Genomic DNA, 51,426 nt, shown 5'->3' on the forward strand with positions numbered 1-51,426 from the left:
TGCGCAGCCCGAGGGCGGCGAGCATGGCGGCGAGCAGCGCGCCGCCGGCGGCGGCAATCAAGAGCAGCACCAGATAGGGTGTGGCCAGGCCGCCGAAGCGGTGGGCGATGATCACCGCCAGCGCCAGCACCAGGGAAAACGCCCCGAGCAGCCGCGAAAAGCGGGCGGCGCTGGAAACGGGACGGTCGAAGCGGATGGCCATCAAACTTACCGGTTGCTCGTCAGCGCCCGCGGGTTCGACCACGCAAATCGCCTCACCCCTGTTTAGAGCATGATGCCGAAAAGTGTGAAGCGGTTTTCGGACGACATCATGCTCTATTCTTTGATTTAGATCCGGATTCAGATTTTAGGCCGGCCCGGCCCAAAATCATCCGGACCCGGGGCAAGATTCGGCTAGATTGAAACCATTGTCTGAAGCATTGCGTTTGAATCCGCGGCGAAGGCCATGACGAAACAGGGGCTGCTTCATAAGCCCTTGCTGATATGCCAAAAAAAGGCCATTCTGCCGCGGTTTCATCTCCGATAGAGAGACAGGAGAGACGGGATGATTTCACCCGAGATAGCAGCCAGGCCGCAGGCGTCTGCGCTTGGCGGGATCGACCACCAGTCCGAGCCGACGCTGCCGATGGAGCTGCTCGAGCTCGAACTTTCGCTCGAAGGTTATACCGGCGGCGAGGCTGGCTTCTGCGAGGCGGTGCGCCGGGCAGCCGAACGCTCCGGCGGCGAACTGCTGTTCGACCTGCCGGCCTCCGGCCTCGTCCAGGATTGCCGCCGCATCGCCCTGCTGCGCATTCCGGGCGACGGCGAAGAGATGCGCGTCGTGCTGGCGCTGCTCGATGAGAACGGCACCGAGATCCGCATGCAGGCGCCCGATGAAGACACCGCGCCGCTGGTGCGTTTCGCCGATGCCTTCATCGAATTGCTGGAGCGGATCTGAGATCAGAACCTGATGTCAGCGGCGCTCGGCCGCGGCTTCCGCAACGCTGCGGAAGGGAAACTTGCGTCCGCATTCGCACTTGATCACGAAATTTTCCTGCTGATTGGCAGGCCGCTGCACGCCAAAGCCGCGCGGCAGCTGATCGACCTTGAAATCCGGGTGCTTACGCTTGGGATCGTCGACTTCCGAGGCTTCGGCAAAGCCCTCATTGCCGCATTGCGGGCAGCTCAGTTTTTTCGAAAATCGATCGCGAATGGCCATGCTCGTTCCAGTGTTTTCCAGTCCCCTCATACAGAGGAATGTTCGGTGGCGAAAGTGGAACCATATGCGGACGATGCCGTTCCTTTTTCGAAAAGGAGGCACTCATGCCCAACAAAGACCCGATCCCGACACCCAATGCCGATACGCCGCGCGGCCCGACGCCGACCCCCGGCATTCCCGACCCCATCCAGCAAAAACCGCCGCTGACGCCGGCGCAGGACCCGGCCGATACGAAGAACCCGCAGGATCCGCCGCTCAATCCGGCGCTGCTGCCGATCGGGGATCCGGCTGGGGCGGCGTAGACATCGCCCTCTGTGAGCAACAACTGGCGCTCACCCTAACCTTACCGGGGTCGAGACACCTGGGTCGACCCCGGTCGGTGCCGGCAGGCGGATGAGAGGCCGCTCTCGACAATCTCCCCAGCCAAGGGCGGCTTGACGGCATCGGCTGAAAGGACTTTCCTCTGGGAAATGCATTCCAAGGAATAAACCCATGCGCTATCCCCTTCTCGTCACCGCCCTGGCCACCATCATCGCCGGGCTCTCCGCCTGCCAGACGATGACGCCGGAGGAGCGGCGGGCGGCGGATGAACAGCGGTGCCTCGGCTACGGCTTTCGGCGCGGCACGGATGGTTTTGCCACCTGCCTGCAGCGCATCGAACTCGACCGGCGGGCCGAATCGCGGGCGCAGAGCGCCGAGCTGATGCAGAGCATGGCCTGGGATCTGAACGGGCCGTATATCTACCGCGATCACTGGCGGCATCATCACTGAGTGCCGCGGACACCCCTGCCCCGCGGTTCCGCTTTTAACGGAAGCGCAGAACCGCACTATCTTTTTTTACGCGCCACCGACTGTCTTACAAGCTTCCCCGCAGGTCTTTCGGACCCCGCCGGATCTCTTCCAGACCGCCTGAGATCACCGCCTGCGCTGCCGCCAGTCTGGCGATCGGCACGCGGAACGGCGAGCAGGAGACATAGTCGAGGCCGATCGTTTCGCAGAAGCGGATCGAAGCCGGGTCGCCGCCATGTTCGCCGCAGATGCCGAGCTTCATATCGTTGCGGGTGCGCCGGCCGCGTTCGGCGGCGATGCTGATCAATTCGCCGACACCGTCGAAATCGAGCGAGATGAAGGGATCGTGCTCGATGATGCCCTTGCGCTGATAGGTGGGGATGAAGGCCGAGGCGTCGTCGCGCGAGATGCCGAAGGTGGTCTGCGTCAGGTCGTTGGTGCCGAAGGAGAAGAATTCGGCGGCTTCGGCAATCACATGGGCGCGAAGGGCCGCGCGCGGCAGCTCGATCATCGTGCCGACGAGATAATCGATCTTCATGCCGGCCTCGCTCATCACGTCGCCGGCCACCGCGTCGATACACGCCTTGACGTAATCGAGTTCGGAGCGCAGGCCGACCAGCGGCACCATGATCTCCGGCACGACGGCAGCCCCCGTCTCCTGGGCTGCGGCGATCGCCGCCTCGAAGATGGCGCGGGCCTGCATCTCGACGATTTCGGGATAGGAGATCGCCAGCCGGCAGCCGCGATGGCCGAGCATCGGGTTGAATTCGTGCAGCGCATCGACGCGCTGGCGCAGCACGGTCGCCTCCATGCCCATGGCGAAAGCGACCTCGGCCACTTCGTCGTCGGTCTTCGGCAGGAATTCGTGCAGTGGCGGATCGAGCAGGCGGATCGTCACCGGCAGGCCGTGCATGACGGTGAAGAGGCCGGTGAAATCCAGCCGCTGCATCGGCAACAGCTTGTCGAGCGCCACCCGCCTGCCCTTCTCATCGACGGCCAGGATCATCTCGCGCATCACATGAATGCGCTCGCCCTCGAAGAACATGTGCTCGGTGCGGCAAAGGCCGATGCCTTCGGCGCCGAAAGAGCGGGCGGCGCGCGCATCGGCCGGCGTATCAGCATTGGTGCGCACCGTCATGCGCCGGGCGCGGTCGGCCCAGCCCATGATGCGGCCGAAATCGCCCGACAGCTCCGGCTGGGTCATCGGCACCTCACCCTTCAGCACCTGGCCGGCCGAACCGTCGATGGTGATGATGTCGCCCTTCTTCAGCGTCACGCCGACGCCGAGCAGCCGCTCGTTGCGCTGATCGATGCGCATGGTGCCGGCGCCGACGACGCAGGGGATGCCCATGCCGCGGGCAACCACCGCCGCATGGCTGGTCATGCCGCCGCGCGTCGTCAGGATGCCTTCGGCGGCATGCATGCCGTGAATATCCTCGGGGCTGGTTTCGACCCGGAGCAGGATGACCTTGCGGCCTTCGGATTCCGCCTCGACGGCCTCCTCTGCGGTGAAGACGATGGCGCCGGTGGCAGCGCCGGGCGAGGCCGGCAGCCCGGTGCCGATCACCTGGCGGGTGACACGCGGATCGATCGTCGGATGCAGCAGCTGATCGAGGCTGGAAGGTTCGATGCGCAGCACCGCTTCGTCCTCGGTGATCACGCCCTCATCGACCATGTCGACGGCGATCTTCATCGCCGCCCGGGTCGAGCGCTTGCCCGAACGGGTCTGCAGCATCCACAGTCTGCCGCGCTCGATGGTGAATTCGATATCCTGCATGTCGCGGTAATGGATCTCGAGCTCGGTGCAGATGCGGCAGAGCTCGCGAAAAGCCTCCGGCATCAGCTTTTCCATCGAGGGCTTTTCGGAGCCGGAGGAAATCCGCCCCTCCTCGGTGATGCTTTGCGGCGTGCGGATGCCGGCCACGACATCCTCGCCCTGGGCATTGACCAGGAATTCGCCGTAAAGCGCCTTCTCGCCGGTCGAGGGGTTGCGGGTGAAGGCGACGCCGGTGGCGGAAGAATTGCCGAGATTGCCGAAGACCATCGCCTGGATGTTGATCGCCGTGCCCCAGCCTTCCGGAATATTGTGAAGCTGGCGGTAGGTGACGGCGCGCGCACTCATCCAGCTGGAAAAGACCGCGCCGACCGCACCCCAGAGCTGGACTTCGGGATCCTGCGGGAACTCCTGCTCCAGTTCCTCCTCGATCAGCTTCTTGTAGAGCGAGACGATATGCTGCCATTCCGAGGCGCTGAGCTCGGTATCGAATTCATGGCCGAGCTTGGCCTTCTCGTCTTCCAGGATCTCCTCGAAGGCGTCGTTGCCGAGACCCATGACGACATCGGCATACATCTGGATGAAGCGGCGGTAGCTGTCCCAGGCAAAACGCGCATCGCCGGCATCGTGGCCGAGCGCCTGCACCGTCTCGTCGTTGAGGCCGAGATTGAGCACCGTGTCCATCATGCCCGGCATCGAGACGCGGGCGCCGGAGCGCACCGACAAGAGCAGCGGCTGGCTGACGGAACCGAAATGGCGGCCGGTGATCGCCTCTATCTCGGCAATGCCGGCGCGGACCTCGGCCTTCACGGCCTCCTCGATGCGGCGGCCGTTCTTGTAATAGGTGGTGCAGGCATCGCTGACGATCGTCAGCCCCGGCGGCACCGGCAGCCCGAGGCTGCACATCTCCGCGAGATTGGCGCCCTTGCCGCCCAGAATCTCGTGATCGCGCGCCCGGCCCTCAGCCTGCCCGTCGCCGAACCTATAGACCCACTTGGTCATCTTCCCCCCAACACCAAACCGGGATCAGCTCAATCCCTCAGTTTGTTGACAAAGCTCGCTCTTTTCTCGGCGTCATCCCAGGCCTTGTGCCGAGGATCTGCTGCGTAGATCGGTTGCAGATGCCGGGGCACGAGCCCGAGCGTGACGAAAGAGAAGCAGGCAGGCAGTGTCATCAGTCTGAGTTATCAGCTTAATGCCTTGGAGTTGAAATGAAAATCGACAAATGCGGCAAAATGTTGCGTTGCACAATAAATCTTGGCTGCGGCCAGAGGCGAAACGATTGAAACATCGCCCGGACATAAGAGAAGGCATAAAAAAAGCTTTGCGGGACTGCAACAAAGTCCCGCAAAGCCTTGTTTCCGTCCGGCCAGGAAAACCGGACGGGGGGTCCCTCAACCCAGGAACGGTTCAGCTCTTTATAAAGAGAACCGCTCTGACCTTCGTTTTACGCAATTCCGGGGAAAACAGATCGCTGCTTCTCCTGGAATTGCTCCAACGGTTTCCGGTTCTTGCCCTCGCCCGGAAAACCGCACGTAAATTCGACAACTCACAACCTTTGATCGCTCGCTTTGCAGCAAAGTAATTAGGTTGCGTTGAAACAACTTCTAATGCAAGTCAGCGAAAAGAGCATCACCCAAATGGGGTACGGGACGCTGGGAAGCCGACCTTTTTTGGTGTTTATTTCCTTCCATTTGATTTTACGCAATTTCTGGGCGCAAAACCGCACCATACCTTTGCTGAAATTGCGCTGTCGCATATGGGAGTTGCCCTCTTGCCTCACGCAATTGCGGACCGTTGACCGACCGATGCGAGCGGGAACTCGGAGATCGAACGGGCTGACATTTTCGGTGCAAGTAAAAGGCGCACGACCAGATTCATTCTATTTTCAATATTCCCGCCGAGATTGTCCTTCGAAAAAATTGCATTCTTTGAGCCCGATATTGCGATGGCCCTCGGCACCAATCATTCTTGTCCCACTCCGAACGACTCGGAAGAACAGCCTGCTCCAGCTGCGGCGATCGATGACGACGCCATTGCAGCCCTGGACATGGCAGCTCGCGCGCCGAGGATGGATAATAACATTCTGAGTTCGGCCCCGGCTCGCGACATCCGCAGCTCCGCGAACGAGCTGATCGAAATGCTGGAGGAGATCGACCTCCGGAAGATGTTGCGGAAACAGGGCCCGATTGGCCGGTTCACCGGCGCAGCCGTCGAGGCGCGCCTGGAATTCGAACTTGCAAGCCACAGGGTCGCCGATTTGTTCCGGCAATTGAGCCGGACTGCGCAGGCGGGGGGGCGCCTACGCGGAATCCTCGACAGGACTCGATTGGAGCTCATCGACGAACAGGCGCGCCTTGCCCGCGTGATCTCGGATGCCAAGCTGCTTGTTTCGCAGTCGAGCGGCTCAGACCTGGCCCTGGTCGCCCGGTTCGAGCGACGTCTTTCCAACATCATGGCGATGGAGGCAGCCAACACGCTGACGATTCAGCAGATCGAGCTGTCTGGGAGTGTGCTTGCTTCGTTGCTCGATCGATTTACCGACATTGAAACACTGTTGCTGCCGCTTTGGCAGCGAAATGCGCTGGCGATCATTCATGGCGAAGCAATAACGCCGCGCAGCTCCGTCGTGACCGCGTTTCTTGATGCTCACCGCAATCTCATAGGCTTTCTGAAGAAGGTTGGACAAGAATGATCAAAGCAGCAGTGCCATTGCACGACGCGACGAGTGCGGCCGCCAGCGAACACCAAATCGATCCGGAAGTCGCGCGCCTGGCAGCCACCATTGACCTGTCGTCGGCCCTCTCCATCCGACTGTTCGGCCAGGAAGTCGCCGAGCGCTCATCCCAGTATGCCGATGAGATTCTTCGAACGGCACGCGCGACCGACCTCGACGATACCGGGGCTCAGTTGAACGAGATCGTGCTAGCGGCGCAACAGTTCAATTTGTCGTCACTCGATAACTCGACTGGACGAATTCCCGTCATCGGCGGCCTTTTGAAGCGGATCGCGCGATCAAAGGAGCGTGCCATCGCACGGTTCGACACCGTCAAGGGTCAGGTCGACAAGCTCGTTGCGCAAATCGAGACGACCGCCCAGACACTGTCGCGGCGAAACCATGACTATCAACTCATGTATGAGGGCGTTCGCTCGGAATACGCCGCACTCGGCAAGCATGTCGAGGCGATCGAGATGCGGCTTCATGACATGGAGGACGAGATCGGCCGCCAGAATAACGCATCCGGCGACCTTGCCTCGACCGAATATCTCGCTGTCCTCGAAGCAAACCGTCAGCAGCTTTCGAAGCGGGCGGACGATATGCGCGTGCTTCAGCATGCGGCCATGCAGACCCTTCCGATGGTTCGCATCATCCAGGCAAACAATCTCGCACTCGTCGACAAGTTCCAGACGATTCGCCAGTTGACGTTGCCGGCGTGGAAACGCGCATTCATGCTGGCATTGACCCTGGACGAACAAAAAAGCGCCGTCGCTTTGGCCGACACGATAGACAATGCGACGAACGCCATCATGCGCAGGAACGCCGAACTTCTGCACCAGAATTCGGTGGCGACGGCGAAATCCAACCAGCGTCTTGTCGTCGATGTCGAAACGCTTCAGCACGTCCATGATAAAATCCTGCTGACGCTGACCGACGTGCGCGATGTTCATGAGAAGGGCGCAACGGATCGTCGTCAGGCGATTGGCGAGTTGGAACGACTTCGCAGCGAGATGTTGTCCAGCGTGAAAACGGCCGGGGTCACCCGTGGCTGACGCTTCGGCTTTTGGGAGGCGGGCGCTCGGCTCGACCTCGTCTCCACTTGCCTCCGGCTCTGTAACAGGAAAGCCCACCAGCCAAGCGATCGACGAACATCGTGCCGGATTGGATCGTCGCTCCGGTCTACTGTCGTTTATTGCCCAGGGATTTGCTTTCGTCGCGTTCATGCTGCTCTTTGCTGCAGCGTGCATGAAACCATCTGATCCGAATGATCTGAGGATGTTGGATGGCTCGATCTACGTGCTCGATGCCTTCACCAACGCACTGGCGCTAACCGAGGTCAAATCAGCCGTTGTTTCAGTTCCCATCGGATCGATGCCGTTCGGCCAGCTGGCGCAAATGGTATCTGGCATCCTGGCGGTTGCGACCGTTTTCACCGTCATCAAAGGACGTTGGTTTTTCACTGGCCTGACCGCAGCATTTTTTCTGATCCCATGGGGATTGCTCGGCCAGTCCCTGTACTTCGCCCCCTATGCGCTTGCACTGTTCGCCTTCATTGCCGTGGCTTTCCACGCGCCGCTTTCTCGCCGCGCGATCATTGCCTTTGTTGCAGTCGGCCTATTGGCCAGCCCTCTTATTTTCGGACTGATTTTCGACCTCTCCAGGCATGTCGGCGTCCCGGAGACCTATGCCAGGTATCGGGTGATCCGCTTTTCCGAACTGCCTTCCAACGCCGACCAGAGCGCCGATGCGGACGGAGATGCGAAAATCGCACCTTACTTCCTGGCGCAAGTGGCGGCCCTTCGCGGCGATGCCGCAGCGGCTGCGGCTGCACTTGATAGGCTGGAGGCGAGCGGCGTCCCTCAGAATAATTTCGACCGCGCCCGCTTTCAGGCGATACGGAACTTTACGCTCGCATCCGGCGGCTTTGGTCCGGAGGCTCGCGAAAAGCTCATCGCCGACAATGCCGCTCAATCGCAAAAGGCATTTCTATTGCTTTTGGCAGGACTGCTGTTTGGAATTGCAGCCCCTCTGACGAACGGGGTCAGCTGGTTGGTCGCTCGCCGGAGCCGCAGGGTTTCCTCGATCGAGCGCGAGTTGGAACATCGCCGGGTCAGGCTGCCGGATGCATTGAAGAAAGCGGGTAGATTGTTTGGCACCAGCATCGCCAAAAAGTCGGTTCAATCGCCTTCCGTTGCAAATGGCGAGCGTGCGATTGAAGCAATCGCCTCCCGCGCACGCACCTATCTTCTAATATCCCTCAGTCTCCTGACATTCGCCGCGCTTTCAGCTTTGGCCGCCTATTGGGTCTGGCTGCCCGATGCTGAAAAAAACACGGCTTTCCATTTTGTGGCGCTTGCGGGAAATACGGCCGATTATGCGCAGCAGGATGGAGTTACTGTCATCGTCGGTGTGGGGGACTGGACGGGCTGGTCCATCGCAATCAACTGGCTCAAATATCCGGCATGCATTGTCGCGATTGTTCTTGCGACACGCCGGTCAGGATATCTAGGAGTTTTCACGGCGGTGGTTTTCTTGGCATGCTTGGCTCTGCAAAATGTTCAGCTTGCACAGCACTCGCGCCGTGAAGCGTTACCCTCGCAATTCTCGCAGCTTCTGCGTTCAACGTTGAAACTGGCCGCCGATAGATCAACCGTCGCGCCCGGAAATAATCCACAGCCGAACACGCAGGGATTCCAGGGCCTGGCTCTCAATCTTCGTGGTTCGATCGCTGCGGATAAGAATACCCCTTCCTCGGTCGGGAGAGCGACCGTCGATCCTTCGCTTGCGGCCTATACCCTTGCGCAGATTGCCTATCTTGAGGGCGAGGCTGGCGACGCCTCGCATTTGCTGAGCCAGATTGAGGATGTGAAAGATCTACATCCTGACGTTCACCGCGAGCGCATGGCTATCATCCGGGATTGGGTCTCCGCCAATGGTCATACTGCCCCCGAGATGGACTGGTTCTCTGCCGATCTTGCATCCCTGGTACGGCAGTTGGGACGGTGGCTGCTTGCGCTTTCGGTTGTAAGCTTGGCGCTAGCGGTTCTTGTCACGCCTTTGATCGCAATTGCCGTCGCACGGCGCAATCGTATCGAAGCACTCATTGAAGAGCGCGGCCGATATCAGCTGTAGAGATAGAGCGTTTCCGTGGCTCGCGCGGAGCGTCAGGCAATCTCGCGCAGGCGCTCGGCCGTCTGCAGGTCGACGGAGACGAGGGTGGAGACGCCCTGCTCGGCCATGGTGACGCCGAAGAGGCGGTTCATGCGGGCCATGGTGATCGGATTGTGGGTGATGATGACGAAGCGGGTCTCGGTGGAGGCCGCCATTTCGTCCATCAGATTGCAGTAGCGCTCGACATTGTGGTCGTCGAGCGGCGCATCCACTTCGTCGAGCACGCAGATCGGCGCCGGATTGGTGAGGAAGACGGCGAAGATCAGCGCCATTGCCGTCAGCGCCTGTTCGCCGCCCGATAGCAGCGTCATGGTCTGCGGCTTCTTGCCGGGCGGGCGGGCGAGGATTTCCAGGCCGGCTTCGAGCGGATCGTCGGATTCGATCAGCTGCAGCTCGGCGGTGCCGCCGCCGAACAGATGGGTGAACAGCCGCTGGAACTGGGCGTTGACGATGTCGAAGGCGGCGATCAGCCGCTCGCGGCCCTCGCGGTTAAGGCTCTGGATGGCGCCGCGCAGCTTGCGGATCGCATCGATGACGTCGTCGCGTTCCTTGATCAGCGCTTCGAGCTTTTCGCTCAGTTCCTTCTGTTCCTCGTCGGCGCGCAGGTTGACGGCGCCGAGCCGCTCGCGCTCGATCCTCAGACGCTCCAGCTCGCGCTCGACTTCGCGCGGATCGGGAAGCGCCTGCATGGCCGGGCGGCCGGTCAGTTGCAGCGCCTCGTGGGGGGCGACGTTCAGGACCTCGCGGATGCGGCCTTCGCTTTCCTGGCGCTTCTCGCGGGCAGAGACGAGGCGCTCCTCGGCGCGGCCGCGGCGTTCACGGCATTCGGCAAGTTCCGACAGTGCCGTCGTCGCCTTTTGGTCGGCCTCGCGCTGGATGCGTTCTGCCTCAGCCAGCAGATCGCTGGCCTGGCGGCGCGCCTCCTCGGCCTTCTGCAATTCGCTGAGCAGAGCGCGGCGCTTGTCGTCGAATTCGTCCGGCGCCATTTCCAGCTCGGCTGCCTCTTCGCGCGCCTCTTCCTCGCGCTCGCGCAGCGTGGCGACATGATCTTCGCCGCTTGCCGCCCGCTGGCGCCAGGTCTCGCGCTCCTGGCCGATCGCCATGATACGGCGCTGGCGGGCCTCGTTTTCCCTGGCCAGGCTTTCATGGCGGGCGCGGCTTTCGGCGAGCGCGCCGCGATCGGTCGCAACTTCGGCCTGCTGGAAGCGCAGCCGCTCGTCGATCGCGGTGAGATCGGGCGCGTCCTCCAGCTCGATGCGAGCATTCTCTTCCTGGACGGCGATCTCCTCCAGCTGCGCGCGCAGCTGGCTGGTGGCCTCGCTGACGACGTCGCGGCGGCGGATGAGATCGCCGGAGGCACGCTCGGCGGCGGCAAGCGCATCGCGGGCTTCGGCGAGATGGCGCGCCGACAGGCGGCTCATGTCGCGGGCCTCGGCAAGCCGGCGCTCCTCGGCGCGGATCGCCTCAGCGGCCGCCGCCTGCCGCTCCTCGGCTTCGGCAAGCACGTCACGGGCAAGGGTCGCTTCGCCTTCGAGTTCGGCCAGGCGGTTCTTCTGGGCAAGGCGGAGGGCCGCGGCACTCGGGGCATCGGCGCCGGTGACATGGCCATCCCAACGATAGACGGCGCCCTCTTTGGTTACCAGCCGCTGGCCTGTTTTCAGCGCCGCCATCAGCGACTGCGCTTCCGCTCCCGCGACAAGACCGATCTGGCGCAGGCGGCGGGTGAGTGCCGCGGGCGCGCGGACGTGATCAAGCAGCGGTGTGACGCCGGATGGCAATGCCGGATCGGCGGCGCCGTCGCCATTGACCGACCAATGGGCCGGGGCCTCGGCATCGAGCGGCGATTCCAGATCGTCGCCAAGCGCGGCACCCAGGGCGGTTTCGAAGCCGCGATCGACCTTCAGCTCATCGGCAACCGGCGGAAATTTGCCGGCGGCCGCACCAGCGGCGAGCATGCGGGAAATGGTTCGCGCCTCGGTCTCCAGCGCATTCAGCGCCGAGCGGGCCTGCTCGACCGGGGCGCGCGACAGCGCCTCGGTCTGGCGGGCAGCAGTCAGCGCCTGTTCGATCACCTGGACGGCGGCTTCGGCGTCGGCAAGGGCGATTTCGCCGGCCTCGACGATGGCGCGTTTTTCGTCCGGATCGGGCAGGCCTGATATCTTCTCGCCGATGGCGGAGAGTTCGTGGTTTGCCTCGTCCATCTGCCGTTCGAGACGCATCCGGCGGTCGGTGAGATCGCGGATGGCGCGTTCCAGCTGGTTGCGGCCGGCAGCGGCTTCCGCGCGCTCGGCCGTCAGCTGGGTGAAGATGCGCTCGCTATCGGCCAGTTTGACCGCTGCGCCCTCGAATGCCTCGCGGGTCTCCTCGGCATAACGGCCGGAATCGGCGAGGATTTCTGCAATCTCCGCCTCTTCGGCATCGAGCTTGGCCAGGATGACGGCATTGTCGGCCACCAGCCGCTCCTCGCGTCTTATATCCTCGGCAAGCTGGGCGAGACGGCGAGTGAGCTCATCGCGGCGGCGCAGGATGCGGCCGGCATCTTCCTCGAGCTGGCTTCTGGCGATCTGCAGGCGCTGCAGCGCTGCGGCCGCCCGGGCCTCGCCCTCGCGCAGTTCCGGCAGCTTCAGGCTGGCGATGCCCTGGTTCTTCGCCGCCTCCATCTGCAGCTGCGCCTTTTCGGCGACGACTGATGTCGCCTGGTTCAGCGCGCTGTCGGCCTCGGCTTCGGCCTCCTTCGCCTGCACCCAGCGGATATGCAAAAGCATCGCCTCGCGGGCGCGGATGTCGGCAGACAGCGTCTTGAAGCGGTTGGCCTGGCGGGCCTGGCGCTTCAGGCTCTCGATCTGGCTTTCGAGCTGCGAGGTGACGTCGTCGAGACGCTCGAGATTGCCTTCGGCGGCGCGCAGCCGCAGTTCGGCCTCGTGGCGGCGGGAATGCAGGCCCGATATGCCGGCCGCCTCTTCCAGCAGCTGGCGGCGGGCCTGCGGTTTTGCCTGGATCAGCTCGCCGATGCGCCCCTGCCCGACCATCGACGGCGAACGCGCGCCGGTGGAGGCGTCGGCAAACAGCAGCTGCACATCCTTGGCGCGGCTTTCCTTGCCGTTGATACGATAGAGCGAGCCCTGCTCACGCTCGATGCGGCGCGTGACCTGGATCTCGTCGCTGTCATTGAAGGCGGCCGGTGCGGTGCGCTCGCCATTGTCGAGATAGAGCGCCACTTCGGCGGTGTTGCGCGCCGGGCGGTTGCCGGAACCCGAAAAGATCACGTCGTCCATGCCGGAGGCGCGCATGTTCTTGTAGGAATTCTCGCCCATCACCCAGCGCAGCGCCTCGACGAGGTTCGACTTGCCGCAGCCGTTCGGCCCGACGACGCCGGTCAGCCCCCGTTCGATGATGAATTCCGTCGGCTCGACGAAGGATTTGAAGCCGACCAGGCGCAGCTTGTTGAACTTCATGCAGACGCTCCGGCGTGCCGGGCGGGCTTGTCACGCAGCCACAAAAAAACGGGCGCACGGCTTTCGCCGTCGCCCGTTCTATCGAAACGATCCGGTTCAGAGCAGGCTGTCGATGAGCTTCGACATGGTGTCAACCGGCATGTCTCCAGAGTAGCGCTTGCCATTGATGAGGAAAGTCGGGGTGGCGTTGACGCCGAAATCCTTGGAACCTCTTTCCCGCGTGGCGTTCACTTCATCCAGAAGCTTCTGGTTCGTCAAGCATTTCGTGAAGCTATCCTCAGTAAATCCGGCAAGCTTCGACATCTGCAGCAGTGCGGCGCGGCCGTCATCGGCGGCGGCCCAGATCTGCTGCTGCTTGAACAGCATCGAAACCATCGGGAAATACTGTTCCGGCGTGCTCAACTGTTCCGGATTGGAAGAGCTGCAGCGGGCGAGCATGAAGGCTGCGGCGGCGCGCGGGTCGAAGGGGAATTCGCGGATGATGAACTGCACCTTGCCACTGTCGACATATTTCTGCTTGATCGTGTCGAAGGTGGTGTTGTGGAAGTGGGCGCAATGCGGGCAGGTCATCGACATATATTCGACGATCTTGACCGGGGCGTCGGCCTTGCCCAGCGCCATCTCCGGCAGCGCGCCGGGCTTCAGCACCTCGGCCATATCGACATCGCCGTCAGACTCCGGCATGTCGGTCGCCGCTGTGGCCGCCGTCTGCATGGTGTCGACATTGGTGCCGTCGGCCATGGTCTTGCCGGAGGACGAAGCATCGGCAGCGTCCTTGCTGTCGTTGCAGGCGACAAGCGCGACGGCAGCTGCGGCGATGGCGATACCGCTGAGCAGGCGGCGTTTCGTCAGTTGCATTTCGGACATCTGCATGGATTCCCCATAACTAATGAGATTGACGGCGTGATTGTGCGATATAACGGCTTGCGGCCGCTCACAAGCCACGGATCACCAACTTCCTTCAAAGAATTGTGACCGTGATGGGACCAAAAGCGCACGTTGCGTCCGAAATCGGCGGTTCTCAGTTTTCACGGAAGGCCGAAGGCGTATTTCGGCCGGCATAAAACAGTCTCAACACCTGCGCCCGATCGTTCACGATCCGGTAAGCGATCGTCACACGCCGCTCGAAACCCAGAATTCGCACGCCCGGGGCAAAATCCTCGCGCAGCGCTCCCCCTTCCGGCATGTCCTCGAGATCATGACAAACCTGCTTCAACCGGCGGATAAATTCGATGGCCGCCAACGGATTGTCGGAAACGATGAATTCGTAGATATCAAGCAGATCCATCTCTGCTCTCGGACGAAACGCAACCTTATGCGCCACCGCCCTTAGCCTTCATCCGCTTAACATGCAGACGTTCGAGCCGCTCGAAGACAAGATCGGCATCGATATCCGAACCCGGGCCGTCGATCGCCTCGCGGATTTTCAGACGCATGATTTCGTTGATCGCATCCTCTTCCCGGTCGAGCGCGCGCAATGCAGCGCGGATAACCTCGCTCGCCGAACTATAGGCGCCAGATTCCAGCCGCGCTTCCAGGCTTTTCTGCTGGCTGCCGAGCGTCACGGTAATAGGTTTGCTGCTGCGCATTCCTGTTACTCCCATCAAGTGATTACAGTGTAATACACTTGGAACGGAGTTCAAAAGAGGCTTTATGCTCAAGCTTCTAGCTGACGTTCGGCCGCTCGACCCGCCGCCGACCGGGCGGCCTGATCTTTGTATCTCGAAACAAAGTCCGGCGCTTCTGTTGTCGCGCCGGACTTCGCAGTCTACCGGATCACTTGCATTCGGGGTCGTCGCCGAAGCCCTTGCAGAAGAACTCGGCGGCATTTTCCTTGGTGATCATCTTCGACGCGATCTCGATTTCCATCGAGCCATCGTCCTTCTTCGTCAAAGTTCCGAGCTTTTCCAGCGCTGCGGTGTCGTTGGTGGCAAGCGCGTGCGCGGCAATGACGCCTTCAGGGGCGACGGTGGAATAGGTGAAGGTCGCGGTCAGATCGCCCTTGGCAACGGCGCGGATGGCGGCATTCTCGCCGTCGATGCCGATGATGAGGATGCCTTCCTTGTCACGGCCGGCAGCCTGGATCGCCCGCAGCGCACCAAACGCCATATTGTCGTTATGGGCGTAAACGGCCTGGATCTGCCCGGCCGGGAAACGCTGAAGTGTGTCTTCCATGAACTTCAGCGCCTTTTCCTGGTCCCAGTCGGCGTGGGTTTCGGCGATCACCTTGATATCGGTGCCGGCAATGGCTTCGGCAAATCCTTCATGGCGTTCAACCGCGGGAGCGACAGCCGGGTCGCCCTTGATCTCGACGACATTGCCCTTGCCCTTCAGCGCTTCTGCTATGTACTTGCCGGCAAGCGTGCCGATGGGCTTGTTGTGCGGGCCGACATGCAGCGTAACGGGAATATCGAGGCTGCGCTCGAGCGTGATCACCGGAATGCCGGCAGCCAGGACCTGCTTGATGGTCGGAGCGATAGCGGCGCTATCCTGCGCCGAAATCATCAGAACCTTCATGCCCTGGACCATCAGGCTTTCGACATCCGAAATCTGCTTTGCGGACTTGCCTTCGGCGTTGGTGACGAGCAGATCGACATCCTTGAAGTGTTCCGCCGCATAGGCCTGGTTGCGTTTGGTCATCGTGTTGCGGTGGGCCGAGTTCGAGCTCGCCTGCGAGAAGCCGATGATGATCTTGTCGGCGCTGAAGGCGGGGGCGGCCGTCAAGACGGTGGCGAGCCCGGCGGAGATGATGAGCATACGTCTGGTGATGTTGAGCATTTTAAGTCCTCCCTCTGGTTAACACGCTACTTGCGTGGTTTTCTTCCGGCTTCGAGCAGCACGGCAAGAACGATGATCGCACCCTTCACCACCTGCTGTGAGAATGGTGAAACGCCTGCGAGATTGAGAATGTTTGCGATGATGGCCAGCACCATGGCGCCGCCGATCGTGCCGAGAACGGTGCCTTCGCCGCCGAACAGCGACGTGCCGCCGATCACCGCGATCGTGATTGCCTCCAGTTCGAGGCCGAGGCCGGAATTCGGGTCGCCGACGGACAGGCGGGACAGGAAAATCAGGCCGGAAAGCGCTGCCAGCACACCACAAATGATGTAGACGCTGAAGATGACGAGCGGCACGTTGATGCCGGAGAGCCTCGCCGCTTCCTCATTGCTGCCGACCGCATAGATGGCCCGGCCGAACTGCGTGAAGCTGAGCACGACGGCGGCGATGATGCAGACTGCCGCAAAGACGTAGATCGGTGTCGGCACGCCCAGCATATAGCCGCCGCCGAGCACGAAGAAACTGTCGGCGAGCTTTCCCGGATTGACGGTTCCACCATCGGCGATCATCAGCGCGAAGCCGCGCACCATGACCATGCAGCCGAGCGTCATGATGAAGGCCGGAATGCGGAAATAGGAAATGCCGAAGCCGTTGACGCAGCCGACGAGGGCGCCGATGGCGATACAGATCAGCACCATCAGCGGGATGGGCATCCCCTGCTCCATCAGGACCGCGCCGGTGACGCCAACCAGCGCGACGATCGACCCAACGGAAAGATCGATCCCCTTGGTGAGGATCACGAATGTCATGCCGATGCCGAGGATCCCATAGAGCGCGACCTGCCTCAGGACGTTCAGGATATTGATAGGATTGAGAAAATGAGGAGAGATCAGCGAGGCGGCGATGATCAGTACGATCAATGCACCGGCAAGACCCGTTCCGCGCGGAAGATATTTCATGGTAGTCCCCTCATTAATGTAGTGCCGCGAAGTGCATGACGTCTTCTTCGGTTGCTGTGCGTGCGTCGAGTTCAGCCGTCACCTCACCCTCTCTCAAAACGTAGAGCCGGTCGCACAAACCAAGGATTTCCGGCAGTTCGGAAGAAGCCATGACGATTGCCAGCCCACGGGCTTCGGCCAGTTCGACCAGCAGGTCGTAGATCTCGCGCTTGGCTCCGACATCGACGCCGCGTGTGGGTTCGTCGGCCAGCAGAATCTCGCATCCGGCGCTGACGAGCCGCGCCAGCACGCATTTCTGCTGATTGCCGCCCGAAAGGTTCTGCGTCGCTGCCGCGGCGTTCGGCGTCCTGATCCGCAGCCGCTCGATCAGACCGTTGACGATTTTGCGCTCGCGGCGGAGCGACAGAAGCCCGAAACGGACGATCTGCGCGAGGCTGGCCGACATGATGTTGAAGCCGACGCTCTGTATCAGGAAGAGGCCTTCCGTCTTGCGGTCTTCCGGCACCAGGCCGAGCCCCTTGGTGATGCCGGCGCGCGGCGAACCGATGCTGGCCATTGCGCCGTTGATCCTAACCTCGCCGGCACCGCGCGGGTCAGCGCCGTAGATGGCGCGCAGAAGCTCGGTGCGGCCCGCACCCGCCAGCCCGAAAAGACCGACAATCTCGCCCTTTCGAACATGGATGCTGACGTTCTTGAGCAGCGCTGGCGTCGAAATGCCTTGAGCGGACAGCGCTTCCTCGCCGATCCGGGGCGTGCGGGTGGGGAAGACGTCGCCCACTTCCCGGCCGACCATGCTGCGAATGAGATCGTCCGTCGTCAGACCATTGGAAGGTCCGTTGTGGATGACTGTGCCGTCGCGCAGGATGGTGACCGTGTCGCTCAGTTCGAAAACCTCGCGCAGGCGATGCGAAATATAGACGAAGGCAACGCCGCTCTCACGAGCCAGCTGCCGGACAACCCGGAACAGCTGGTCGATCTCTGCCTGCGCCAACACCGCCGACGGCTCGTCGAGAACGATGATCTTCGCATTGCGGGCCAGCGCCTTGGCGATCTCGACCATCTGGCGCTTGGCAACGGAGAGCGTGCCGATCCGTGCGGTCGGATCGACGTCGAAACCAAGCCGTTCAACGACCTCCATCGTCCGGCGTTTTGCCTCGCCCCAGTCGATCAGGGCGCCCTTGCATGGCAGCCGCCCCATCAGAACGTTTTCGGCGACGGTCAGGTGCGGCGCCTGCGCCAGTTCCTGATAGATGACCGCGACGCCGCGGGCAATCATCCCGGCCGGCGTCGGATCGAGCACCGCTTCGCCGAAAAGCTCGATGCTCCCCTCGTCGGCCGAATAGGCGCCGGAGAGGATTTTCATCAGCGTCGATTTTCCAGCCCCATTCTCACCCACCAACGCCCTGATTTCTCCAGGCTGCAGAGAAAACGACACGCCCTTCAGGGCGCGCACACCCGGAAAGGATTTGGTGATCCCAGCAAGAGCCAGCGCCGACGTCATTTCAATGCCCTCCGCAGCCGCAGGAGCGGCGAATTACCAATTTTGCCGGCAGACGGACCTGCCGCGCGTTTTCCGTGCTCGATTTGATCCGCCTGGCCAGCATTTCCGCAGCCTGCATGCCGATCATCTCGCTCGGCTGCGCCATGACGGTCAGCCGCGGCTCGAAACAGTCAGCCCAATCGAAATCGTCAAAGCCGATCAACGCCAGATCCTCGGAGATGCGCAAGCCAAGATCCCGCACCGCGCGCATGACGCCGATTGTGGCCAGATTGTTGCCCGAGGCGATCGCCGTCGGTCGGTCCGCCCGACTGAGGATCGCAAGCGCCGACTGGCGTGCATCCGCGCTGTTCGCATTGCCTTCGCTCATCACGCTACGATCGATCTCGAGCCCGTGCTTGCGCATGGCGCCGACGTATCCACGCACGCGTTCGATCGTGGAAAGCAGCCCCGGCTCGCCGGCGATGAGGCCGATGCGGCGGTGGCCGTGGCCCACCAGATGGTCGATCAGCGTCTCCATCGCCGTCTCATTGTCCAGGCAAACCCCATCCGCATCGGCAACCGTCAGACGGTCGACGAGCACGAAGGGCATGCGAGACGATTTGAGATAGTCGATGGCGCGGTTTTCCGGATCACAGGATGGAGCCAGAATTACCCCATCCACCCGCCGCTGAACGAGTTCACGGACCAGCCGCAACTCGGTCTCGGGATCGTTCTGCGTGTCGCAGAGAAAAACGAGCTGCCCGATGGCGGCGCAGGCTCGCTCGATAGAAGATACGATATCGTTGAAATAGTAATTGGTGCTGATCGAGATCGCGATACCCACCGCGTCGGTCGAGGATCGCACCAGAGACCGGGCCACAGCATTCGGCACGAATCCGAGACTTTCGATCGCGTCCCTGACGAGCGCCGCCGTCGCTTCGTTCACATGCCGGGTGCCGTTGACGACGTGCGACACGGTCGAGACCGAGACGCCCGCGGCGCGTGCAACGTCAGTGATTGTCGCCATGATTGCAGACCTCCCCGTCACGCCTGACGCGCAGCTTCAAACTGCCGCCGCGTCAATTCCCAGAACAAAATCGAAAGATTCAACCACCCTGAACAAGCCTCCCCAGCCTCGGCGGTCACCCGGCCCATTTCATCCTCCAATGAAATGTTAAAAACCGCTATATGGCCATCGAAACGTTTGCGCAAGCGTTTTCTTCTGCGATTTATGGTGATATACGGATGCAAAGGGAGGAACGAATATGGCACTGAAAAACATTCCCGGGATTCTTTGCCCGGATCTTTTGTGGCTATTGAGCGCGATGGGCCACGGCGACGAGATCGCCATCGTCGACAAGAATTTCTCGGCGTGCCGCGTGTCGAAAAAGACCGTCAGCGGCAAACTCGTGTCGATGAACGCGGCCAGCGCCTCAGACGCCATAGCGGCGATCCTGGCGGTCATGCCGCTCGATCATTTCGTCGAACAGCCGCTCATGCATATGGAGGATCCGGATCAGACCGGCATCATGCTACCCGTTCATGCGGATGTGGAATTGCTCTGCTCGACGGCGGAAAAGCGCAGCATCACGAGCAGGCCCATCGAGCGCTTCGCCTATTATCCACTGGCTGAAGCCTGCTTTGCGGTGGTTCAGACGGGGGAGATCCGGCCCTACGGCAATTTCATCCTGAAGAAGGGTGTCGTTTAGCGGGACTGCCAAAGTGGTGGCACGAACTCGCACGACAGCGGCAGTCGCGAGCCGAGGATAAATTTCAATGTCTGACAACGACCACTGCCGTATAGACAGGTGGAGTTTCCAATTTTTGGAGGCCTATTCGGAGGGTATTTTGAATGCATTCTTTGACGAAGACTTTTCTCTATTCCGTGCTTATAGCCTCTGTCGCATTGGCCATGAATGTCACGAGCACTGCCGCCTCTGAAGACGGCGGGAATATTGTTTTCAATCAGATGCTTAAATGTCTAAAGCTACCCGCGGACGCGCCGAGCGCTTATGACTTCATGGTTGTGGCGGTCATCAAGGACGGATCTGCCGATTTTCTATCCATCAACTTCCGCACCCCCCCATCCGAATGGGAAAAAACGGCAGCCCCGTTGATCGCTGATGCGATCACACAATGTGAGCCTTACAATTCGATCTCGGGCAGGACGGAATTCGCTGTCACCCCTCAGCTTGTTGAAGCGGGATCAAAAAACTAAGCGTGCGAGACGGGAAGCTGAAATGCCATTTCCAGAAGAAATAGTTTGGGACAAAATCAACGACGGCTGATCGAACACGCGCCGCATTTATCGTCCCCGCTTCCCCATCACCGCGGTCCCTAAGCGCTGGATCGCCTGGCGCAGCTTGTCGTTCTCGATCCCCTCCATCATGCCTTCGAGCTTGCGGGCGGCTTCGCCTTTCAGCGGCGCCGGGGTGCGGGAGCGGCGGGCGGGGTTTGAGACGGGCTTCTGGACGATGCGGATCTGGTGGACGGCGGCGAAGCCGAAGAAGCTGTTGATGCGCTGGATGAGTTCGCCCTGGGCATGGGTGAGGAACAGCGCGCGCGCGCCTTCGCAGGCGATGGTGAGCACACCGGGGCGGAAGCCGCCGGCCTCATTGCCGCCGCGGGCCCAGGCGATTTTTTCCGGCCGGGTGCAATCGGCGAAATCCTCGCCGGCGATTTCGCTCCACGAGCCGAGCAGCGCCGTGTTGATGCCGGCGCGCCGCGCCAGGACGGGATCGATCAGCCCGTTCGCCAGCTCGGAAATCTGCTTTACATCTTTGCGTGGATAACTCATCGAAACCCTTGGGCGCCGCCGCCAATCGCACAGACAATCGGCGCGGCCGACTTGATCGCGCGGCATTGCTTCGCCAAGTATAGGCACTTCCCCCCATCGCGGCAAATCATGACGATCACCACACTCGACACGCCCTCGGCAAAGCCCCTCCTCGACTGGTACGATCGCCACCACCGCGACCTGCCCTGGCGTGTCTCGCCCGGCATGGCGGCCCGCGGCGTCAAGGCCGATCCCTATCACGTCTGGCTTTCGGAAGTGATGCTGCAGCAGACGACGGTGCAGGCGGTCAAACCCTATTTCGAGCGGTTTCTCAAGCGCTGGCCCGAGGTGACCGATCTTGCCGCGGCCGAGAGCGACGCGGTCATGGCCGCCTGGGCGGGGCTCGGCTATTACGCCCGGGCCCGCAACCTGAAAAAATGCGCCGAAGCGGTGGCGACAGAGCATGGCGGCGTCTTTCCCGACACCGAAGAGGGCCTGAAGTCGCTCCCCGGCATCGGCGACTATACGGCCGCCGCCGTCGCGGCCATCGCCTTCAACCGGCAGGCGGCTGTGATGGACGGCAATGTCGAGCGGGTGATCTCCAGGCTCTATGCGATCGAAACACCGCTGCCGGCTGCCAAGCCCGCGATGAAGGAAAAGGTGGCGCTGCTGACACCGGCCGCGCGGCCCGGCGATTTCGCCCAGGCGATGATGGATCTCGGGGCGACGATCTGCACGCCGAAGCGGCCGGCCTGTTCGCTCTGTCCGTTCCGGGGTGCCTGCGAGGCGCTCAAACTTTCCGATCCCGAGCTCTTTCCGGTCAAGGCGGCGAAGAAAGAGAAACCGGTGCGCTACGGCGCAGCCTTCATCGCGGTGACCGGCGATGGCGAAATCCTGCTGCGGCGGCGCATCGACAGCGGCCTGCTCGGCGGCATGACCGAGGTGCCGACGACGGCCTGGACGGCGCGCATGGACGGCGAGACCTCGGCTGCGGCCGCGCCCTTCGAGGCGGCATGGCAGGCCTGTGGCACCGTCATCCACGTCTTCACCCATTTCGAGCTCAGGCTGTCGATCTGGCGCGCAGCGATTGCCGATAAGGTCGGCACGAATGACGGATGGTGGGAGCCGGTTACAAATCTTGAAGCGCAGGCGCTGCCGACCGTCATGAAAAAAGCGATCGCAGCGGCTATTCCTCTCGCGTTTAAAACATCCAAGGGATGACCATGACCACCGGCATAAAGCATATTGTTTTCGATATCGGCAAAGTCCTCATTCATTACGATCCGCATCTTCCCTTCAGCCGCCTGATCCCGGATGAGGCCGAGCGCAACTGGTTCTTCGCCAATATCTGCACCCATGACTGGAACATCGAGCAGGACCGCGGCCGCAGCTGGGCGGAGGCCGAAGCGCTGCTGATCGAACAGCACCCGGCACGTGAGGAACAGATCCGCGCCTTCCGCAAATATTGGCACGAGATGGTGCCGCACGCCTATGAGGACAGCGTCGCGATCATGGAGGGGCTGATCGCCGAAGGGCGCGACGTGACGATGCTGACCAACTTCGCCTCCGACACCTTCCGCGAGGCGCAGCAACGCTTCCCCTTCCTCAACCGACCGCGCGGCGTCACCGTTTCCGGCGATGTCGGCCTGATCAAGCCGGATATCGCCATCTACGAGACGCATACGAAAAGCTTCGGCCTCGATCCCGCGGCCACGATCTTCATCGACGACGCGCCGGTCAATGTCGAAGGCGCCAAGGCCTATGGCTGGAATGCGGTGCTGTTTTCGGGTGCGGAGAAGCTGCGCAGCGATCTCGCCGCTTACGGATTGAAGGTCTGAGATCCATGGCTTTCGACCCCGCAGAAGAAATCGAGCGCTTTCACGCCGCCATCAACGCCCTCGATTTTCCCGCCATCGAGGCCTATTTCGCCGAGGATGCGACCTATGTCTCGAACGGTGTCGGCAGTCTTGCCGGCCGGCCTGAGATCATGGCTGCCTTCCGGCGCTATTTCGACGACTATCCCGATCAGACGGCGGAAAATTCGCTGGTGGAAACGTTGACGCCGCTCTCCGGCCGATCGGTCTGGTCGGTGCGCGCCACCCACAGCAAGACGGGCAAGCCGCTGATCCGCGAGGGCGAGGAGACAATCACCTTCAATGCGGAAGGGCGCGTCACGCGGGTCGAGGTCACCGATTATCAAGAGTTCTGATGACCGCGTTCCAGCAAAACCGCTGCGCAGTTTTGCTGGTACAGCGCAAATAGAAGACGCCCGGAGCTTGAACTCCGGGCGCCTTGGCCTTCTCCCGCAACTGGAGGGAAATCGGAAGAAGGTATCTCGATCTTGCGAAGGTGGTGCTCACTCCACCTTTGCCAGATCACTGCGGATGACGGACCTGAGATCGTCGATCGGGCGCAGGGACTGCCCGTCTTCGAAATGCCAGAAGGTCCATCCGTTGCATGCATCGAGACCCTGCACCTTGGCGCCGAGACGATGAATGGAGCCGGCCTCGCCGCCTGAGGCCACGGTGCCGTCGGCGCGCACGATCGCGCTGTAGCGGCGCTTGGCGTCGGTCAGCACCTGGCCGGGCTTGATCAGGCCGCTTTCGACCAGCACGTTGAAGGCGACGCGGACTTCGGCCTTCTTGCCGGTCATGACGGTCAGTTCCGCCTTGCCGAGCGGCTCGACGGCGGCGATGCGGGCCGAGGCTGCATCGATATAATCCTGTTCGCGCTCGATGCCGACGAAGTGGCGGCCAAGACGCTTGGCGACCGCACCCGTCGTTCCCGAGCCGAAGAAAGGATCGAGCACGATATCGCCGGGCTTGGTCGAGGCCATGATGACGCGGGCAAGCAGCGCTTCCGGCTTCTGCGTCGGATGCACCTTCTTGCCGTCCTCGCCCTTCAGCCGCTCGCCGCCATTGCAGATCGGGAACAGCCAGTCGGAGCGCATCTGCACGTCGTCATTGGCCGCCTTCATCGCATCGTAATTGAAGGTATAGCCCTTGGCCTTGGCGTTGGGGCTCGCCCAGATCATCGTCTCATGGGCGTTCTGGAAACGGCGGCCCTTGAAATTCGGCATCGGGTTGGTCTTGCGCCAGATGATGTCGTTGAGGATCCAGAAGTTCAGATCCTGCAGCGTGGCGCCGACGCGGAAGATATTGTGGTAGGAGCCGATCACCCAGATCGAGCCTGTCGGCTTCAGCACCCGCCGGCAGGCCAGCAGCCAGGCGCGGGTGAAGGCGTCATAAGCCTCGAAGGAGGCGAACTGATCCCATTCGTCATCGACCGCATCGACCAGCGACTGATCGGGACGATGCAGCGTTCCGCCGAGCTGGAGATTATACGGCGGGTCGGCAAAGATGATATCGACGGAGTGGCTGGGCAAAGCTTCGAGGGCGCTGACGCAATCGCCCTTGATGATCGTGTCAACCCAGGAATCCGACCGGGATCCCGGCCGGGAATCCGACTTGACGGAAGCCTTGAGGTCGGCAAGCGGAAAAACTGATGCCATTCTGATACTCACTCATACGCTCTACGCTTAACTGTCCGTTATGGTTACGCAACTTAGTTACCAAAGCCTGAAGCGGTGGCCGATTTCGGGAATTTATTCGGCCGGCCGATGAGTGAGCGGCAGACTTTGCCGATGCCGGCGATCAGGCGGCATCGTGAATCCTGCGGCTGTCGGCCGGCGCTTCGTCGCGTTCGAACATGCCGTAATCACGGACGACGCTGGCGATCCGCAGGCGGTAATCGGCGAAGATGCCGCCGCGGCCGGCCTGCTGCGCTGCCCGGTGCGCCTCGAGATTGCGCCACTCCTTGACGGCCGCCTCGTCGCGGAAGAAGGAGAGCGATAAAAGCTTGCCGCGGTTCGTCAGGCTCTCGAAACGCTCGATCGAGATGAAGCCGTCGATCTTTTCGAGCTCGCTGCGCAACTCGCCGGCAAGATCCAGATATTTGTGGCGTTCGCCCATATAGGGCACGACTTCGAAGATGACGGCGATCATGGCAGCACCGGCTTGGCGTGAGGGGCGGAGACATTTTTGAGGAAGATGCGATCTTCCTTCAGGATGAAGCGCTCGCGTCGGGCAAATTCGTAATTCTCGCGGCCGAGCGGATCGGACGCCAGCCGGGCGCGATAGGCTTCATAGGCGGCGAGGCTCTCGATATTATAGACGCCGTAAGCCGTCGTCGCCGATCCCTCGTGCGGGCCGTAATAGCCGATCAGGTCGGCACCGTTCTTCGGAATCGCCTGGCCCCAGTTGCGGGCATATTCGGCAAACGCTTCCTTCTTGAACGGGTCGATCTGATAGCGGATGAAGCAGGTGATCATATCGTTTCTCCTTTGCTGTCTCAGTGCTCTCCTGGGCCGTTTTCGCACATTGCCTGACGGCGATGCTTCGGTTACGATCGAACTATGAAGGAAGGCCCAGACATTGCGCAGATCGGCGCGCTGATCGGCGATCCCGCCCGCGCCAACATGCTGGCGGCGCTGATTGGCGGCCGGGCGCTGACGGCGACCGAGCTTGCCGGCGTCGGCGGCATCACCGTACAGACGGCGAGCACCCATCTCGCCAAGCTCGAAGCCGGTGGGCTGCTGACCCAGCGCAAGCAGGGCCGCCACCGATATTTCACCCTCGCCGACGAGGCCGTTGCCCGGCTGATCGAAAGCATGATGGGTTTTGCCGCCGGACGCGGGCATCTGCGTCACCAGCCGGGACCGAAGGAGCCGGCGTTGCGCAAGGCGCGCATCTGCTACGATCATCTTGCCGGCGATTACGGCGTGCGCATGCTCGACAGCCTGATTGCCTCCGGCTCGATCGAGGCGGTCGGCGAAGGCCTGGGGCTGACGGAAAAGGGCGAAGGCGACCTCAAATGCATCGGCATCGATGTCGGCGACCTCAGATCCTCGCGCCGGCCGCTCTGCCGCTCCTGCCTCGACTGGAGCGAAAGACGCGCCCACCTCGCCGGCAGCCTCGGCAAGGCGCTGCTGTCAAGCTTCCTCGACAAGGGCTGGGCGCGGCGAACGGCCGAAAGCCGCTCGATCCTGTTTTCCCCGGAAGGCGACCGGCAGTTCCTGATGCTTTTTCCGGTCGATCCGTAGCTTATTGCCGATCTGCAAGAGGTTCCAAGGCCGTATCCGGCGGCCTCATGCCCCTGCCCTCTTTTCATCTTCCTGCCGCACATGCGCCCGCAGCGCCGCGAGAGTGAGCGCCAGCGCCGCGTGGTTGCTCTCGGCTTCACCGAGCACGCTTTCGCCCTCATCGATCTCGCGCAGCTGCGCACCGTAAAGCGACTCGTCCGATGTCTGGCGGCCGCAGGCGAGGTGCCAAACCGCATCCGGCTGCACCTCCCGGCACAGATCGATGGCGTGATTGACATCATGCGTGAAGGAGCGCGCCATCAGGAAACCATGCGGCGACTTGATACTGCTCGGCATATAGTCGTGGGGACCGTCGAAATCGTCCGGTTCGGCCGGCCGGAATTGCTTCAGCAGGAAAGCACAGGTGATGAAGGCGTCGATCCGGCTGTCGGGCATATCAGTCTTTTCCAGGGTCTCGATGATGTCCTCGATCGTCATGCGGTCTTCCTCTTCGTCCGTTCCTTGGCATGCCGCTTGTTCTCCTCCCCATAGCGGCGGTGACGTCCTCCTCGATCGCCATCTAGTGCATGAGAATGCCAAAGGTAGTCCTGGGGCCGCGGTTAGAACTGCATGACGCGGATTTGATGGATGTCGCGCCGTTCTCAACGAAGGCGCATCTCTGCCGTCCCGGTAACAGGCTCGCCTGCTGCCCGTCCATGTTCTCTCGGTACTCGGACGCTATCGGCGATTTGCCTCTAGCAGCCCTTCTTCCTCATCTTCCTTTCGACCTTGGCTCTCTTGTCGGTGCCATCCCCGGCATGCTTTCCGCCGGTCAGGGCATTATCCTTCATCGCCTGCAGCTGCGCACAGCTTCGGTGCTTGCCCCTGGCGTTGACGTCGGTGGATGTGAAGGCAAACAGCAGCACTACGGCTGCCGCCGGTCGGACGAAAGCTGAAAGCCTCATGGTCCCTCTCCTTGTGCACCTGCATGCTACGCCTGAGACCATGAAGCAGCAATGAGCGGCCACAATGCACAGATCAACCTTTCATCGAAAATGAAATATCGAATGCAACCTATTGTTTTCACGCCACTAAGGACCGGCACTGAGAAATCATTAAGCATATTCCGGTACTCTCACGTTCTAAATTAACGAGAGAGCCCTGTCATGGCGTCGATCCAGCATAAGATCATCATTGCGAGCATCGCGATTTTCGCCTTGGCGGGTGGCGCCACGGGGGTCGGTATCTGGTCGGCCTCGACCCTGTCGGAAAACAACGCCGACGTTGCCCGGTCGGCGCAAATTCTGCGCAACCACATGCAGGCCGACATGATGCATGACGCGATGCGCGCGGACGTGCTGGCATCCATGCTGGCGTCCAATCCGGCAGCGGGCATAGAAGCGGCCGCGGTGAAGGCGGACCTGGTGGAACACGACGCGTCGTTTCGCGAGATGATTGCCGCCAACAAGGCGCTTGCCGCCGACGACAAGACCAAAGCGCTGCTTGCCAGCATCGAACCTCCGCTTCTGAGCTATATCGAGAGCGCCACGAAAATCGTGGATCTGGCAAACCAGGATCCTTCGGCGGCCTTGAAGGCCCTGCCCGCATTCATGCAGCAATTCTCGACGTTGGAAACGGCCATGGAGCAGGCCGGCGACGAGATCACCGCCGCGTCGGACGAAATCTCCAAGCGTAGCGCCGACGTCAAGGCTTCGGTCGATATCGCTCTGAAAGCACTTCTGGCCGCAGCCGCATTGTTCGCCATTGGTCTCTATTTCCTGACCCGCAAGACCGTAACCAAGCCGATCCTGGCGCTTTCCAACGATATGCAAAGGCTTGCCGGCGGTGACACGGCCATTGCCTGCACCGGGATCGGCCGCTCGGACGAAATCGGAACGATGGCATCGGCCGTCGAAATCTTCCGCCAGGCGGCAATTGCCAACAGGCAACTCGAGCAAGACGCCGAGGCAGCCCGGTTGCAGGGCGAAACCGAACGGCTGACGGCCCGCAAACAGGCCGACGAAGATGCAGCCGTTCGGCTGCGGGCGGCGACATCGGGTCTTGCCGCCGGCCTGAAGCGGCTTGCATCCGGCGATCTCGCCTTCCAGATCGACGAGCCGTTCGCACCTGATTTCGAAAGCCTCCGGCATGATTTCAACATGTCGATCCGCCAGCTCGACCAAACGCTCGGCGCCATTGCGACCGCCATTGCCGCGATCGACGAAGGCACCCGGGAAATCGCATCCGGGGCCGGCGATCTGTCCAAACGCACCGAACAGCAGGCTGCCTCGCTCGAAGAAACCGCCGCAGCGCTCGATCAGATCACCGCCAATGTCTCGAACTCGAGCAAGCGCACCGACGAGGCGCGCAGTGAAGCGACCGATGCGAACCGCAATGCCGCCAAGTCTTCGGAGGTCGTGTCGCATGCCGAAGAGGCGATGCGCCGCATCGAGGCTTCGTCGCAGCAGATCTCCAGCATTATCGGCGTGATCGACGAGATCGCCTTCCAGACCAACCTTTTGGCGCTGAACGCCGGCGTCGAAGCGGCGCGCGCCGGAGAGGCGGGCAAGGGCTTTGCGGTGGTGGCCCAGGAAGTGCGCGAACTCGCCCAGAGATCGGCCCAGGCGGCAAAGGAAATCAAAGGCCACATCCAGAAATCGTCGGTGGAAGTGGAAAGCGGCGTCAAGCTGGTTCTCGACACCAGCCAGGTTCTGAAGGCGATCAGCGAACAGATCGCCCGCATCAATCAGCACATGGATGCCATCGCCGTCTCGGCAAGAGAGCAGTCGACCGGCCTTGCCGAAGTCAACACCGCCGTCAATTCCATGGATCAGGTGACCCAGCAGAACGCGGCGATGGTGGAGCAATCAACCGCGGCATCCGGTCATCTCGCCGAGGAAGCCGCCAAGCTGCGTGAACTCGTTTCCCGGTTCAAGCTGCGCGCGACGGCTTCGACGCCATCTGCCGCTGGACGCCGCAGCGGGCAGCTGGCAGCCTGACGGCTTCTGTCTGCTCGCCATTTCCATTCCCGCGACGTCGGGGGCCTCAGATCATCGCGGCTGCCGCTCCTGCCTCGACTGTAACGAAAGGCGGGCTGATCTTGCCGGCCGTCTCGGCGAGGCCCTGCTGTCAAGTTTCTTCGACAAAGGCTGGGCGCGCCGGACGGCGGAAAGTCGCCCGATCATCTTCTCAGCGGAAGGCGACCGGCAGTGCCTGCACTCTCCGGCAGTGGCAGCAGAGCCTATCCAAGTGGGCGGGTGATAAATCAGATCAAAGTCCACCCCCTCACCCGCAGCATCGAGGACATCTAGCGCAGCCTGATGCCAATAGGGTCGTTTGCAGATCAAAAACGGCAAAAGATTCAACACGCCATTGGAAATACAAATCAAACAATAAATGGTTGCGTTGACTCTAATATGCTACCTGTTGTTTAATGACGATGTCATTAACGGAGGAACGCAAGATGTCCGTCACGTTAAATTCTCCAATCTCATGGAAAAATCCATCTGCCGACGACAGCACTATGCTTGACAACCTTCAGCCGAACATCATCAAGGCGCATGTTCGTGAGTTTTTGACTCTGTTTTTTCTGCGGTTTGACGATAAGGAAGCTGCGAAAAACTTCCTTCGGGCAATTTCCACGACGCTGATGAAATCGGCAAAGCAACATTTAATGGAAATTGAAGCATTCAAAGCCAAACCTTCGACGCCGGGAACGCCGTACATCGGGCTTGGCCTTACTGACGAGGGCTATCAAGCCCTCCAAATCGCCCAAAGGCCGAGCGATCCGATATTTCGCGCGGGCATGCAAAAATCCGACTTGAATGACCCTGATGTCAGCAGGTGGGATTCTTATTTTCGCAATCCCATCCATGCGGTCGTTCTGGTGGGAGATATGCTCAATGACACCAAGGTCACTGCTCACGATCAGGTGGTAAACTTGATCCAGGCCTCGCATGGGGTAACAATCGTGGGGACGCAAGATGGCCTGGGTCTTCACAATGACAATAGAGAAGGTATCGAACACTTCGGCTATGTCGATGGACGCAGCCAGCCGCTGTTTCTGCTGGAAGACATCGACGCGGAAGAAAACGCGACAGATGGGATTGCCAACTGGGATCCGGCTTTCCCATTAGAACAGGTTATTGTTCCAGATCCAGCAGCGCCCGATCCGGCCGTTCATTTCGGAAGTTACTTCGTATACCGGAAGCTGGAACAAAACGTCCGTCGGTTCAAAAGGCAAGAGCAGAAACTTGCAGATCGCTTGTTCGGAGTTGATGACGAAAGGGCCGGCGCCATGGTCGTCGGGCGCTTTGAGGACGGAACGCCGGTTACGATGCAGTCAGAAGACGGCGTTGAGTCACCCGTCCCGAACAACTTCAACTACTTCAGCGACAAGAGCGGCGCGAAGTGTCCCTTTTCAGGGCATATCCGAAAAACCAATCCGCGAGGGTCGGGCGGGTTCGAAAACAGTGCTGGCGAACGAAAGCACCTCATGGCCCGACGCGGCCAAACCTATGGCGTGCGAACAGATAATCCGAACGATGGCAAGATCGAGAACAAACCGAGTAAATACGTCGGCCTGTTATTCATGGCGTTCAACAGTGATATAGGCAATCAGTTCGAATTCACGCAGAAAAATTGGGCCAACAATCCCGGTTTCCCAGCTGTGCCGACCGGCTTTCCAGCGCCTGGGGTCGATCCGGTCATCGGTCAAACAAAACAAGATGCTGCGCGACCAGATATGGAAGGAGCGGCCATCTGGGGTGATCCCGGCTCCCTCAAGACCGTTGCAACCGTTCCTCAAGCGGTGAAGATGAAGGGAGGCGAATATTTCTTTATGCCGTCCCTCGCGTTTCTGAGCTCGCTTTAAGCTTGCCATGACGTTGGCGGGCAATCCTGCCGACGTCATTCCACGGTCATCTCCAGGGACTCTCACCTGATAGCGCCGCGCACGATGCTAGGCGAGCATTCGGCTGATGCGGCGTGCGATTGTGCCTTCCGGCTCCCTCCGATGCGCCTTCGGTGGCAAGCGAGTTCCTGCTTGTCGAGGCCTGGATGACGGTGGCTTACGCCGTCGATCCGGCAGCAACGCCAGAGCCGGTCGCTTGCCGCATCGCAGCCATGCTTGAGATCCGGTTGAGCTTTGGGCGGGCATCGTGTAAAGCCGCAGCATCCCCGGACAAGACCCAGGCTTTCGGCCCAGATTTCAGCAAGGCGTGAACATATGGACGGCTTCGACCTCATCATCTTCGACTGCGACGGCGTTCTCGTCGATTCCGAAATCATCGCGGCGGAAGTCGAATCCGCGCTGCTGACGGAGGCCGGCTACCCGATCGGCGTCGAGGAAATGGGCGAGCGTTTCGCCGGCATGACATGGCGCAACATCCTGCTGCAGATCGAGCGCGAGGCGAGCATCCCGCTTTCGGCCTCGCTGCTCGACAAGTCGGAAAAGATGCTCGACCTCCGGCTGGCGCAGGACGTCAAGGCCATTGCGGGGGTCGAATTCGCCGTCTCCCGGCTGCCGATGAAGCGTTGCATCTGCTCGAATTCCAGCACCAAGCGGCTCGACATGATGCTGACCAAGGTGGGGCTGAAGCCGCTGTTTGCACCCAACATTTTCTCCGCCAAGGATCTCGGCCCCGACCGCGCCAAGCCGAAGCCCGATATCTTCCTGCATGGCGCAAGCCAGATGGGTGTTTCGCCCGACAAGGTCGTCGTGGTCGAGGATTCCGTGCACGGCGTGCATGCGGCGCGTGCCGCCGGCATGCGCGTCATCGGCTTTACCGGCGCCTCGCACAGCTATCCCGCCCATGCCGATAAATTGACCGATGCCGGCGCCGAAACGGCGATCTCGCGCATGAACGACCTGCCGGGCGTCGTCGCCGCCTTGGCCGCCTGGGACAACGTTCTCTGAAGCGCCCGAAGCCCGCTAGCCCGCTCTGATTTGAGCGGACGACTGCCCTCACCCTAGCCTGACCGGGTGGCGGCAGCCGGATGAGGGGCCGCTATCGATGAGCTCCCAGGCCGGTGCAGGCCGAAGGCCGAATTGCTTAGCTGCTCTTCTTGGTCTTCGCCGGCTGGGTGTCGAAGCCGACATTGACGCGCACCAGGGCGCCGGCGCCGACCGGCATCTTGATGCCTTCCTTGCGGAAGATCACCTGCGTGCCAGGCGCGCCTGCCGGGATCTCGGTCGCGAACTTGGTGACCTCGGAATAGAGCACGTTCTCGCCGTCGAGGATGGTGACGCGGATCGGCAGCGTCAGCGGGCCCGGCGCACCGGCCGGGCCGGTGATCAGGCGCAGCTGGGCGACGACCGTCATCGTCAGGTTGGTGTCGTTCAGCGTGCACTGGCGGGTGTAATCGCCGAAGGAGGCCTGGTAGACGATCTGCTGCGGATCGTCCTTCTTGCCCTTGGCATAGGTGCGGAAGATCGCATCCTGGTCACGCATGAAGATCTGCGGGCAGGCGCCCTGGACGACCGGGGCAACGGTGCCCTGCGCGGTCGTGGCCGTGCCGATCGACGGATTGTTCGACGAGGGGTTGGCGGGTGCCAGCGGCATGATCTGGGCGGTGCCGTTCGGCTGGGTCGGCGGTGCAGACGACTTGCTGTCTCCGCCTATGCCGAGCGAGTTGCAGCCGGCGAGCAGGGCAAGAAAAGATGCGGAGACGATGAGACGCGAGACCTTGCCGAGCACCATATTCCATCCCTTGTACAAGCGTTTCTTGGAGGCCCCATGTCTTTTCCGCGAGGCCTTTCATGACGGTTTGCGATGGTCTATATCAGCGGCGCAAACAAAAATCGATTGGGTAAGCGCCGTTTTGATGCACTTTTCGCCGCCGGATGCGGGCAACTTCAACAGGATACCCGCGATGGCGTGCCGACGGGGCAGCCCCTCTCCAATTTTCGGCAGAGCAAGCCACGGCTGCGCCCGGCCGGATTTCTTCCAGCGATAGATCAAGGATGACGAACGTGGACTATATCTCGACCCGCGGCGAGGCCCCTTCCCTCGGCTTTTGCGACGCCCTGCTGACCGGGCTGGCACGCGACGGCGGGCTCTACGTTCCCCGTAAATGGCCGAGCTTCTCGAAGAAGGAGATCCGGGCACTGCGCGGCAAGACCTATCAGGAAGTGGCCTTCACCATCCTGTCGCCCTTCACCAACGGCGAGATCCCCGACGACACGTTCCGGGCGATGATCGACGAGGCCTACGGCACCTTCCGCCACCCGGCGATCGCGCCGCTCGTCCAGACCGGGCCGAACAGCTTCGTCATGGAGCTCTTCCACGGCACGACGCTCGCCTTCAAGGACGTGGCGATGCAGCTGCTCGCCCGGCTGATGGACTATGCGCTGGAAAAGCGCGGCGAGCGGGCGACGATCGTCGGCGCCACTTCGGGCGATACCGGCGGGGCGGCGATCGACGCCTTTGCGGGCCGCGAGCGCACCGATATCTTCATTCTCTTCCCGCACGGCAAGGTCTCGCCGGTGCAGCAGCGGCAGATGACGACCTCGTCTTCGCCAAACGTGCATGCGCTTGCCGTCGAGGGCAATTTCGACGATTGCCAGAACCTGGTGAAGGCGATGTTCAACGACGTGGCCTTCCGCGACAAGGTTCGTCTATCCGGCGTCAATTCGATCAACTGGGCCCGCATCATGGCCCAGATCGTCTATTATTTCACGGCGGCCGTCGCCCTCGGCGGACCCGACCGGAAGATCTCGTTCACGGTGCCCACCGGCAATTTCGGCGACATCTTCGCCGGCTATTGCGCCAAGCGCATGGGCCTGCCGATCGACCGGCTGGTGATCGCCACCAACGAGAACGACATTCTGGCGCGGACGCTGAAGACCGGCCGCTACGACATGAAGGCGGTCAAGGCGACGAGCTCGCCGTCGATGGACATCCAGATCTCCTCGAACTTCGAACGGCTGCTGTTCGAAGCCTATGGGCGCGACGCCTCGAAGGTGCGCGCGGCGATGGAGAGTCTCAAACAATCCAATGGCTTCGAGATTGCTCCTGAAGCGCTGAAGGCGATCCGCCGCGACTTCCGCGCCGGCCGCGCCAGCGAGAAACAGGTGGCCGAGACGATCCGCAAGACCCATGCCGAGACCGGTTATCTGCTGGATCCGCATTCGGCGATCGGCGTCTTCGTTGCGGCGAAGAAAGAGAAGCCGAATACGCCGATGGTGACGCTTTCGACCGCGCATCCGGCGAAATTCCCCGTCGCCGTAAAATCCGCTTGCGGTATTGACCCGGCGCTTCCGACGTGGCTTGCTGATGTGATGCACAGGGAGGAGCGTTTCCAGATCATCAAGCCGGAGCTGAAAGCCGTTGAGACTTTTATCGGCAAACATGCCCGTGGCGAGACGACAGCAGGCGCAGAAAGATAGCCAATGACAGTTGAGTGCACCCGGCTCAAATCCGGGCTGACAGTAGTCACAGAAACCATGCCGCACCTTGAAAGCGTTGCGCTCGGAGTCTGGATCAAATCAGGATCGCGTAACGAGACGGGAGACGAGCACGGCATCGCCCACCTGCTCGAACACATGGCTTTCAAGGGCACGGCGCGCCGCTCGGCCCGCCAGATTGCCGAGGAGATCGAGGATGTCGGCGGCGAAGTCAACGCCGCGACCTCGACCGAGACGACCTCCTATTATGCCCGCGTGCTCAAGGATCATGTGCCGCTCGCCGTCGATATCCTCGCCGACATCCTGACGGAATCGGCTTTCGAGGAGGAGGAGCTGGAGCGTGAGAAGCAGGTGATCCTGCAGGAGATCAACGCCGCCAACGATACGCCCGACGACGTGGTGTTCGACCGGTTCTCCGAAGCCGCCTATCGCGACCAGACGCTCGGCCGGGCGATCCTCGGCACGCCGGAGACCGTCGTCTCCTTCACGCCGCAGCAGATCCGCGGCTATCTCGGCCGCAACTACACGACCGACCGCATGTTCGTGGTGGCGACCGGCGCCGTCGAGCATGATGAATTCGTCCGCATGGTCGAGGATCGTTTTGCGAGCCTGCCGACTTCGCCTTCCGCCCCGCCCGTCATGGAAGCGGCGCGTTATATCGGCGGCAGCGTGCGCGAACCGCGCGACCTGATGGACGCCCAGATCCTGCTCGGCTTCGAGGGCAAGCCTTACCATGCCCGCGATTTCTACTGCTCGCAGATCCTCGCCAATATCCTTGGCGGCGGCATGTCCTCCAGGCTCTTCCAGGAAGTGCGCGAGTTCCGCGGCCTCTGTTATTCCGTCTATGCCTTCCACTGGGGCTTTTCCGACACCGGCATCTTCGGCATTCATGCCGCAACCGGCGGTGAAAACCTGCCGGAGCTGTTGCCGGTCATCATCGACGAGCTGCACAAGTCCACCGATGCCATCCACCAGAAGGAAATCGAGCGCGCCCGCGCCCAGATCCGCGCCCAGCTGCTGATGGGCCAGGAGAGCCCGGCTGCCCGCGCCGGCCAGATCGCCCGGCAGATGATGCTCTACGGCCGGCCGATTTCCAATCCGGAGATGATGGAGCGGCTGGAAGGCATCACCATCGAGCGGCTGACCGACCTTGCCGGCCGGCTGTTCTACGACACGGTGCCGACGCTTTCGGCGATCGGGCCGTTGGAGCAGCTCGCGCCGATGGAAGATATCACCGCCTCGCTTTCGGTCCCGGCGTCGAAGACGCTGCAGGCAAGCTGATCCGACGTCCGTCTGCCGGGAGTAATCGATGGCAAAATCCGTTTTTCGGTTTCTGTCGCGGCAGCCGGAAGCGGTGGAGCTGGAGAACGACAGATATCTCCTGCGCCTGCCGCGCTACCAGGATTTCAACCAGTGGCACCGGCTGCGCGCCGAAAGCCGCAAATTCCTCGAACCCTGGGAGCCGACCTGGCGGCGCGACGAGTTGACCGAGGGCGCCTATCGCGCCCGCGTCATCCGCGGCAAGCAGGAATATGCCTCGGGCCAGGCGGTCCCGCTGTTCATTTTCCTCAAAGGCGACATGACGCTCGTCGGCGGCATCACCATCGGCTACATCAGGCGGGGTGCGGCACAAAGCTGCATGATCGGCTACTGGATGGGCGAGCGCCATGCCGGCCAGGGGCACATGTTCGCCGCCCTGCAAATGGTTATTCCTTACATCTTCACCGGGCTTGAGTTGCACCGTATCGAAGCAGCCTGTATTCCAGATAACGCGCGCAGCATCCGTCTGCTTGAAAAGGCCGGGTTTCAGCGAGAAGGCTATCTGCGCGGATATTTGAAGATCAACGGTCAGTGGCATGATCATGTGATGTTTTCACGTCTCGCCACCGATACGGATAAAGGCAGGAAAACCGACAGCCGATGACCAGAGACCGCATGCTGCCCAAGTCACCGTCCGGACGAGTGATCGCGGTGATCGCAGCCCTTTTCCTGGCGGCCTTCGCCTTCGTGGCGGGTACGGCCCAGGCGGCCGAACCGGTGAAGATTTCCCGCGACGATACCGCGCTCGACCTGACCGCGACGACCGAGATCTATGTGAACCAGGGCGAGGCCTTCCAGGTTTCGACGGCCGCGGGTGCGGACGGTATCCGCCGCCGCATCGAGGTCAGGGCGAGCTCGGAGAACCATCAGGGCGACTGGGCGGTGTTTGCGCTCGCCAATGTCTCGGAGGAACAGCTCGAGCGCGTCATCGTCGCGCCGCATTTCCGCCTGGTCAATTCCAAGCTGTTCTGGCCGGATCTCGGCTCGCAGCGCATCAGCGCCATCACCCCGAGCGAAGGCTTCGCGCTCGACCGGCAGCCGAGCGACGAGGCCGACGTCTTCCGCATCACGCTGAACCCCGGCGCCGTCATCACCTTCGTCGCCGAACTGTCGACGCCGGAGCTGCCGCAGATCTATCTCTGGGAACCGAACGCCTACAAGGATACGATCAACGCCTTCACGCTCTATCGCGGCATCGTGCTCGGCATTGCCGGCCTGCTCGCCGTGTTCCTGACCATCCTCTTCGTCGTCAAGGGCACCTCGATGCTGCCGGCGACGGCGGCCCTCGCCTGGGCGGTGCTCGGCTATATCTGCGTCGACTTCGGCTTCCTCGGCAAGCTCATCAGCGTCGCATCGGCGGACCAGCGAATATGGCGCGCCTGCGCGGAGGTGGCGCTGGCGTCGAGTTTCGTCATCTTCCTGTTCACCTATCTGAACCTCAACCGCTGGCATGCGCATCTCGGCTACGCCACGCTTGCCTGGGTGCTCGGCCTTGCCCTGCTCTTCGGCGTGGCGATCTACGATCCGTCGATCGCCGCCGGTATCGCCAGGCTTTCCTTCGCGCTGACGGCGACGATGGGGCTCTTGCTCATCATCTATCTCGGCTTCAACCGCTACGACCGCGCGATCCTGCTGGTGCCGGCCTGGGCGCTGATCCTCGTCTGGCTGTTCGGGGCGTGGCTGACGGTGACCGGGCGGCTCGACAACGATATCATCCAGCCCGCCCTCGGCGGCGGCCTGGTGCTCATCGTGCTTCTGATCGGCTTCACCGTGATGCAGCATGCCTTTGCCGGCGGCGCGTTCCAGCAGGGGCTGTTTTCCGATCTCGAGCGGCAATCGCTGGCGCTCACCGGCTCCGGCGACATGGTCTGGGATTGGGATGTGGCGCGCGACCGCGTCGTCACCATTCCCGATGTCTCGACCAAGCTCGGCCTATCGCCGGGCACCATGCATGGCGCGGCGCGCAACTGGCTGCCGCGGCTGCATCCCGACGACCGCGACCGCTTCCGCGCGACACTCGACGTGCTGCTCGAACACCGCCGCGGGCGGCTGAACCACGAGTTCCGCATCCGCGCCGAGGACGGGCATTTCCACTGGCTGTTGATCCGCGCCCGGCCGGTGCTCGGCTCGAACGGCGAGATCATCCGCTGCGTCGGCACCATCGTCGACGTGACCGAGCAGAAGAATTCCGTCGAGCGGCTGCTGCACGATGCGCTGCACGACAATCTGACCGGCCTGCCGAACCGCCAGGTCTTCCTCGACCGGCTGCAATCGGTGCTGGCGCTGGCACCGGGCGGCGACACGCTGCGGCCGACGGTGATGGTGATCGACATCGACCGCTACAAGCTGGTCAATGATTCGCTCGGCGTTGCCGCCGGCGACAACATCCTGATCGCGCTGACGCGGCGGCTGCGCCGGCTGTTGAAACCGCAGGACACGCTGGCCCGGCTTGCCGGCGACCAGTTCGGCCTCATCCTGGTGTCCGAGCACAATCCGGCCAAGGTCGCCGATTTCGCCGATGCGATCAGCAAGGCGATCATGGTGCCGATCAACTTCGCCAATCGCGAGATCATCCTGACGGCCTCGGTCGGGCTCGCCTCCTGGGTCGACCGGCAGGAAAGCGCCACCGGCCTGCTCAGTGACGCCGAGCTTGCGATGTACCGGGCAAAACGGGCGGGCGGCAACCGCGTCGAACCGTTCCAGCCGGCCTTCCGCGATTTCGGGACCGATCGGCTGCAGCTGGAAACGGATCTGCGCCGCGCCATCGAGCGCAAGGAATTGTCGATGGTCTATCAGCCGATCGCCAGGCTGGAGGATGTCGAGATTGCCGGTTTCGAGGCGCTGATGCGCTGGGAACATCCCAAACGCGGCAATATTCCGCCATCCGAATTCATTCCGATCGCCGAGTCCTCCGATCTCATCGGCCCGCTCGGCATGTTCGCGCTGGAACAGGCGACCAACGATCTGATGAGCTGGCAGCACCAGACCGGCGAATTGCCGATCTTCGTCTCGATCAATCTGTCGAGCGTGCAGCTGCTCAACAACGAACTCTATGACGACGTGCGCTCGGTTCTCGCCAAGACGCATTGCCATCCCTCGCGCCTCAAGCTCGAACTGACGGAATCCATGGTGATGGAAAATCCGGAACAGGCCCGCCTCGTGCTGCAGAAGCTGAAGGAGGCCGGCATCGGGCTGGCGCTCGACGATTTCGGCACCGGCTATTCGTCGCTCGCCTATCTCACCCGCTTCCCCTTCGACACGATCAAGCTCGACAAGGCGCTGGTGCGCGACGGCAGCGACAAGAAGGCGACCGTGCTCCGGTCGGTGATATCGATGGCGCACGAGCTTGAGATGAAGGTGGTGGCCGAGGGGATCGAATCCAACGAGGACGCGATCGAACTCGCCAAGATGGGCTGCAGCTACGGCCAGAGCTACCTGTTCGGGCCGCCGATCCCTTCGGAATCGGTACTGCGGCTGCTGCGCGACCGCTTTCCGCTGACGAAACGGGCCTGAGCGGAACGGCCATTCCCGCAAGTTCTATGTGCGTCACGCCCGACTCGCCCGAACGCTCAGCCATCGATCATGGGGCTTTCCGACGCACAGACGCACCTCGCTGACGATCCAGCCGGCGTCCGTGAGTGCGGACCGCAGGGCAAACTCGCGCCAGTACGTCTCGACGTAGCGCCGGGGCGCTGCAGCACTGCCATGTGTGGACACGTCCTCGCCTTCGCCCTCTCTTACCGAGGCGTGCAATCGGCCACCGGTCCGGGTCGCCTCGGCAAGCCGTCCGAGCACCGTGCCGAAATCCTCGCGCGCGACATGAATCAGGCAGGCACAGGCCCAGATCCCGTCGTACGGCGTGCCGGGACGCTGCGGGTCGGCCAAGTCTTCGGTCAGCGGGTCCAACAGGTCGGCATCGAAGCCATTTTCGCGAAGCAGTTCGACGAAACCCTTTGCAATGTCGGTGCGCCGGACGCTCATTCCCCGCTTCTCAAGCGCAAGTGCATCTCGTCCGCCACCGCTTCCGATCTCCAGCACCCTGCCCGAGCCGCCCAGCCCGGTCACGAACGCATCGATCTCTGTCGCGACCCATTCGGGCATCGCCGCGGCCTCCGCAGCGTACTCCGCCGCGACCGTATTATAGGACCGCACGGTATCCAGGTCGGTGCTCATCCTGGCGCTCCTCCTTCAAGACAAGAGGCCTGATGAGCGAGAAGCCCATCAGCCCGTTGCGCTCTTCACACTTCGGCAGTTGGTGACATCGCGGGCAATTTGCTTCCGAGCTTTAGCAGAAATGCGGTCAGAGATCACCGACCGAGCCCATGCTGCCGGGCGGTAATGCGCCGTCATTTCTGTCGTTCCGATAGGTTTGCATCGCCCGAAAGCGGACCTCAGATCAAAGGCGTCTTGGCAGAAAATTTTGGCGTGGAGAGCGGATGACCTGCCTCTTCTTGGCCAAGACCTCAAAGCTTCCGGTCCGCAGCCGGCCCCGTGGCGGTCGTCTGAGGTCTAGAAGTCAGCTATCTCAAGCCGGAAAACATCCGGAACGTTGAGGAGCAGGCATGACGAAGCATCGTATCTATTCAGTCAGCGTCGCGAGCGTCTACCCTCACTATGTCGCCAAGGCAGAGAAGAAGGGGCGCACGAAGACAGAGGTCGATGACATCATCTGTTGGCTGACGGGACATAGCCAGCAGAGCCTGGACGATCAGTTGGCTGAGAAGACCAACTTCGAGGATTTCTTTGCGCAAGCGCCTCAGATGAATCCCTCCCGATCATTGATTACCGGCGTGATCTGCGGTGTCCGCGTGGAAGACATCCAAGAAACGACGATGCGGGAAATCCGCTATCTGGACAAATTGATCGACGAACTCGCGAAGGGGAAAGCGATGGAGAAAATCCTGCGGAAATAGCCAGGAATCCATGTCGCGGAAGCATCCGCGATCACCCATGGCACGCGCTCGGAATCCGGCACTGTCTCGTCCGGAAATGACGAATGTTCATTGTCTCCCAGCAAGGCGATAGAGCAGCAAGCCGAGGCCTTTCCGGAAAGCGCCGTCCCAATCATCGTCCAGCAGCAGACGAGAGCGTTCGATTACAGGATGGTGTTGGCTGAAAGCTGTCAGTCGCGCCCCTTCCCTCCCATAAACGGCCATTGACCAACGGCCTGCGATGTGCGCCTCTCATTGCTTGCACAAGGAAAATCCCATGCTCAAGTTTCTGCTCGCCCTCTCGTTGGGTGTTTTTTGCGTATCGCCGCTTCAGGCCGGCGACATCACTCCCGTCACCAAGAGCTGCGAGCCGGGGGCAAAACAAGCGCAATGCCAGCGATGGGTCACGGATATCAAGAAAGCCGTCGAGCTGGCCTATAAAGGCGACCACGGGGCGCAGGTCACCGTTGCCTTCTGCCTGTCCACCGGTTGCCATGGTGCTGTCGCCATCGACAGGGTCGCCTCCTGCAGCTGGCATCTGGTCATCGCCAATTCCGGTTCGACGACCGTGCTCGACAGTTCAAACACCAGGAACACCTGCCGGCCGATGACGGCGGCCCAGAAGGACGAAGCCCGCACGCTGGCGAGCGATCTCGTCCAGAAGATCTACAAGCGGCCCCTAGTCAAGACCGACCAGATGTAGTCTGCCCGGGGCCCGGCCCGCAGCGCAACGCCTGCGTGAAAATAAATCTCATTGCTCTCCCGGTTTTCGCCGCTATTCTCCAGCCAAAGAAAATCGGGAGGACCATGATGATCCTGCACTGCGTATTCCTGCGGCTGAAGACGGCGATGACGGCCGACGACAAGCAATCGCTGTTCGACGCGATCGTCGCCCTGAAACAGGTCATTCCCGGCATATTGGATATCAAATACGGGCCGAACGTTTCGCCCGAGGGGCTGCATGGCGGCTTCGTCGACGGTTTTGCGGTGACCTTCGAAAGCGCCGAAGCCCGCGACGCTTATCTCATCCATCCCGAACATGTGGCTGTGGGCGAGCGCATCGTCTCCTCGACGGACGGAGGCCTTGCCGGCATCCTGGTCTTCGACCTCAATCAGTGAAGACTGCGGGGTCAAACCCCGCAGTCCCTCAAATGATCAGCTCGATTTCGCCATGGCGGCGGCGAGCTGGTCGACATTGTATTTGAACATCTTCTCATAGGTCGGCGCCGGTCCCTTGGCGTCGGAGAGCGATTCGACATAGAGCTCGCCGCCGGGCTCGGCGCCGGTTGCCTTGGCGACCTGCTTGACCAGGCGCGGATCGTTGGAATTCTCGAAGAAATAGGCCTTCACCCGCTCACTCTTGATCTGCTCGATCAGCTTGGCGACGTCGGCGGCAGAGGCCTCGCTCTCCGTGGACAGACCGAGCGGGGCAAGGAAGCTGACATTGTATTCGCGGCCGAAGTAACCGAAGGCATCGTGGCTCGTCAGAACCTTGCGGCGATCGTCGGCGACCTTGTCGAATTTCGCATGGGCATAGGCGTTCAGCGCGTCAAGCGTCTTGGTGTAGTTCTCGGCATTGGCCTTGAAGGCGCTCGCATCGGCCGGATCGGCCGCCGACAGCGCCATTTCGATATTGGCGACCCAGATCTTGACGTTGACGGGGCTGTTCCAGACATGCGGATCGGTGATCTTCTCGCCGTCCTCTTCCATGGTGCGGGTGGCAATGCCTTCGGAGACGGTGACCGGCTTGCCCTTGTAGCCCGAGGCGGTGATCAGCCGGTCCATCCAGCCCTCCAGGCCCTCGCCGCTGACGAAGGTCACCTGAGCCGCGTTCAAATTCTTCGCATCGGCCGGCGACGGCTCGAATTCATGGGGATCGCCGTTCGGCCCGACGAGGCTCGTCACCTTTACATGCTCGCCGCCGACCTGTTTGACGACGTCGGCAAGCACGGTGAAGGACGCCACAACCTTCAGCGTTTCGGCGGAGGCGGGCATGGCCGACAGCGCCATCAAAACGGGGATTGCTGCGGAGAGAAGCAGTCTTTTCGGATTCATCGAAGTCTCCTTGGGATCAGCCCTTCAAATGCGGGCGGGGAAAGAAGCGCCGGGCCAGGCCGGAGGGCGCGAAAAAAATCGAAAAGCCGTAGAGGATCGCCGCCGTCATGATGATCGTCGGGCCGGAGGCGAGTTCGAGATGGTAGGAGGCGATCAGGCCGAGATAGCCGGAGGCGGCGGCACTTCCGGCCGCAATCGCCATCATCACGGCCAGGCTGCGCGACCAGAGCTGGGCGATGGCTGCCGGCAGCATCATCAGGCCGACCGCCATCAGCGTGCCGAGCGCCTGGAAGCTGGCGACGAGGTTCAGCACGACGAGCAGCAGGAAGAGCACATGATAGACCGGCCCGCGCCCGCCGACGGCGCGCAGAAATCCCGGATCGAAGCATTCGGCCACCAGCGGCCGGTAGATGAAGGCGAGGATGACGAGGGTCAGCGAGGTGATCGCGCCGATCAGATAAAGGGCGGAGGCATCGATCGCCAGGATGGTGCCGAAGAGCACATGCAGCAGATCGATATTCGAGCCGCGCAGCGAGACGATCAGCACGCCGAGCGCCAGCGACGCGAGATAGAAGCTGGCAAAGCTCGCATCCTCCTGCAGCACGGTCATCCGGCTGACGGCGCCGGACAGCAGCGCCACCGACAGGCCGGCGATCAGGCCGCCGAGGCCCATCGCCGTCAGCGACAAGGAGCCGGCAACGAGGTAGCCGATCGCCGCCCCCGGCAGCACGGCATGGCTCATCGCGTCGCCCATCAGGCTCATGCGCCTGAGCATCAGGAAGACGCCGATCGGGCCGGAGCCGAGCCCGAGGCAGAGGCAGGCGACGAGGGCGCGGCGCATGAAACCGAAATCGGCGAAGGGTGCGAGGAAGAGATCGTAAGCCGTCATGCCGCCGGCGCCTGTTCAGGGTCACAGGCAGCGGCATCCTCATCCCAGCGTTCGGCCATGGCGCGGGCCTTCAACAGATTGGCGGATGACATGACCTCAGCGGTCGGACCCCAGCCGACCAGCTCGCGGGCGAGCAGCAGGGTTTGCGGGAAATGCGTGCGGACGAGTTCGAAATCGTGCAACACGGCGATCACCGTGCGGCCCTCGCCATGCCAGCGGGTGACGATATCGACGAGGTCCCTGGTCGTGCGGGCATCGATTGCGGTAAACGGCTCGTCGAGCAGGATGATGCCGGCATCCTGCAGCAGCAGGCGGGCAAAGAGCACGCGCTGGAACTGGCCGGCCGACAGCGACCCGACATGGCGCCGGCCGAAACCTTCGAGGCCAACGGCGGCGAGCGCCTCGCCTGCCCTTTTCATCTCGCCGGGCGCGATGCGGCCGAAGGCTCCCGTCCTCTTCCAGGCGCCGAGCATGACGGTGTCGATCACCGAGATCGGAAAGCGCCGGTCGATCTCGGCCGCCTGCGGGAGGTAACCGAATTCCGCCCGCCCCAGCCGATGCTCGACCCTGCCCTCGGCCGGGCGAAGCTCACCCATGATCGCCTTCAGCAGCGTCGACTTGCCCGCCCCATTCGGCCCGGCGATCGCCGTCAGGCTGCCGGAGGCGAAGGCGCCGGAGACGTGGTGGACGGCAGGGTGCCTGTTGTAGGCGACGGTCAGATTCTCCAGGCGGATCAGCGGCGTCATGGCAGCAGAACCGCCCAATGGATCGCCAGCCAGAGCACGGCAAGGATCAACGTGATGCCGATTACCCTAGAAAATGCCGACTGTCCCAGCAGGCTGACGGAGGGGCGGTCGGGGCTCGGGGGCATGGCGCATCCTATAATGTAATAACATTACGGTTATGTTATAACGATTGCGGCGAGATTGAGGCGGGGAGCGCGCAGTTGCTCACACAATTGTAAAGCGCGACAAACGGCCGCCGACCCATTCCAGGACGCGCCCTCTCTCCAGCCTCATCCTTAGGTGCACCCGCGGGACCTCGAAGGACGGGGCTGATATGGCGGCACCCCTCCACCCAAAATTTCTGTCGCTGGACGACAAATGGCATGATGTGTCAAAAGAAGCCCGCCGCATGTCAGCGTGGAGACAATTTTGGGACTTCGGGAAGATAAGAAGGATCGCACGCGCGCGCAGCTGCTCGAAGCCGGGTTGGAGCTGATCCACAAGCGAGGATTCGAGGAAACGACCATTGCCGATATCGCTGCCGCCGTCAGCGTGTCGCCCCGCACCCTGCTTCGCTACTTCCCGACAAAGGAGGATGTGATCGTCAGCTGGGTGCAGGATGGCATGACGATCATCCGTGCGGAACTGACGGAGCGGCTTGCCTCGGAGCCGCCGGTTGTCGCACTGCTTGCTGCCGCGCGGGCGATGCTTTTGGCTTTCGATGAAAAGTCACGATTCTTTCTCGCCATCGAGACGGCAATCCGCTCCAACAGGAGCATTTCTGCGCGAAAGGAACAGATGATCGCCGAACTGATCGAGGAAGTCGCCCATATTCTCGCCTCGCCGGACAGACGGTCTCCGCTCCCTGACGTTGTCGCCTATACGATCGCGGGAACGGTTTTCGCGCTCATTCGGGCATCGATAAACAGTTGGGTGGATGGAGGAGCGGCCATGTCACTTGCCGATCTCTTCGATCGCGCCGCCGGCATCGTCCACTTCGAACAAAATGTCACTTAGTGACATTTGTCGTTGACGGACATAATTTTCCGTGCAAATTCACGATGCGTTGCTAAGCAACGTCATTGCAAACAGCCTCGCCATGCGAGTGCGCCTGCTCGGGAGATAAAATGTCCACATATCAAAAGATCGCGCTCGTCACCGGCGCGACCCGCGGCCTTGGTTTTGAAACGGCTCGCCAGCTCGGCCGTGAAGGCGTGTTCGTCCTTCTCGGCGCACGCGATCTTGCAGCCGGGCGGGCAAAGGCCGAAACATTGCGTGCGGAGGGCTTGGCGGTCGAGGCGATCGAGATCGATCTCAACCGCCCTGATACGGTCGACGCTGCCGCCTCTTCGATCGGCGAGCGGTTCGGCAGGCTCGACATCCTGATCAACAATGCGGGAATCCTGCTGCTCGACACCGACGATTTCCCCAGCGTCGCCTCCATCGAAACTCTGCGTGAATCCTATGAGGTCAATTTCATCGGAATGGTGATCGTGACCCAGAAACTGTTGCCGCTGATCCGCAAGGCGGCCAGCGGCCGCATCGTCAACCTTTCCAGCAGCGTGGGTTCGCTCTGGTGGACGGGCGATGCAAACAATCCCTCCCCCGATGTCAAATGGCTTGGCTATGCCGCCTCCAAGGCGGCGGTCAACATGCTGACCGTGCAGCTTGCCCTTGAGCTGAAAGATACGCCGATCAAGGTGAATGCCGTCTGCCCCGGCTATGTCATGACCGAATTGAACAGAGGCGGCGGCTACATCACGATCGAAGACGGCGTTCGGGCCCCGGTCAAATATGCTTTGCTGGATGACGCCGGACCCACCGGCCAGTTTTTCAACACCAATGGCCCGATCAACTGGTAACGGCCCGCGGCCGGGCGCTTGACGGCCCGGCATGCGCAGCACCGTTCAGGCGACACGGGGGATGTCGCGTCCCGAGGACGCGGCATCCGCCTTTTCGCCCGCGATAGCGAATTCGCACCCATCCCCTTTCAAGGACCATGAGACATGAAACCAACGACGGATGACATCGCCGAGATCAACCAAATCCTCTCGCTCTGGGCCCACCTCGTCGACAACCATGCATGGGACAGGTTCGGTGAAGTCTTTACCGAGGATGCACAATTCGACTCGAGCGTTTTCGGCTTTGCGCCGGTCACGGGCATTGCAGCGATCTGCCATATGGCCAGCCAGGAGGGCCATGCCAAGGCCCATCACACGACGAATGTGTATGTTCAGGAAGGCGCGGGCGACGAAATCGCCACCGTCTCGAAGGGGCTTGGCCTGTTGTCGAATGGGGCGGTGGCGAGCGTGACCTATACCGACCGGCTGCGGCGGACGCCGGAGGGCTGGCGTTTGTCGAGCCGCATTCTCGCTCTGCAAGCACCGCGTTGAGGTCGCCCGTATGTCTCTCGTCAACCTATCCCTGGCAAACGTCATTGCCTGGCTGCTTGCAGCCTTCTTCTTCATCGGCGCCTATGGCAACACCTTCGTCAGCCCCGACATTGCCGCGGACTACGCCCGGTGGGGCTATCCGGAGAGCTTCCATTACCTCACCGCCGTCTGCGAATTCACCGCAGCAGTCATGCTCATCGTCAAACCATTGCGCCTTTACGGTTCCCTGCTCGGGAGTGCCGTGATGCTGGCGGCTGTGGCGACGGTTCTCTTCCACGGCGAATATGCGCATGCAGTTCCGCCCTTGGTGGTGCTGGGTCTTTGCGGGCTCGTCGCTCGTTTGACGGCTCGGCGGAAGCCGGTGACGCTTGCATAGTCGAAAAAGGCGACCGAACGGCCGCCTTCATCTGTCATGATGCTTAAGGATGCGACGCTCCGGGAGGCGCGTTTCTCCAAACCTGCCATCGGCGCGTGCCCGTCATCCGGCTGCCGCCACCTCTCCCCACAGGCGGGGCGAAGGGGGATAGCCGCAACCTCTCGGTTCCCACCTCGCTGTTGCAGGGCACGTCCCCTCGCCCCGTTTTTACGGGGAGAGGGTGAGGGGCAGATCTTGTTCAACCGCTTACAGCTGTTCCAGCATCGCGGCAGCGCCCGAGACGGTTGCCTGGCCGGGGCTTTCCTCGACGTTGAGGGCTTTCACCACGCCGTCCTCGACCAGCATCGAATAACGCTTGGAGCGGAGGCCGAGGCCGCCGGCGGAGAGGTCGGCGTCGAGGCCGACGGCCTTGGTGAAGCCGGCATCCCAATCGGCGAGGAAATGGATCTTGCCCATACCGCCTGATGATTGCGCCCAGGCGCCCATCACGTGCCAGTCGTTGACGGCGACAACGGCGATATCGTCGACGCCCTTGCCGAGGATGGTGTCGCGGTTTTCGAGATAACCCGGCAGGTGGTTCAGCGAGCAGGTGGGCGTAAAGGCGCCCGGCACGGCAAAGAGCACGACGCGCTTGCCGGCGAAGAGCTGATCGGTGGTGATTTCGACCGGGCCGTCGGCCGTCTTTTCCTTGAAGGTGGCGGCAGGAAGCTTGTCGCCGATCGCGATGGTCATGGTCTTCTCCTTGAGTTGTGGCTTTGGGGTTCTGCCTTGGCGGCGGCGGGCGCCGCGGGGGTTCTGCGGCGACTATAAGACCCGGTCATTCAAAGGCAAGACCAGTCATTCAAAGGCAAGAGTCGTCTCCATCGCCCTTGCGCCGTCGATCACCAGCACGCCCCAGCGCTTGCCCGATATGTCGTAATCCTTCGGCAGCTTGCCGATGGATACATCGACCTTGAAAGTGGCGCCGTCGCGCTTCCCGCCGATCTGTTTGGTGAAGGCATAGCCGCTCGGGCCGGTGACGATGATATCGGGGGCGGCTTTCCCTTCGTCCGGCCCCTCACTCGGCAAAACCAGCGTCAGCGACAGCGTCTTCCTGTCCGGCGACATCGCATGCGCGGTCACGTCGAAATCCGCCGATGGCGGCTTCGGCAGGCTCGCATCGGCGGCCTGGAGGATCGCCTCCTCTTGCGGACGCGACTGCATGGCCGGGCCGAGCTTCAGCTGAAAATTCGCCTGGAAGGGAATGCAGATATCCTTGCAGATACCGATGAAGGCGCCGGCATCGATCTCGACCGGGCCTTTACCGGCCGCGCTCAGCGAAAGCGGCAGCGTCACCGGCGCATCATAGGCAATATCCTCGATCGCGCCGTTGAAAAAATGTTTCGGAACGGGATAGGCGATGGCATCGAGCGTGACGCCGCTTTCCGCCGCGATGGTGAGCTGGGGCGGAATGCCGTTGCCGCCGGGCTCTTTCCAATAGGTGATCCAGCCGGCTTTCGGCTCGATCTGAAGCGCTGCGCGGATTTTGCCGCCGGCATCGGGCGCAAGCGCCACCAGGCGCATGCGGCCGCCTTCGTTCTCCGCCCAGCCGCTCATTTCCGCATGAACCGAAGAAAACGGCACAAGTGCTGCGACCGCCGAAACGACCGCAATCAAAAAACCGCGCGGGACTGAGGAAATAATCATCATGGAACAAAGGTTTACCGAAAGCGGTGTTTGACCGCCAGAAGTCGCGGCGATTTAAATCTTCATTTTCAGTTGATTGATGTGTGACATTGGCCCATGTTTCTCTTGTCGAGGCCTTGGTGCGGTCTGGCAGCAGGAGGAACGATGTCCTTATCGACGCTGAAGAACAGACGGGAACGTGGCTTCTTCGATGGCCAGTTCCTCATCGCCATGCCCGGCATGGAAGACCGCAATTTTGCGCGCACCGTGATTTACATCTGCGCGCATTCGGATGCCGGCGCCATGGGCTTCGTCATCAACCGTCCTCAGAGCCTCACCTTCACCGATGTGCTGCAGCATCTCGACATGATCAAGCAGGAAGATTCGATCGTGCTGCCGAAGCGCGCCCGCGACTTCCCGATCCAGACCGGCGGCCCGGTGGAGAGCGGCCGCGGCTTTGTGCTGCATTCGGACGATTATGCCAGCGACTCCTCGATCCCGGTCAGCGACGATATCTGCCTGACGGCGACGCTCGACATCGTGCGCGCCATCTCCAAGGGCAACGGGCCGACGCGGGCGACGATGCTGCTCGGCTATTCCTCCTGGGCAGCCGGCCAGTTGGAGAGCGAAGTCGTCAACAATGGCTGGCTCACCTGCCCGGCCAATGAGGAACTGATCTTCGACCGCAGTCTCGACGACAAATACGAGCGGGCGCTCGCCGGCATGGGCGTGACCGCCGCCATGCTTTCGGCTGAAGCCGGGCATGCCTGAAAAGCACTTGGCCTGAAAAGCAGTTGGCCTGAGAAGCAGCAGGCTCGAGAAACAGCCCGCCTGAGAAAATAGCTGGTTCGCGCCAGTGGGAACGAATAGCCGCAAGTGACGTTTCATTTCGGCAAGCATGGGCAAGAGGCCCATGCCGACCAAGGAGACATCACATATGGGTAGCACCAGCGACAAGATTTCCGGTAAGGCAAACGAAATTGCCGGCAAGACCAAGCAGGCCGTCGGCAAGGCCACGGACGATCGCGAAATGCAGGCCAAGGGCGCCGTCCAGGAAGCCAAGGGCAAGGGCCAGGTCGCAACCGGCAAGGTCAAGGACAAGCTCAAGGGCGCCGTCGACCGGCTCTGAGCCAGACGCTCATCCTTTATCACCATGCCTGCTGCGCCCTCGCGCGGCAGGCATTTTTAATCCCCCACGCCAATGCTTTGCAGAGATAGACACGATGAAGCTTTTTGCCTGCGACAATTGCGATCAGGTCGTCCACTTCGACAATCGTCACTGCGTGCGCTGCAATCATCGCCTCGGCTTTCTGCCCGGCGATCTCGCCATGCATGCGCTGGAGCCGCGCGACGAGATCCTCTGGCAACTCGTTTCCGATCCCGAGCGTGAGGTCCGCTTCTGCGCCAATGCCGGCCTCGACATCTGCAACTGGCTGGTGGACGGCGATGGGAACAGCGAATTCTGCGTGGCCTGCCGCCATAACCGGCTGGTGCCGAACACCGACACCCAGGACGGCATCGACCGCTGGCGGCGCATCAGCCAGGCGCAGCGCCATCTGTTTTATTCGCTCTTGCGCTGGAGGCTGCCGCATCCCGATCGGGCGCAAGACCCGCAGGGCGGCCTGGTCTTCGATTTCCTCGAGGATTCGATCGAGAGCAACGGCTATGTCGTGCCGGCCATGACCGGCCACGAGGAAGGCCTGATCACCATCCGTGCCGCCGAGGCCGACGATGCGACGCGCGAACAGGCGCGCAGCTCGATGAACGAACCCTATCGCACCCTGCTCGGCCATTTCCGCCATGAGGCCGGCCATTTCATCTGGAACAAGCTGGTGCGCGATCGCGGCGGCCTTGCCGATTTCCGCGCCGTCTTCGGCGACGAACGGCAGGATTATGCCGCAGCCCTGCAGAGCCATTATGCCGGCGGCGCCCCCCTGGGATGGCAGGACAATTTCATCAGCGCCTATGCGGCGTCGCACCCCTGGGAAGATTTCGCCGAATGCTTCGCCCATTACCTCCATATCGTCGATACGCTGGAAACGGCCCGCGCCTTCGGCATCGCGATCGATCCGCGCGGCCATGAGGAAATATCAGGCGAGGTGGATTTCATCCCCTACAGGGCCAGAAGCGCCGAACAGCTCGTCAGCGCCTGGGTGCCGCTCAGCCTGGCGATCAACGCCATCCAGCGCAGCATGGGCCAGCCGGACTCCTACCCCTTCGTGCTGTCTTCACCTGTCGTGGCCAAGCTTGAATATCTGCACCGGCTGATCCAGGGCGCGGGGGCGGCGCAGTAGCAGCAGGCGGCGAGAGGAGCTGGAAAAGCCGTCGCATCGCTGCCGTGAGGTGCAGCGATATCCTCGCCGTCAGGTAAGTGTCCGCCCGATGGAACCCGATCTGCTATCCCGCCGACCGAGAGTTTGGCTGAAACAGGCCCCCACCCTCCGTCATCCTCGGCTCAAGGCCGAGGATGGAGGGGGGGGGGGTGG

The 51,426-nt window shown here is 61.8% G+C and carries 57 protein-coding genes and 2 pseudogenes (1 of these 59 only partly in view); 32 read left to right on the forward strand and 27 right to left on the reverse strand.

Going from position 1 to position 51,426, the window contains the following annotated elements:
• Positions 1-202: the beginning of a DUF1499 domain-containing protein gene (locus EEQ99_RS11935; RefSeq protein WP_097622934.1), read on the reverse strand. Its footprint begins 710 nt before the window's first position; 202 of the gene's 912 nt are visible here — the first part of the coding sequence; it begins with the start codon at positions 200-202; its stop codon lies off the left edge, out of view.
• A 342-nt stretch (positions 203-544) separates the two neighbouring features.
• On the opposite strand from EEQ99_RS11935, the gene EEQ99_RS11940 reads away from it, so the two are divergent.
• Positions 545-937: a hypothetical protein gene (locus tag EEQ99_RS11940; RefSeq protein WP_127430480.1), complete on the forward strand. Its 393-nt coding sequence runs from the start codon at positions 545-547 to the stop codon at positions 935-937.
• 15 nt (positions 938-952) lie between these two features.
• On the opposite strand, the gene EEQ99_RS11945 is transcribed toward EEQ99_RS11940, so the two are convergent.
• Complete coding sequence (locus EEQ99_RS11945; RefSeq protein ID WP_028757164.1) at positions 953-1,198, reverse strand: hypothetical protein; 246 nt, start codon at positions 1,196-1,198, stop codon at positions 953-955.
• A 104-nt stretch (positions 1,199-1,302) separates the two neighbouring features.
• Between EEQ99_RS11945 and EEQ99_RS11950 the strand changes: the two genes are divergently transcribed.
• Positions 1,303-1,500 (forward strand): hypothetical protein, encoded by a 198-nt coding sequence (locus EEQ99_RS11950; RefSeq protein WP_012756389.1) that lies wholly within the window; start codon positions 1,303-1,305, stop codon positions 1,498-1,500.
• A 190-nt stretch (positions 1,501-1,690) separates the two neighbouring features.
• Positions 1,691-1,969, forward strand: a complete 279-nt coding sequence (locus EEQ99_RS11955; protein ID WP_028757165.1) for a hypothetical protein — start codon at positions 1,691-1,693, stop codon at positions 1,967-1,969.
• Between the two features lie 85 nt (positions 1,970-2,054).
• Here EEQ99_RS11955 and ppdK read toward each other — a convergent pair whose 3' ends face one another.
• On the reverse strand, positions 2,055-4,763 hold the full coding sequence (gene ppdK / locus EEQ99_RS11960) for a pyruvate, phosphate dikinase (RefSeq protein WP_063476507.1): 2,709 nt from the start codon (positions 4,761-4,763) through the stop codon (positions 2,055-2,057).
• Positions 4,764-5,709: 946 nt separating this feature from the next.
• Between ppdK and EEQ99_RS11965 the strand changes: the two genes are divergently transcribed.
• Genes EEQ99_RS11965 through EEQ99_RS11975 form a run of 3 tightly spaced genes read left to right on the forward strand, consistent with a single transcriptional unit; the run spans position 5,710 to position 9,612 of the window.
• Complete coding sequence (locus EEQ99_RS11965; RefSeq protein ID WP_063476695.1) at positions 5,710-6,456, forward strand: hypothetical protein; 747 nt, start codon at positions 5,710-5,712, stop codon at positions 6,454-6,456.
• Entirely contained in the window at positions 6,453-7,532 is a 1,080-nt protein-coding gene (locus tag EEQ99_RS11970) for a toxic anion resistance protein (protein WP_063476506.1), read from the forward strand. Before EEQ99_RS11965 ends, EEQ99_RS11970 begins: the two co-directional genes overlap by 4 nt.
• On the forward strand, positions 7,525-9,612 hold the full coding sequence (locus EEQ99_RS11975; protein ID WP_063476505.1) for a hypothetical protein: 2,088 nt from the start codon (positions 7,525-7,527) through the stop codon (positions 9,610-9,612). Before EEQ99_RS11970 ends, EEQ99_RS11975 begins: the two co-directional genes overlap by 8 nt.
• A 32-nt stretch (positions 9,613-9,644) precedes the next feature.
• On the opposite strand, the gene smc is transcribed toward EEQ99_RS11975, so the two are convergent.
• The 9 genes from smc to EEQ99_RS34575 all read right to left on the reverse strand — a co-directional run bounded on the left by smc (position 9,645) and on the right by EEQ99_RS34575 (position 19,535).
• On the reverse strand, positions 9,645-13,106 hold the full coding sequence (gene smc / locus EEQ99_RS11980; protein ID WP_127430481.1) for a chromosome segregation protein SMC: 3,462 nt from the start codon (positions 13,104-13,106) through the stop codon (positions 9,645-9,647).
• A 96-nt stretch (positions 13,107-13,202) separates the two neighbouring features.
• Positions 13,203-13,973: a DsbA family protein gene (locus EEQ99_RS11985; protein WP_373289073.1), complete on the reverse strand. Its 771-nt coding sequence runs from the start codon at positions 13,971-13,973 to the stop codon at positions 13,203-13,205.
• A gap of 154 nt (positions 13,974-14,127) precedes the next feature.
• On the reverse strand, positions 14,128-14,430 hold the full coding sequence (locus tag EEQ99_RS11990; protein ID WP_082849759.1) for a type II toxin-antitoxin system RelE/ParE family toxin: 303 nt from the start codon (positions 14,428-14,430) through the stop codon (positions 14,128-14,130).
• Entirely contained in the window at positions 14,420-14,695 is a 276-nt protein-coding gene (locus tag EEQ99_RS11995; protein WP_063476502.1) for a ribbon-helix-helix domain-containing protein, read from the reverse strand. The genes EEQ99_RS11990 and EEQ99_RS11995 overlap by 11 nt, the downstream gene beginning before the upstream one ends.
• 187 nt (positions 14,696-14,882) lie before the next feature.
• On the reverse strand, positions 14,883-15,884 hold the full coding sequence (locus tag EEQ99_RS12000) for a substrate-binding domain-containing protein (RefSeq protein ID WP_063476501.1): 1,002 nt from the start codon (positions 15,882-15,884) through the stop codon (positions 14,883-14,885).
• 26 nt (positions 15,885-15,910) lie between these two features.
• Positions 15,911-16,843: an ABC transporter permease gene (locus EEQ99_RS12005; RefSeq protein ID WP_097595222.1), complete on the reverse strand. Its 933-nt coding sequence runs from the start codon at positions 16,841-16,843 to the stop codon at positions 15,911-15,913.
• 13 nt (positions 16,844-16,856) lie between these two features.
• The gene (locus tag EEQ99_RS12010) at positions 16,857-18,344 is read right to left on the reverse strand and encodes a sugar ABC transporter ATP-binding protein (protein WP_063476499.1); all 1,488 of its coding nucleotides are present in this window, start codon (positions 18,342-18,344) and stop codon (positions 16,857-16,859) included.
• Between the two features lies 1 nt (position 18,345).
• On the reverse strand, positions 18,346-19,350 hold the full coding sequence (locus EEQ99_RS12015) for a LacI family DNA-binding transcriptional regulator (RefSeq protein ID WP_063476498.1): 1,005 nt from the start codon (positions 19,348-19,350) through the stop codon (positions 18,346-18,348).
• Positions 19,351-19,367: 17 nt separating this feature from the next.
• Complete coding sequence (locus EEQ99_RS34575; protein ID WP_164735926.1) at positions 19,368-19,535, reverse strand: hypothetical protein; 168 nt, start codon at positions 19,533-19,535, stop codon at positions 19,368-19,370.
• 53 nt (positions 19,536-19,588) lie between these two features.
• On the opposite strand from EEQ99_RS34575, the gene EEQ99_RS12020 reads away from it, so the two are divergent.
• Positions 19,589-20,032 carry an RbsD/FucU family protein gene (locus EEQ99_RS12020; protein ID WP_127430482.1) on the forward strand — a complete coding sequence of 148 codons (444 nt, stop codon included), beginning with the start codon at positions 19,589-19,591 and terminating at the stop codon, positions 20,030-20,032.
• 143 nt (positions 20,033-20,175) lie between these two features.
• A complete protein-coding gene (locus EEQ99_RS12025; RefSeq protein WP_127430483.1) occupies positions 20,176-20,541 on the forward strand; it encodes a hypothetical protein in 366 nt (121 codons plus the stop codon).
• 87 nt (positions 20,542-20,628) lie between these two features.
• Here EEQ99_RS12025 and EEQ99_RS12030 read toward each other — a convergent pair whose 3' ends face one another.
• On the reverse strand, positions 20,629-21,120 hold the full coding sequence (locus EEQ99_RS12030) for a DUF721 domain-containing protein (RefSeq protein WP_127430484.1): 492 nt from the start codon (positions 21,118-21,120) through the stop codon (positions 20,629-20,631).
• 108 nt (positions 21,121-21,228) lie between these two features.
• Here EEQ99_RS12030 and mutY point away from each other — a divergent pair, with 108 nt between their 5' ends.
• The 3 genes from mutY to EEQ99_RS12045 are packed head-to-tail and all read left to right on the forward strand — an operon-like array spanning position 21,229 to position 23,308.
• A complete protein-coding gene (gene mutY / locus EEQ99_RS12035; protein ID WP_127430485.1) occupies positions 21,229-22,320 on the forward strand; it encodes an A/G-specific adenine glycosylase in 1,092 nt (363 codons plus the stop codon).
• A 2-nt stretch (positions 22,321-22,322) separates the two neighbouring features.
• Positions 22,323-22,937: an HAD family hydrolase gene (locus tag EEQ99_RS12040; RefSeq protein ID WP_028757156.1), complete on the forward strand. Its 615-nt coding sequence runs from the start codon at positions 22,323-22,325 to the stop codon at positions 22,935-22,937.
• Between the two features lie 5 nt (positions 22,938-22,942).
• Positions 22,943-23,308 (forward strand): nuclear transport factor 2 family protein, encoded by a 366-nt coding sequence (locus EEQ99_RS12045; protein ID WP_047613982.1) that lies wholly within the window; start codon positions 22,943-22,945, stop codon positions 23,306-23,308.
• Between the two features lie 147 nt (positions 23,309-23,455).
• Here the strand turns inward: EEQ99_RS12045 and EEQ99_RS12050 are convergent, their stop codons facing one another.
• From EEQ99_RS12050 to EEQ99_RS12060, 3 genes are all read right to left on the reverse strand, one after another.
• On the reverse strand, positions 23,456-24,610 hold the full coding sequence (locus EEQ99_RS12050) for a site-specific DNA-methyltransferase (RefSeq protein WP_047613981.1): 1,155 nt from the start codon (positions 24,608-24,610) through the stop codon (positions 23,456-23,458).
• Positions 24,611-24,752: 142 nt separating this feature from the next.
• Positions 24,753-25,103 (reverse strand): antibiotic biosynthesis monooxygenase family protein, encoded by a 351-nt coding sequence (locus EEQ99_RS12055; RefSeq protein ID WP_047613979.1) that lies wholly within the window; start codon positions 25,101-25,103, stop codon positions 24,753-24,755.
• The gene (locus EEQ99_RS12060; protein ID WP_127430486.1) at positions 25,100-25,429 is read right to left on the reverse strand and encodes an NIPSNAP family protein; all 330 of its coding nucleotides are present in this window, start codon (positions 25,427-25,429) and stop codon (positions 25,100-25,102) included. Before EEQ99_RS12060 ends, EEQ99_RS12055 begins: the two co-directional genes overlap by 4 nt.
• An 84-nt stretch (positions 25,430-25,513) precedes the next feature.
• On the opposite strand from EEQ99_RS12060, the gene EEQ99_RS12065 reads away from it, so the two are divergent.
• The gene (locus EEQ99_RS12065) at positions 25,514-26,200 is read left to right on the forward strand and encodes an ArsR/SmtB family transcription factor (protein WP_127430487.1); all 687 of its coding nucleotides are present in this window, start codon (positions 25,514-25,516) and stop codon (positions 26,198-26,200) included.
• Positions 26,201-26,245: 45 nt separating this feature from the next.
• On the opposite strand, the gene EEQ99_RS12070 is transcribed toward EEQ99_RS12065, so the two are convergent.
• A complete protein-coding gene (locus tag EEQ99_RS12070; RefSeq protein WP_028755732.1) occupies positions 26,246-26,677 on the reverse strand; it encodes a hypothetical protein in 432 nt (143 codons plus the stop codon).
• 257 nt (positions 26,678-26,934) lie between these two features.
• Positions 26,935-27,144 (reverse strand): hypothetical protein, encoded by a 210-nt coding sequence (locus tag EEQ99_RS12075; protein WP_127430488.1) that lies wholly within the window; start codon positions 27,142-27,144, stop codon positions 26,935-26,937.
• A 201-nt stretch (positions 27,145-27,345) separates the two neighbouring features.
• Here EEQ99_RS12075 and EEQ99_RS12080 point away from each other — a divergent pair, with 201 nt between their 5' ends.
• The 5 genes and pseudogenes from EEQ99_RS12080 to EEQ99_RS12095 all read left to right on the forward strand — a co-directional run bounded on the left by EEQ99_RS12080 (position 27,346) and on the right by EEQ99_RS12095 (position 32,096).
• Positions 27,346-29,178, forward strand: a complete 1,833-nt coding sequence (locus EEQ99_RS12080) for a methyl-accepting chemotaxis protein (protein ID WP_127430489.1) — start codon at positions 27,346-27,348, stop codon at positions 29,176-29,178.
• Positions 29,179-29,239: 61 nt separating this feature from the next.
• Positions 29,240-29,440: pseudogene (locus EEQ99_RS12085) on the forward strand (hypothetical protein); the annotation flags it as partial.
• 202 nt (positions 29,441-29,642) lie between these two features.
• A complete protein-coding gene (locus EEQ99_RS12090; RefSeq protein WP_127430490.1) occupies positions 29,643-31,052 on the forward strand; it encodes a Dyp-type peroxidase in 1,410 nt (469 codons plus the stop codon).
• Positions 31,053-31,237: 185 nt separating this feature from the next.
• Entirely contained in the window at positions 31,238-31,402 is a 165-nt protein-coding gene (locus EEQ99_RS34580) for a hypothetical protein (RefSeq protein ID WP_164735927.1), read from the forward strand.
• Positions 31,403-31,406: 4 nt separating this feature from the next.
• Positions 31,407-32,096 (forward strand): HAD family hydrolase, encoded by a 690-nt coding sequence (locus tag EEQ99_RS12095; RefSeq protein ID WP_028755737.1) that lies wholly within the window; start codon positions 31,407-31,409, stop codon positions 32,094-32,096.
• 136 nt (positions 32,097-32,232) lie between these two features.
• On the opposite strand, the gene EEQ99_RS12100 is transcribed toward EEQ99_RS12095, so the two are convergent.
• On the reverse strand, positions 32,233-32,880 hold the full coding sequence (locus EEQ99_RS12100) for a hypothetical protein (RefSeq protein ID WP_028755738.1): 648 nt from the start codon (positions 32,878-32,880) through the stop codon (positions 32,233-32,235).
• A 72-nt stretch (positions 32,881-32,952) separates the two neighbouring features.
• Here EEQ99_RS12100 and EEQ99_RS34585 point away from each other — a divergent pair, with 72 nt between their 5' ends.
• From EEQ99_RS34585 to EEQ99_RS12125, 5 genes are read left to right on the forward strand one after another with little or no spacing between them, the layout of a single operon-like run.
• A complete protein-coding gene (locus tag EEQ99_RS34585; protein ID WP_164735928.1) occupies positions 32,953-33,147 on the forward strand; it encodes a hypothetical protein in 195 nt (64 codons plus the stop codon).
• Positions 33,144-34,568 carry a threonine synthase gene (gene thrC, locus EEQ99_RS12110; protein WP_047613972.1) on the forward strand — a complete coding sequence of 475 codons (1,425 nt, stop codon included), beginning with the start codon at positions 33,144-33,146 and terminating at the stop codon, positions 34,566-34,568. The genes EEQ99_RS34585 and thrC overlap by 4 nt, the downstream gene beginning before the upstream one ends.
• 3 nt (positions 34,569-34,571) lie before the next feature.
• Positions 34,572-35,867, forward strand: coding sequence for a M16 family metallopeptidase (locus EEQ99_RS12115; RefSeq protein WP_028755740.1), 1,296 nt, complete (start codon positions 34,572-34,574; stop codon positions 35,865-35,867).
• Positions 35,868-35,895: 28 nt separating this feature from the next.
• A complete protein-coding gene (locus tag EEQ99_RS12120; protein ID WP_028755741.1) occupies positions 35,896-36,510 on the forward strand; it encodes a GNAT family N-acetyltransferase in 615 nt (204 codons plus the stop codon).
• Positions 36,507-39,419, forward strand: coding sequence for a sensor domain-containing phosphodiesterase (locus EEQ99_RS12125; RefSeq protein WP_127430492.1), 2,913 nt, complete (start codon positions 36,507-36,509; stop codon positions 39,417-39,419). Before EEQ99_RS12120 ends, EEQ99_RS12125 begins: the two co-directional genes overlap by 4 nt.
• Positions 39,420-39,452: 33 nt before the next feature.
• On the opposite strand, the gene EEQ99_RS12130 is transcribed toward EEQ99_RS12125, so the two are convergent.
• Positions 39,453-40,079: a class I SAM-dependent methyltransferase gene (locus EEQ99_RS12130; RefSeq protein WP_127430493.1), complete on the reverse strand. Its 627-nt coding sequence runs from the start codon at positions 40,077-40,079 to the stop codon at positions 39,453-39,455.
• Between the two features lie 389 nt (positions 40,080-40,468).
• Between EEQ99_RS12130 and EEQ99_RS12135 the strand changes: the two genes are divergently transcribed.
• A complete protein-coding gene (locus EEQ99_RS12135) occupies positions 40,469-40,819 on the forward strand; it encodes a DUF2200 domain-containing protein (protein WP_028755744.1) in 351 nt (116 codons plus the stop codon).
• Positions 40,820-40,906: 87 nt separating this feature from the next.
• On the opposite strand, the pseudogene EEQ99_RS35130 reads toward EEQ99_RS12135, so the two are convergent.
• Positions 40,907-41,035, reverse strand: a pseudogene (locus EEQ99_RS35130) (TetR family transcriptional regulator); the annotation flags it as partial.
• A 79-nt stretch (positions 41,036-41,114) separates the two neighbouring features.
• Here EEQ99_RS35130 and EEQ99_RS12145 point away from each other — a divergent pair.
• Positions 41,115-41,540 carry a hypothetical protein gene (locus EEQ99_RS12145; protein ID WP_127430494.1) on the forward strand — a complete coding sequence of 142 codons (426 nt, stop codon included), beginning with the start codon at positions 41,115-41,117 and terminating at the stop codon, positions 41,538-41,540.
• Positions 41,541-41,647: 107 nt separating this feature from the next.
• Positions 41,648-41,956: a Dabb family protein gene (locus tag EEQ99_RS12150; protein WP_028755746.1), complete on the forward strand. Its 309-nt coding sequence runs from the start codon at positions 41,648-41,650 to the stop codon at positions 41,954-41,956.
• 36 nt (positions 41,957-41,992) lie between these two features.
• On the opposite strand, the gene EEQ99_RS12155 is transcribed toward EEQ99_RS12150, so the two are convergent.
• Genes EEQ99_RS12155 through EEQ99_RS35375 form a run of 4 tightly spaced genes read right to left on the reverse strand, consistent with a single transcriptional unit; the run spans position 41,993 to position 44,652 of the window.
• Positions 41,993-42,892, reverse strand: a complete 900-nt coding sequence (locus EEQ99_RS12155; protein ID WP_127430495.1) for a metal ABC transporter solute-binding protein, Zn/Mn family — start codon at positions 42,890-42,892, stop codon at positions 41,993-41,995.
• Positions 42,893-42,908: 16 nt separating this feature from the next.
• Positions 42,909-43,781 (reverse strand): metal ABC transporter permease, encoded by an 873-nt coding sequence (locus tag EEQ99_RS12160; RefSeq protein ID WP_047613966.1) that lies wholly within the window; start codon positions 43,779-43,781, stop codon positions 42,909-42,911.
• Positions 43,778-44,527 carry a metal ABC transporter ATP-binding protein gene (locus tag EEQ99_RS12165; protein WP_127430496.1) on the reverse strand — a complete coding sequence of 250 codons (750 nt, stop codon included), beginning with the start codon at positions 44,525-44,527 and terminating at the stop codon, positions 43,778-43,780. The genes EEQ99_RS12160 and EEQ99_RS12165 overlap by 4 nt, the downstream gene beginning before the upstream one ends.
• Positions 44,524-44,652: a hypothetical protein gene (locus EEQ99_RS35375; RefSeq protein ID WP_280178071.1), complete on the reverse strand. Its 129-nt coding sequence runs from the start codon at positions 44,650-44,652 to the stop codon at positions 44,524-44,526. The genes EEQ99_RS12165 and EEQ99_RS35375 overlap by 4 nt, the downstream gene beginning before the upstream one ends.
• Positions 44,653-44,935: 283 nt before the next feature.
• Between EEQ99_RS35375 and EEQ99_RS12170 the strand changes: the two genes are divergently transcribed.
• The 4 genes from EEQ99_RS12170 (at position 44,936) to EEQ99_RS12185 (ending at position 47,275) form a co-directional block, all read left to right on the forward strand.
• Positions 44,936-45,523, forward strand: a complete 588-nt coding sequence (locus EEQ99_RS12170; protein WP_127430497.1) for a TetR/AcrR family transcriptional regulator — start codon at positions 44,936-44,938, stop codon at positions 45,521-45,523.
• Between the two features lie 110 nt (positions 45,524-45,633).
• A complete protein-coding gene (locus tag EEQ99_RS12175; RefSeq protein ID WP_127430498.1) occupies positions 45,634-46,368 on the forward strand; it encodes an SDR family oxidoreductase in 735 nt (244 codons plus the stop codon).
• A 144-nt stretch (positions 46,369-46,512) separates the two neighbouring features.
• Positions 46,513-46,899 carry a nuclear transport factor 2 family protein gene (locus tag EEQ99_RS12180; protein ID WP_127430499.1) on the forward strand — a complete coding sequence of 129 codons (387 nt, stop codon included), beginning with the start codon at positions 46,513-46,515 and terminating at the stop codon, positions 46,897-46,899.
• 10 nt (positions 46,900-46,909) lie between these two features.
• The gene (locus tag EEQ99_RS12185; RefSeq protein WP_127430500.1) at positions 46,910-47,275 is read left to right on the forward strand and encodes a DoxX family protein; all 366 of its coding nucleotides are present in this window, start codon (positions 46,910-46,912) and stop codon (positions 47,273-47,275) included.
• 246 nt (positions 47,276-47,521) lie between these two features.
• Here EEQ99_RS12185 and EEQ99_RS12190 read toward each other — a convergent pair whose 3' ends face one another.
• Both EEQ99_RS12190 and EEQ99_RS12195 read right to left on the reverse strand, forming a co-directional pair.
• The gene (locus tag EEQ99_RS12190; RefSeq protein ID WP_011650769.1) at positions 47,522-48,007 is read right to left on the reverse strand and encodes a peroxiredoxin; all 486 of its coding nucleotides are present in this window, start codon (positions 48,005-48,007) and stop codon (positions 47,522-47,524) included.
• 105 nt (positions 48,008-48,112) lie between these two features.
• A complete protein-coding gene (locus tag EEQ99_RS12195; RefSeq protein WP_127430501.1) occupies positions 48,113-48,964 on the reverse strand; it encodes a protein-disulfide reductase DsbD domain-containing protein in 852 nt (283 codons plus the stop codon).
• Between the two features lie 141 nt (positions 48,965-49,105).
• Here EEQ99_RS12195 and EEQ99_RS12200 point away from each other — a divergent pair, with 141 nt between their 5' ends.
• From EEQ99_RS12200 to EEQ99_RS12210, 3 genes are all read left to right on the forward strand, one after another.
• Positions 49,106-49,711 (forward strand): YqgE/AlgH family protein, encoded by a 606-nt coding sequence (locus tag EEQ99_RS12200; protein WP_028755755.1) that lies wholly within the window; start codon positions 49,106-49,108, stop codon positions 49,709-49,711.
• A gap of 166 nt (positions 49,712-49,877) precedes the next feature.
• Positions 49,878-50,069, forward strand: a complete 192-nt coding sequence (locus EEQ99_RS12205) for a CsbD family protein (RefSeq protein ID WP_003546001.1) — start codon at positions 49,878-49,880, stop codon at positions 50,067-50,069.
• A 94-nt stretch (positions 50,070-50,163) separates the two neighbouring features.
• The gene (locus EEQ99_RS12210) at positions 50,164-51,234 is read left to right on the forward strand and encodes a zinc-binding metallopeptidase family protein (protein WP_028755756.1); all 1,071 of its coding nucleotides are present in this window, start codon (positions 50,164-50,166) and stop codon (positions 51,232-51,234) included.
• Positions 51,235-51,426 lie beyond the last annotated feature (192 nt).

Origin of the sequence: Rhizobium anhuiense, from assembly GCF_003985145.1 — a bacterium.
GTDB classification, from domain to species: domain Bacteria; phylum Pseudomonadota; class Alphaproteobacteria; order Rhizobiales; family Rhizobiaceae; genus Rhizobium; species Rhizobium anhuiense.

Bases quoted from the DNA above. Each gene is read 5' to 3' on its own strand.
- EEQ99_RS11940 (WP_127430480.1), top strand. From the start codon at position 545: ATGATTTCACCCGAGATAGCAGCCAGGCCGCAGGCGTCTGCGCTTGGC.
- EEQ99_RS11945 (WP_028757164.1), bottom strand. From the start codon at position 1,198: ATGGCCATTCGCGATCGATTTTCGAAAAAACTGAGCTGCCCGCAATGC.
- EEQ99_RS11950 (WP_012756389.1), top strand. From the start codon at position 1,303: ATGCCCAACAAAGACCCGATCCCGACACCCAATGCCGATACGCCGCGC.
- EEQ99_RS11955 (WP_028757165.1), top strand. From the start codon at position 1,691: ATGCGCTATCCCCTTCTCGTCACCGCCCTGGCCACCATCATCGCCGGG.
- ppdK (WP_063476507.1), bottom strand. From the start codon at position 4,763: ATGACCAAGTGGGTCTATAGGTTCGGCGACGGGCAGGCTGAGGGCCGG.
- EEQ99_RS11965 (WP_063476695.1), top strand. From the start codon at position 5,710: ATGGCCCTCGGCACCAATCATTCTTGTCCCACTCCGAACGACTCGGAA.
- EEQ99_RS11970 (WP_063476506.1), top strand. From the start codon at position 6,453: ATGATCAAAGCAGCAGTGCCATTGCACGACGCGACGAGTGCGGCCGCC.
- smc (WP_127430481.1), bottom strand. From the start codon at position 13,106: ATGAAGTTCAACAAGCTGCGCCTGGTCGGCTTCAAATCCTTCGTCGAG.
- EEQ99_RS11985 (WP_373289073.1), bottom strand. From the start codon at position 13,973: ATGTCCGAAATGCAACTGACGAAACGCCGCCTGCTCAGCGGTATCGCC.
- EEQ99_RS11995 (WP_063476502.1), bottom strand. From the start codon at position 14,695: ATGCGCAGCAGCAAACCTATTACCGTGACGCTCGGCAGCCAGCAGAAA.
- EEQ99_RS12000 (WP_063476501.1), bottom strand. From the start codon at position 15,884: ATGCTCAACATCACCAGACGTATGCTCATCATCTCCGCCGGGCTCGCC.
- EEQ99_RS12005 (WP_097595222.1), bottom strand. From the start codon at position 16,843: ATGAAATATCTTCCGCGCGGAACGGGTCTTGCCGGTGCATTGATCGTA.
- EEQ99_RS12010 (WP_063476499.1), bottom strand. From the start codon at position 18,344: ATGACGTCGGCGCTGGCTCTTGCTGGGATCACCAAATCCTTTCCGGGT.
- EEQ99_RS12015 (WP_063476498.1), bottom strand. From the start codon at position 19,350: ATGGCGACAATCACTGACGTTGCACGCGCCGCGGGCGTCTCGGTCTCG.
- EEQ99_RS12020 (WP_127430482.1), top strand. From the start codon at position 19,589: ATGGCACTGAAAAACATTCCCGGGATTCTTTGCCCGGATCTTTTGTGG.
- EEQ99_RS12025 (WP_127430483.1), top strand. From the start codon at position 20,176: ATGCATTCTTTGACGAAGACTTTTCTCTATTCCGTGCTTATAGCCTCT.
- EEQ99_RS12030 (WP_127430484.1), bottom strand. From the start codon at position 21,120: ATGAGTTATCCACGCAAAGATGTAAAGCAGATTTCCGAGCTGGCGAAC.
- mutY (WP_127430485.1), top strand. From the start codon at position 21,229: ATGACGATCACCACACTCGACACGCCCTCGGCAAAGCCCCTCCTCGAC.
- EEQ99_RS12040 (WP_028757156.1), top strand. From the start codon at position 22,323: ATGACCACCGGCATAAAGCATATTGTTTTCGATATCGGCAAAGTCCTC.
- EEQ99_RS12045 (WP_047613982.1), top strand. From the start codon at position 22,943: ATGGCTTTCGACCCCGCAGAAGAAATCGAGCGCTTTCACGCCGCCATC.
- EEQ99_RS12050 (WP_047613981.1), bottom strand. From the start codon at position 24,610: ATGGCATCAGTTTTTCCGCTTGCCGACCTCAAGGCTTCCGTCAAGTCG.
- EEQ99_RS12055 (WP_047613979.1), bottom strand. From the start codon at position 25,103: ATGATCGCCGTCATCTTCGAAGTCGTGCCCTATATGGGCGAACGCCAC.
- EEQ99_RS12060 (WP_127430486.1), bottom strand. From the start codon at position 25,429: ATGATCACCTGCTTCATCCGCTATCAGATCGACCCGTTCAAGAAGGAA.
- EEQ99_RS12065 (WP_127430487.1), top strand. From the start codon at position 25,514: ATGAAGGAAGGCCCAGACATTGCGCAGATCGGCGCGCTGATCGGCGAT.
- EEQ99_RS12070 (WP_028755732.1), bottom strand. From the start codon at position 26,677: ATGACGATCGAGGACATCATCGAGACCCTGGAAAAGACTGATATGCCC.
- EEQ99_RS12075 (WP_127430488.1), bottom strand. From the start codon at position 27,144: ATGAGGCTTTCAGCTTTCGTCCGACCGGCGGCAGCCGTAGTGCTGCTG.
- EEQ99_RS12080 (WP_127430489.1), top strand. From the start codon at position 27,346: ATGGCGTCGATCCAGCATAAGATCATCATTGCGAGCATCGCGATTTTC.
- EEQ99_RS12090 (WP_127430490.1), top strand. From the start codon at position 29,643: ATGTCCGTCACGTTAAATTCTCCAATCTCATGGAAAAATCCATCTGCC.
- EEQ99_RS34580 (WP_164735927.1), top strand. From the start codon at position 31,238: ATGACGGTGGCTTACGCCGTCGATCCGGCAGCAACGCCAGAGCCGGTC.
- EEQ99_RS12095 (WP_028755737.1), top strand. From the start codon at position 31,407: ATGGACGGCTTCGACCTCATCATCTTCGACTGCGACGGCGTTCTCGTC.
- EEQ99_RS12100 (WP_028755738.1), bottom strand. From the start codon at position 32,880: ATGGTGCTCGGCAAGGTCTCGCGTCTCATCGTCTCCGCATCTTTTCTT.
- EEQ99_RS34585 (WP_164735928.1), top strand. From the start codon at position 32,953: ATGGTCTATATCAGCGGCGCAAACAAAAATCGATTGGGTAAGCGCCGT.
- thrC (WP_047613972.1), top strand. From the start codon at position 33,144: ATGACGAACGTGGACTATATCTCGACCCGCGGCGAGGCCCCTTCCCTC.
- EEQ99_RS12115 (WP_028755740.1), top strand. From the start codon at position 34,572: ATGACAGTTGAGTGCACCCGGCTCAAATCCGGGCTGACAGTAGTCACA.
- EEQ99_RS12120 (WP_028755741.1), top strand. From the start codon at position 35,896: ATGGCAAAATCCGTTTTTCGGTTTCTGTCGCGGCAGCCGGAAGCGGTG.
- EEQ99_RS12125 (WP_127430492.1), top strand. From the start codon at position 36,507: ATGACCAGAGACCGCATGCTGCCCAAGTCACCGTCCGGACGAGTGATC.
- EEQ99_RS12130 (WP_127430493.1), bottom strand. From the start codon at position 40,079: ATGAGCACCGACCTGGATACCGTGCGGTCCTATAATACGGTCGCGGCG.
- EEQ99_RS12135 (WP_028755744.1), top strand. From the start codon at position 40,469: ATGACGAAGCATCGTATCTATTCAGTCAGCGTCGCGAGCGTCTACCCT.
- EEQ99_RS12145 (WP_127430494.1), top strand. From the start codon at position 41,115: ATGCTCAAGTTTCTGCTCGCCCTCTCGTTGGGTGTTTTTTGCGTATCG.
- EEQ99_RS12150 (WP_028755746.1), top strand. From the start codon at position 41,648: ATGATCCTGCACTGCGTATTCCTGCGGCTGAAGACGGCGATGACGGCC.
- EEQ99_RS12155 (WP_127430495.1), bottom strand. From the start codon at position 42,892: ATGAATCCGAAAAGACTGCTTCTCTCCGCAGCAATCCCCGTTTTGATG.
- EEQ99_RS12160 (WP_047613966.1), bottom strand. From the start codon at position 43,781: ATGACGGCTTACGATCTCTTCCTCGCACCCTTCGCCGATTTCGGTTTC.
- EEQ99_RS12165 (WP_127430496.1), bottom strand. From the start codon at position 44,527: ATGACGCCGCTGATCCGCCTGGAGAATCTGACCGTCGCCTACAACAGG.
- EEQ99_RS35375 (WP_280178071.1), bottom strand. From the start codon at position 44,652: ATGCCCCCGAGCCCCGACCGCCCCTCCGTCAGCCTGCTGGGACAGTCG.
- EEQ99_RS12175 (WP_127430498.1), top strand. From the start codon at position 45,634: ATGTCCACATATCAAAAGATCGCGCTCGTCACCGGCGCGACCCGCGGC.
- EEQ99_RS12180 (WP_127430499.1), top strand. From the start codon at position 46,513: ATGAAACCAACGACGGATGACATCGCCGAGATCAACCAAATCCTCTCG.
- EEQ99_RS12185 (WP_127430500.1), top strand. From the start codon at position 46,910: ATGTCTCTCGTCAACCTATCCCTGGCAAACGTCATTGCCTGGCTGCTT.
- EEQ99_RS12190 (WP_011650769.1), bottom strand. From the start codon at position 48,007: ATGACCATCGCGATCGGCGACAAGCTTCCTGCCGCCACCTTCAAGGAA.
- EEQ99_RS12195 (WP_127430501.1), bottom strand. From the start codon at position 48,964: ATGATGATTATTTCCTCAGTCCCGCGCGGTTTTTTGATTGCGGTCGTT.
- EEQ99_RS12200 (WP_028755755.1), top strand. From the start codon at position 49,106: ATGTCCTTATCGACGCTGAAGAACAGACGGGAACGTGGCTTCTTCGAT.
- EEQ99_RS12205 (WP_003546001.1), top strand. From the start codon at position 49,878: ATGGGTAGCACCAGCGACAAGATTTCCGGTAAGGCAAACGAAATTGCC.
- EEQ99_RS12210 (WP_028755756.1), top strand. From the start codon at position 50,164: ATGAAGCTTTTTGCCTGCGACAATTGCGATCAGGTCGTCCACTTCGAC.